The organism is Ruegeria sp. YTSC004 (assembly GCF_059609805.1).
The window spans coordinates 222,348-270,208 of sequence record NZ_JBXWMJ010000007.1 but is presented as its reverse complement, the minus strand read 5'-3'; the positions used below and the strand labels follow the sequence as shown (position 1 = coordinate 270,208).

General features: G+C 58.7%; 48 protein-coding genes (1 of these 48 only partly in view). 14 read left to right on the top strand and 34 right to left on the bottom strand.

Going from position 1 to position 47,861, the window contains the following annotated elements:
• Positions 1-223: 223 nt before the first annotated feature.
• From AC2FFP_RS14665 to ybgC, 10 genes are all read right to left on the bottom strand, one after another.
• On the bottom strand, positions 224-799 hold the full coding sequence (locus AC2FFP_RS14665; protein WP_496844495.1) for an MOSC domain-containing protein: 576 nt from the start codon (positions 797-799) through the stop codon (positions 224-226).
• Between the two features lie 108 nt (positions 800-907).
• Positions 908-2,824 (bottom strand): ATP-dependent zinc metalloprotease FtsH, encoded by a 1,917-nt coding sequence (ftsH, locus tag AC2FFP_RS14660; protein WP_496844494.1) that lies wholly within the window; start codon positions 2,822-2,824, stop codon positions 908-910.
• Between the two features lie 76 nt (positions 2,825-2,900).
• Positions 2,901-4,154, bottom strand: a complete 1,254-nt coding sequence (gene tilS, locus AC2FFP_RS14655) for a tRNA lysidine(34) synthetase TilS (RefSeq protein ID WP_496844493.1) — start codon at positions 4,152-4,154, stop codon at positions 2,901-2,903.
• Positions 4,151-4,984 carry a tol-pal system protein YbgF gene (gene ybgF / locus AC2FFP_RS14650; protein WP_496726874.1) on the bottom strand — a complete coding sequence of 278 codons (834 nt, stop codon included), beginning with the start codon at positions 4,982-4,984 and terminating at the stop codon, positions 4,151-4,153. The genes tilS and ybgF overlap by 4 nt, the downstream gene beginning before the upstream one ends.
• A gap of 4 nt (positions 4,985-4,988) precedes the next feature.
• Entirely contained in the window at positions 4,989-5,492 is a 504-nt protein-coding gene (pal, locus tag AC2FFP_RS14645; RefSeq protein ID WP_496726873.1) for a peptidoglycan-associated lipoprotein Pal, read from the bottom strand.
• 89 nt (positions 5,493-5,581) lie between these two features.
• The gene (gene tolB / locus AC2FFP_RS14640; protein ID WP_496767058.1) at positions 5,582-6,901 is read right to left on the bottom strand and encodes a Tol-Pal system beta propeller repeat protein TolB; all 1,320 of its coding nucleotides are present in this window, start codon (positions 6,899-6,901) and stop codon (positions 5,582-5,584) included.
• Complete coding sequence (gene tolA / locus AC2FFP_RS14635) at positions 6,898-7,998, bottom strand: cell envelope integrity protein TolA (RefSeq protein WP_496767059.1); 1,101 nt, start codon at positions 7,996-7,998, stop codon at positions 6,898-6,900. The genes tolB and tolA overlap by 4 nt, the downstream gene beginning before the upstream one ends.
• A gap of 9 nt (positions 7,999-8,007) precedes the next feature.
• Entirely contained in the window at positions 8,008-8,484 is a 477-nt protein-coding gene (tolR, locus tag AC2FFP_RS14630) for a protein TolR (protein ID WP_109312607.1), read from the bottom strand.
• Between the two features lies 1 nt (position 8,485).
• Positions 8,486-9,181 (bottom strand): protein TolQ, encoded by a 696-nt coding sequence (gene tolQ / locus AC2FFP_RS14625; protein ID WP_058273221.1) that lies wholly within the window; start codon positions 9,179-9,181, stop codon positions 8,486-8,488.
• 112 nt (positions 9,182-9,293) lie between these two features.
• Positions 9,294-9,701, bottom strand: a complete 408-nt coding sequence (gene ybgC / locus AC2FFP_RS14620; RefSeq protein ID WP_058273220.1) for a tol-pal system-associated acyl-CoA thioesterase — start codon at positions 9,699-9,701, stop codon at positions 9,294-9,296.
• Positions 9,702-9,891: 190 nt separating this feature from the next.
• Here ybgC and AC2FFP_RS14615 point away from each other — a divergent pair, with 190 nt between their 5' ends.
• Positions 9,892-11,598, top strand: coding sequence for a SulP family inorganic anion transporter (locus AC2FFP_RS14615; protein WP_496767060.1), 1,707 nt, complete (start codon positions 9,892-9,894; stop codon positions 11,596-11,598).
• A 16-nt stretch (positions 11,599-11,614) separates the two neighbouring features.
• Here AC2FFP_RS14615 and AC2FFP_RS14610 read toward each other — a convergent pair whose 3' ends face one another.
• The 4 genes from AC2FFP_RS14610 to ruvC form a co-directional block, all read right to left on the bottom strand.
• Entirely contained in the window at positions 11,615-12,238 is a 624-nt protein-coding gene (locus AC2FFP_RS14610; protein WP_496740206.1) for a hypothetical protein, read from the bottom strand.
• Positions 12,239-12,301: 63 nt separating this feature from the next.
• Positions 12,302-13,321: a Holliday junction branch migration DNA helicase RuvB gene (gene ruvB / locus AC2FFP_RS14605; RefSeq protein ID WP_109312604.1), complete on the bottom strand. Its 1,020-nt coding sequence runs from the start codon at positions 13,319-13,321 to the stop codon at positions 12,302-12,304.
• A 4-nt stretch (positions 13,322-13,325) separates the two neighbouring features.
• The gene (gene ruvA / locus AC2FFP_RS14600; RefSeq protein WP_496767061.1) at positions 13,326-14,003 is read right to left on the bottom strand and encodes a Holliday junction branch migration protein RuvA; all 678 of its coding nucleotides are present in this window, start codon (positions 14,001-14,003) and stop codon (positions 13,326-13,328) included.
• The gene (gene ruvC / locus AC2FFP_RS14595; protein WP_058273216.1) at positions 14,000-14,497 is read right to left on the bottom strand and encodes a crossover junction endodeoxyribonuclease RuvC; all 498 of its coding nucleotides are present in this window, start codon (positions 14,495-14,497) and stop codon (positions 14,000-14,002) included. Before ruvC ends, ruvA begins: the two co-directional genes overlap by 4 nt.
• A gap of 334 nt (positions 14,498-14,831) precedes the next feature.
• On the opposite strand from ruvC, the gene AC2FFP_RS14590 reads away from it, so the two are divergent.
• Complete coding sequence (locus tag AC2FFP_RS14590; protein ID WP_496767062.1) at positions 14,832-15,044, top strand: DUF1127 domain-containing protein; 213 nt, start codon at positions 14,832-14,834, stop codon at positions 15,042-15,044.
• Positions 15,045-15,144: 100 nt separating this feature from the next.
• On the opposite strand, the gene AC2FFP_RS14585 is transcribed toward AC2FFP_RS14590, so the two are convergent.
• The 4 genes from AC2FFP_RS14585 to AC2FFP_RS14570 form a co-directional block, all read right to left on the bottom strand.
• Complete coding sequence (locus tag AC2FFP_RS14585) at positions 15,145-15,489, bottom strand: hypothetical protein (RefSeq protein ID WP_109312601.1); 345 nt, start codon at positions 15,487-15,489, stop codon at positions 15,145-15,147.
• A 103-nt stretch (positions 15,490-15,592) separates the two neighbouring features.
• Entirely contained in the window at positions 15,593-16,465 is an 873-nt protein-coding gene (locus AC2FFP_RS14580; protein WP_496767063.1) for a 50S ribosomal protein L11 methyltransferase, read from the bottom strand.
• Between the two features lie 66 nt (positions 16,466-16,531).
• A complete protein-coding gene (locus tag AC2FFP_RS14575; protein WP_496767064.1) occupies positions 16,532-17,764 on the bottom strand; it encodes an MFS transporter in 1,233 nt (410 codons plus the stop codon).
• 79 nt (positions 17,765-17,843) lie between these two features.
• Entirely contained in the window at positions 17,844-20,039 is a 2,196-nt protein-coding gene (locus AC2FFP_RS14570; RefSeq protein WP_496767065.1) for a primosomal protein N', read from the bottom strand.
• A 90-nt stretch (positions 20,040-20,129) separates the two neighbouring features.
• On the opposite strand from AC2FFP_RS14570, the gene fsa reads away from it, so the two are divergent.
• The 4 genes from fsa to AC2FFP_RS14550 all read left to right on the top strand — a co-directional run bounded on the left by fsa (position 20,130) and on the right by AC2FFP_RS14550 (position 23,383).
• Positions 20,130-20,783, top strand: coding sequence for a fructose-6-phosphate aldolase (gene fsa / locus AC2FFP_RS14565; RefSeq protein ID WP_496767066.1), 654 nt, complete (start codon positions 20,130-20,132; stop codon positions 20,781-20,783).
• A 194-nt stretch (positions 20,784-20,977) separates the two neighbouring features.
• Positions 20,978-21,685, top strand: coding sequence for a DUF484 family protein (locus AC2FFP_RS14560; protein ID WP_058273210.1), 708 nt, complete (start codon positions 20,978-20,980; stop codon positions 21,683-21,685).
• Positions 21,682-22,602: a tyrosine recombinase XerC gene (locus tag AC2FFP_RS14555; protein WP_496844490.1), complete on the top strand. Its 921-nt coding sequence runs from the start codon at positions 21,682-21,684 to the stop codon at positions 22,600-22,602. Before AC2FFP_RS14560 ends, AC2FFP_RS14555 begins: the two co-directional genes overlap by 4 nt.
• Before the next feature lie 85 nt (positions 22,603-22,687).
• Positions 22,688-23,383: a CDP-alcohol phosphatidyltransferase family protein gene (locus AC2FFP_RS14550; protein ID WP_496881189.1), complete on the top strand. Its 696-nt coding sequence runs from the start codon at positions 22,688-22,690 to the stop codon at positions 23,381-23,383.
• A gap of 3 nt (positions 23,384-23,386) precedes the next feature.
• Here AC2FFP_RS14550 and AC2FFP_RS14545 read toward each other — a convergent pair whose 3' ends face one another.
• The 8 genes from AC2FFP_RS14545 to AC2FFP_RS14510 all read right to left on the bottom strand — a co-directional run bounded on the left by AC2FFP_RS14545 (position 23,387) and on the right by AC2FFP_RS14510 (position 34,141).
• Positions 23,387-23,854, bottom strand: coding sequence for a hypothetical protein (locus AC2FFP_RS14545; RefSeq protein WP_058273207.1), 468 nt, complete (start codon positions 23,852-23,854; stop codon positions 23,387-23,389).
• A gap of 76 nt (positions 23,855-23,930) precedes the next feature.
• On the bottom strand, positions 23,931-24,386 hold the full coding sequence (locus tag AC2FFP_RS14540; RefSeq protein ID WP_282120675.1) for a methylated-DNA--[protein]-cysteine S-methyltransferase: 456 nt from the start codon (positions 24,384-24,386) through the stop codon (positions 23,931-23,933).
• An 82-nt stretch (positions 24,387-24,468) separates the two neighbouring features.
• Positions 24,469-27,381, bottom strand: a complete 2,913-nt coding sequence (ileS, locus tag AC2FFP_RS14535) for an isoleucine--tRNA ligase (RefSeq protein WP_496767068.1) — start codon at positions 27,379-27,381, stop codon at positions 24,469-24,471.
• Positions 27,382-27,544: 163 nt separating this feature from the next.
• Entirely contained in the window at positions 27,545-30,244 is a 2,700-nt protein-coding gene (locus AC2FFP_RS14530) for a DUF2339 domain-containing protein (RefSeq protein ID WP_496844489.1), read from the bottom strand.
• Between the two features lie 282 nt (positions 30,245-30,526).
• Positions 30,527-31,237 (bottom strand): VIT1/CCC1 transporter family protein, encoded by a 711-nt coding sequence (locus AC2FFP_RS14525; RefSeq protein WP_496767070.1) that lies wholly within the window; start codon positions 31,235-31,237, stop codon positions 30,527-30,529.
• 54 nt (positions 31,238-31,291) lie between these two features.
• Complete coding sequence (locus AC2FFP_RS14520) at positions 31,292-32,281, bottom strand: YcjF family protein (RefSeq protein WP_496726854.1); 990 nt, start codon at positions 32,279-32,281, stop codon at positions 31,292-31,294.
• Positions 32,274-32,729 carry a GNAT family N-acetyltransferase gene (locus AC2FFP_RS14515; RefSeq protein WP_496767071.1) on the bottom strand — a complete coding sequence of 152 codons (456 nt, stop codon included), beginning with the start codon at positions 32,727-32,729 and terminating at the stop codon, positions 32,274-32,276. The genes AC2FFP_RS14520 and AC2FFP_RS14515 overlap by 8 nt, the downstream gene beginning before the upstream one ends.
• Entirely contained in the window at positions 32,726-34,141 is a 1,416-nt protein-coding gene (locus tag AC2FFP_RS14510) for a YcjX family GTP-binding protein (RefSeq protein ID WP_496844497.1), read from the bottom strand. The genes AC2FFP_RS14515 and AC2FFP_RS14510 overlap by 4 nt, the downstream gene beginning before the upstream one ends.
• Positions 34,142-34,248: 107 nt before the next feature.
• On the opposite strand from AC2FFP_RS14510, the gene truA reads away from it, so the two are divergent.
• Positions 34,249-35,016, top strand: a complete 768-nt coding sequence (gene truA, locus AC2FFP_RS14505; protein WP_496767072.1) for a tRNA pseudouridine(38-40) synthase TruA — start codon at positions 34,249-34,251, stop codon at positions 35,014-35,016.
• Here truA and AC2FFP_RS14500 read toward each other — a convergent pair.
• From AC2FFP_RS14500 to AC2FFP_RS14485, 4 genes are all read right to left on the bottom strand, one after another.
• Complete coding sequence (locus AC2FFP_RS14500; protein WP_496779522.1) at positions 35,013-35,966, bottom strand: nickel/cobalt transporter; 954 nt, start codon at positions 35,964-35,966, stop codon at positions 35,013-35,015. The two genes, truA and AC2FFP_RS14500, sit on opposite strands and share 4 nt — an antisense overlap.
• Positions 35,951-36,598: a DUF1007 family protein gene (locus AC2FFP_RS14495; protein ID WP_496726849.1), complete on the bottom strand. Its 648-nt coding sequence runs from the start codon at positions 36,596-36,598 to the stop codon at positions 35,951-35,953. The genes AC2FFP_RS14500 and AC2FFP_RS14495 overlap by 16 nt, the downstream gene beginning before the upstream one ends.
• 74 nt (positions 36,599-36,672) lie before the next feature.
• Positions 36,673-37,479, bottom strand: coding sequence for a thioesterase family protein (locus tag AC2FFP_RS14490; protein ID WP_496779526.1), 807 nt, complete (start codon positions 37,477-37,479; stop codon positions 36,673-36,675).
• An 8-nt stretch (positions 37,480-37,487) separates the two neighbouring features.
• The gene (locus AC2FFP_RS14485; protein ID WP_496726847.1) at positions 37,488-38,723 is read right to left on the bottom strand and encodes an acyl-CoA dehydrogenase family protein; all 1,236 of its coding nucleotides are present in this window, start codon (positions 38,721-38,723) and stop codon (positions 37,488-37,490) included.
• A gap of 127 nt (positions 38,724-38,850) precedes the next feature.
• On the opposite strand from AC2FFP_RS14485, the gene AC2FFP_RS14480 reads away from it, so the two are divergent.
• Positions 38,851-39,786, top strand: a complete 936-nt coding sequence (locus AC2FFP_RS14480) for a 2-hydroxyacid dehydrogenase (protein WP_496767077.1) — start codon at positions 38,851-38,853, stop codon at positions 39,784-39,786.
• Positions 39,787-39,793: 7 nt separating this feature from the next.
• On the opposite strand, the gene AC2FFP_RS14475 is transcribed toward AC2FFP_RS14480, so the two are convergent.
• On the bottom strand, positions 39,794-40,150 hold the full coding sequence (locus AC2FFP_RS14475; protein ID WP_496767078.1) for a hypothetical protein: 357 nt from the start codon (positions 40,148-40,150) through the stop codon (positions 39,794-39,796).
• Between the two features lie 175 nt (positions 40,151-40,325).
• On the opposite strand from AC2FFP_RS14475, the gene AC2FFP_RS14470 reads away from it, so the two are divergent.
• The 3 genes from AC2FFP_RS14470 to AC2FFP_RS14460 all read left to right on the top strand — a co-directional run bounded on the left by AC2FFP_RS14470 (position 40,326) and on the right by AC2FFP_RS14460 (position 42,612).
• Complete coding sequence (locus AC2FFP_RS14470) at positions 40,326-41,159, top strand: bifunctional allantoicase/(S)-ureidoglycine aminohydrolase (RefSeq protein WP_496767079.1); 834 nt, start codon at positions 40,326-40,328, stop codon at positions 41,157-41,159.
• Positions 41,160-41,247: 88 nt separating this feature from the next.
• On the top strand, positions 41,248-41,571 hold the full coding sequence (locus AC2FFP_RS14465; protein ID WP_496767080.1) for a hypothetical protein: 324 nt from the start codon (positions 41,248-41,250) through the stop codon (positions 41,569-41,571).
• A 54-nt stretch (positions 41,572-41,625) separates the two neighbouring features.
• Entirely contained in the window at positions 41,626-42,612 is a 987-nt protein-coding gene (locus AC2FFP_RS14460; protein ID WP_496881188.1) for a type I glyceraldehyde-3-phosphate dehydrogenase, read from the top strand.
• A gap of 94 nt (positions 42,613-42,706) precedes the next feature.
• On the opposite strand, the gene AC2FFP_RS14455 is transcribed toward AC2FFP_RS14460, so the two are convergent.
• The gene (locus AC2FFP_RS14455) at positions 42,707-43,195 is read right to left on the bottom strand and encodes an ureidoglycolate lyase (protein ID WP_496881187.1); all 489 of its coding nucleotides are present in this window, start codon (positions 43,193-43,195) and stop codon (positions 42,707-42,709) included.
• Positions 43,192-44,610, bottom strand: coding sequence for an allantoinase PuuE (gene puuE / locus AC2FFP_RS14450; RefSeq protein ID WP_496779531.1), 1,419 nt, complete (start codon positions 44,608-44,610; stop codon positions 43,192-43,194). The genes AC2FFP_RS14455 and puuE overlap by 4 nt, the downstream gene beginning before the upstream one ends.
• A gap of 161 nt (positions 44,611-44,771) precedes the next feature.
• On the opposite strand from puuE, the gene uraH reads away from it, so the two are divergent.
• On the top strand, positions 44,772-45,128 hold the full coding sequence (gene uraH, locus AC2FFP_RS14445) for a hydroxyisourate hydrolase (RefSeq protein ID WP_282170770.1): 357 nt from the start codon (positions 44,772-44,774) through the stop codon (positions 45,126-45,128).
• A 33-nt stretch (positions 45,129-45,161) separates the two neighbouring features.
• Here uraH and AC2FFP_RS14440 read toward each other — a convergent pair whose 3' ends face one another.
• The gene (locus tag AC2FFP_RS14440; protein WP_496844483.1) at positions 45,162-46,085 is read right to left on the bottom strand and encodes a LysR family transcriptional regulator; all 924 of its coding nucleotides are present in this window, start codon (positions 46,083-46,085) and stop codon (positions 45,162-45,164) included.
• A 96-nt stretch (positions 46,086-46,181) separates the two neighbouring features.
• On the opposite strand from AC2FFP_RS14440, the gene AC2FFP_RS14435 reads away from it, so the two are divergent.
• Both AC2FFP_RS14435 and AC2FFP_RS14430 read left to right on the top strand, forming a co-directional pair.
• On the top strand, positions 46,182-47,405 hold the full coding sequence (locus tag AC2FFP_RS14435) for a urate hydroxylase PuuD (protein WP_113791601.1): 1,224 nt from the start codon (positions 46,182-46,184) through the stop codon (positions 47,403-47,405).
• Between the two features lie 215 nt (positions 47,406-47,620).
• Positions 47,621-47,861 carry the start of an autotransporter assembly complex protein TamA gene (locus AC2FFP_RS14430; protein WP_496881186.1) on the top strand. It continues 1,508 nt past the right edge of the window, so only the first 241 of its 1,749 coding nucleotides appear in the window; it begins with the start codon at positions 47,621-47,623; its stop codon lies beyond the right edge, outside the window.

The window sequence follows — 47,861 nt, the reverse complement described above, 5'->3', positions numbered from 1 at the left end:
CCTGAATAGGCTTCTTCTGCGCCTCGCGCGCGATTTCAATGTCCGATTTATAGCTCATTGGGCAAAACCCCCGGTTGAATTCCCTGCTAACCGGCGCAGCTGGGCCGGTGCTGGTCAATCCATACCGTTGTGTACAATCCCGATGGATAGAGATTCCGACATATTCAAGCCATGAAACGGCGTAGCGTCATTTCACCGGTTTCAAATCAAAAACGCTTGACGCTTAGGGCGCCCAAGCCCGCTGATCTGGCACGAACAGGCTCATCTGGTCCCCCAACAGCAGCTGTCCGGGTCGTTCCACCCACGCAGTCACACCCCTTCGGCCCTTTGCCGCAGGCTTGAAGGACGCCCCGTACCCGGGTTGATCGGCTTCGATCTCACGCCCGGGAATGACACAGGGGCGGTTTTCCATATCCACGGTTATCGTGACACCGTCGCGGACCTGCAAACGCGAGGATGGCGGAAGGTATGTAAAGTCCGGAATGCCGCGCAACAGGATGCTGACGCCCAGAAACGAAGGGTCCAGCCGATCCAGCCCCATCTCTTTAGCAGTGGCGTCCATTTCCTCGGCGGACAGAACAGACAATTGGCGCACGTTGCGGATTTCAGTGCCTTGCGGATACAGATTCTTGACCCTGACACATGAGGCCCGGTTGAGACCCTCGTGCCGCTCGCCTTTGTCTCCTGAGAAATCCAGTTTCAAAGCATCGACCGCTTTGGCCCGGATCGAGCCACCCGCGGGCACATGACCCAGCCAAACAACTTCACCCGTGAATTCTGTCTCTCGCAATACCGGCATTTGAAATCCCCTTCGGCTGCGGGCCGTCAAAATCGTACTAAAAGTCAAACCAGCCCATTTGAAAAGCTGAAAAGAAAAGACCCGGGACTTGGCCCGGGTCTGATTTCTTTATGCCGAAGGTTCCGGCTCCATCCCACCGTCGGGCGGGGTCTTTTTGACCTTGGTCTTGGGAATGGCCGTAACGCTGGGCGCGCTGCCCTCATCCGGCTTGTCACCCTCGTCATCACCATCGGTCGGCGATTCGCCATTCATGACACGCTTGATCTCATCCCCGGTCAGGGTTTCGTATTCCAGCAAGCCTTGCGCCAGACGTTCCCATTCCTCGTTCTTGTCGGACAGGATCTTGTGCGCGCGCTCATAACCCTGCTGGATCAGGCGTTTCACCTCTTCCTCGATCAGCTCTTTGGTATGCGCTGAAACCGAGAAGCCAGCAGTGTTGCCCGAATAGCCATCATGCGCCTCGGCATAATCAATGTTACCGACTTTGTCAGACATACCCCAGCGCATCACCATGGCACGCGCCAACTGGCTGGCCTGCATGATGTCACCGGCGGGACCGTTCGAGACGTGATCTTCGCCGTATTTGATCACCTCGGCGGCTTTGCCTGCCATGGTCATGGCCAGCTTTTGCTCGCATTCGTCGCGGTGATAGTTCAGACGGTCCATTTCCGGCAACGACACCACCATACCCAACGCGCCACCGCGCGGAATGATGGTCGCCTTGTAAACCGGATCGCACAGCGGCAGCGACAGTCCGACGACCGCGTGACCAGATTCGTGATAGGCGGTCTTTTCCTTTTGGTCTTGCGTCAGCACCATCGAACGGCGCTCGGCACCCATCATCACCTTGTCCTTGGCGTTCTCGAAGTCTTCCATTGTGACAAAGCGACGGCCAACGCGCGCCGCCATCAATGCGGCCTCGTTCACGAGGTTCGCCAGATCAGCGCCCGAGAAGCCCGGAGTACCACGCGCGATGATGCGCAGGTCGACATCGGGACCCAGAGGTGTCTTGCGCGCGTGCACACCCAGGATCTTCTCGCGGCCTTTGATGTCGGGGTTGCCGACGGTCACGTTGCGGTCAAAACGGCCGGGGCGCAGCAGCGCAGGGTCCAGAACGTCCTTACGGTTGGTGGCCGCCAGAATGATCACACCCTCATTGGATTCGAACCCGTCCATCTCAACCAGCAACTGGTTGAGCGTCTGTTCGCGTTCGTCGTTCCCGCCGCCATACCCGGCACCACGATGACGCCCCACGGCGTCGATTTCATCGATGAACACAATACAGGGCGCATTCTTTTTGGCCTGTTCGAACATGTCACGCACACGGGATGCACCGACACCCACGAACATCTCAACAAAGTCAGAACCTGAGATTGTGAAGAACGGAACACCCGCCTCACCCGCAATCGCACGGGCCAGCAGCGTTTTACCGGTGCCCGGAGGGCCAACCAGCAGCGCGCCTTTCGGGATCTTGCCGCCAAGACGGCTGAACTTCTGCGGGTTGCGCAGGAATTCCACGATCTCTTCCAGCTCTTCCTTGGCCTCGTCAATGCCTGCGACATCGTCAAATGTCACGCGGCCATGCTTTTCGGTCAGCATCTTGGCCTTAGACTTGCCAAAGCCCATCGCGCCACCTTTGCCACCGCCCTGCATCCGGTTCATGAAATAGACCCAGACACCAATCAGCAGCAGGAACGGCAGCAGCGTGATCAGGAACGACTGGAAACCGGATTGCTGCTGTTTCTCGGCGCGAACGGGAATGTTCTCGTCGATCAGCAGTTTGGTGACCTCGGCATCGCCGGGTTTGATGGTGACATAGCTGGCACCGCTTTGCGTGGTATAGCGAATCTGTTCGCCATCCAGAGTCACATTCTTGACTTCGTCGGCTTGAACGGCCGTTACGAAATCAGAATAAGTTCTTTCATTGCTCTGAAGTGTCCCGCCTGGTCCGCTGAACAAATTGAACAGTGCAAGGATCAGCAAAAACAGAACGACCCAGAAGGCGATGTTACGAGCGTTGCCCAAGGAAAGTCTCCCAAAAGATTTCGGCAGATGGGGGTCTGCCGGGTTGCTCTATAAAATAGAGATGATTCAAGGAGGTTCAATGCGATAAAAAAGAAGAATGAAACTCGGGCGTTCCGGGGGCCAATTCAGCCGTCCATCCATTCAACAATCTGGCGGTTGGAGCTGACACCAGTTCATCCCCCAGCCAAACAGCGGGTGAAGCCAACAAGACCTGACGTGGTTTACCCAAGTCCCGCCAATCTGGAACCCTAGGCAGGCCTTGCTCGCCTAACGGTCGGATTTGTACACCAGCGGTCGAAGGCCCTGACAGAATCCAGCGTTTGTCCCACGGCTCGCCGGGGCGCGCGATTTCGCCCTGAACGGCGTTTAGCTCTCTGCAAATCCACGTTTTATTGACCTTTGGGACAAACAAACAGCCATTGACCGACGTAGCGATACCCTCTTTAACAGCCTTCACAGCCTGATCCACCGACGTTTGGCGTGGTGGATACCCCGCTCCGGCAATCCATGCGATGCAGCCGATCACAAGCCGGCGCTGGATTTCCTGAGGCAAAGACTGAAAGGCGGTGCGATCCAAGCATACATCACCGGTTTCCACCACGGCGATTTTTCGGGCGGATTCCTGCGTAAAACGCTCCAACGCCTCACGCGCCTGCGCAAGGTTTTCTGCGACTCGGGTCAAAGAACTGGCCGTGATCCCCAAATCCTTGAGGTCAGACAAGGCCTGCCGTGCCTTGATCCGGTCAAACCGGAGGTCCTGATTCGAGGGATCTTCGATCCAGCCAACTCCCTCACCAGACAGATAGCCACGCAATGCTTGCCTTGTTATACCAAGCATCGGCCGCAACATCGTCACGCCATCCAAAACCCGGTCAACCGGCATGCCCGACAGACCCGTAACACCAGCTGCGCGGCCTAGCCGCATCAGGAAGGTTTCGGCCTGATCATCCGCGGTGTGGCCTAACGCAATCGCGCTGATCGCATTGCGTGTGGCCCATTCGGTCAACAGCCGATAACGCGCCTGTCTGGCCTGATCCTGAAGGTTCCCCTGACCGGCCCACCCTGTCCATTTCAACGTTTGATGCGTGATACCCAAACGCGCGGCAAGCTCGCTTACTTTCTGCGCTTCGGCTTGGGATTCGGGGCGCAAACCGTGGTCAACGGTCGCCGCGAACAATTTAACCTGCTCGTTTTGGGCAATATCATTCAACAGCAAAAGCAGGGCGATTGAATCGCCCCCGCCAGAGACAGCCACACCCATGCGCGGTGGAAGGGTTCGCGGCAAACGCGCCCGAATCCCGGCGCGCAGTTCTTCAGCGTTTTCTGTCAAGAACAGCCCAGGCTTGCCATTTCCTGTGTGGCATTCGTGGCCGAGGTCGACGACGGGAACCGCACGCCCACCTCGCCCAGAGTGATGCAAGCCTGATCGGTCTGCCCTAGACGCCCCAGCGCCGAGCCCAACTCAAACAGCGCCTCGGGTGCGAATGCACCTTCGGAATCGCCGGTAAAGCTGGCCAGAAAGGCCCGCGCGGCCTCACGCGTGTCACCGATCCCAACAAGCGCCCGCCCTCGTTTCAAGTTGGCTTCGGGGGCCAGCGGACTGCCGGGATACGAGGTTTCGAATGTGGCGAATTGCTCCGCTGCGGTCTGATAGTTGCCATCCGCCAGCGCCTGTGATGCGGCATCAAAGTCCGCGCGCTCACCCACGGCAAGTTCACCTTGATCCGTCGGGGCCGGTGCCGTCGGGGTAGTAGGTGTTGTCGGTGCCGCAGCGGTGATTTCGGTTTCGCCACCCAGGGTCGAGGTCTCGCCAAGCGTGCTGAGATCGCCACCTTCCAACTCAACCAAGCGGAATTCCAGATCGCCGATCCGGTTGGTTCCGTCAGTAACAATGTTCTGCACACGTTGGTTCAACTGCTCGGTCTGACGGGTCAGGCGCTGCAATTCAGCCTCAATGGCGTCAACACGTTCCAGAACGGAACTGCCAGCAAGATTGGGTGCCGGAGATCCGGTGGTTGAAAACTCGCGCTTGAGGCGCTGAACCTCGACGTGCAGCACAGTAAGCTCCTGACGGATATCCGCCAGGGTTTGCTGATCCTGTGCACTTGCCACGCCCGCAGTCGCCACGACCGCAGCCAGAACCCATCCTGCAATTCGCATCATCTTACCCCAAAGTTGAACCGGTCAGGACCGTCACCGAACGACGGTTTTTGGAATAGCATTCCTCGGTGCTGCAAATCTCGATCGGGCGTTCCTTTCCGAAACTGACGGTGGTCAACCGGTTGCCCGCGACCCCACGTGAAATGAGGTATTCACGCGCCGCATTGGCGCGACGCGCGCCCAGAGCGAGGTTATACTCGCGAGTACCCTGTTCGTCCGCGTGACCCTCGATCGTGGCGACGAAATCCGTATTGGCCAGCAGCCAGTCTGCCTGTCCCTGCAATATCGTCTGCGCCTGCCCGGTCAGGGTCGACTGATCGACCTCAAACAACACGCGGTCGCCAACAGTTTGCTGGAAATAGGCCGGTGACTGGGGGTCGCTGGGCGAACCCGGCAGGATCGAGCCACTACCGCCCGCGCCACCGCCCAGTGCCGAAGGATCGTTGTTGGTACAGGCGGCCATTACACTTAGCACGCCCAATGCTATGACTTTGCTCAATACATTCATTTCAGGTGCCTCGTCGTTTTATTGCTTTATTGCTGTCTCTGTTATCACAGTGCAGGAAATTTGTGAACTTTTCCAACCCCCTGCCCCGATCACTTCTGCAGTGGGCCCCAGGATGGATCGCTGCCACCATCCGGTGTACGTACCGGGCGCAGGTTCCGACCCGAGATATCCACCGAATACAGTGTCGCCCGACCGCTTGCGCCCTGCGATTCACGGGTGAACATGATGACGCGGCCATTCGGCGACCATGTTGGCCCCTCATCCAGGAAGGACGACGTCAGCAGGCGTTCCTCGCTGCCGTCTGTCCGCATGACGCCGATATGGAACCGACCCTTGTTCTGTTTGGTAAAGGCGATCAGGTCACCACGCGGCGACCAGACCGGTGTACCATACCGCCCCTGTTTAAAGCTGATGCGGGTCGCCTCTCCGCCATTTGCGGGCATGATGTACAGTTGAGGTGTGCCAGAGCGGTCGCTTTCGAACACGATCTGCGACCCGTCCGGCGAATAGCTGGGCGCGGTCTCAATGGCAGGTGTGTTCGTCAAGCGCACGCTCTGGCCCGAGGCCAGATCCATTTTCCAAAGGTCCGTGTTGCCGCCCTGAATCAGCGAATAGACGATGGAGCGGCCATCCGGCGAAAAGCGCGGCGAAAAGCTCATGGTGCCGTCTTGTGTCTTCAATTCAGTCCGTTTGACCCGATCAACGTCCAAAACATAAATGCGCGGCTGACCGGTTTCATAGCTGGTGTACAACAGCCGATCTCCCGAAGGCGAAAAGCGTGGGGCCAGAACAATCGCGGCGCTGTCGGTCAGGTACTGAACGTTCGCGCCATCGTAATCCATGATTGCCAGACGCTTCAGACGCTGGTTCTTGGGACCGCTTTCGGACACAAACGCGACGCGGCTGTCAAAGTAACCGCTTTCGCCGGTCACTCGGGTATAAACCTGATCGGCCACTTTGTGTGCCATGCGCCGCCAGCCATCTGTAGTGCCGGAAAACTGCAGACCATTGCCCAATTCCTGGCCCGAAAATACGTCCCAAACGCGAAATCGCACGGTCAGGCGTTTGCCCGAGACATTGACCGCCCCTGTCACCAAGGCCTCAGCATTGATGGCCTTCCAATCGGCAAATTGCACAGGGGCTTCGAAACTGCTGACCCGGCTGATGAATGCGTCAGAAGAAATCTCTCGGAACAGTCCGGTTCCCGTCAGGTCCGCCGCCACGACGCGCGATATGTCGTTTGCGTATTGTGTGGCCGCTGGCCCGTCGGGCACGAAATTCGGCACCGCAAAAGGCAAGGGTTCGATAATCCCCTGATCCAGCTCAAGACGCAGCGGTCCGCTTTGTGCATACACAGGCGCCGCCAAAATTGTCAGGCCAAGCAACAGGCTGGTCAGAAATCTCATCATTTGATCCGCATCCTCTCGGGATTGAATGTAATCTCAATATCCCGCCATTGTTCGTATTTGTCAGCAGGCAGGGTGTATCCTTTGGCCCCGCAGCGCAAAATCGCTCGCCGGGCGGCCTCATAAGCTTGTCTTGCAGACGCATCGGTACCGCCGGAACTATCCAACATGCTCAGGCTACCGCCGAGCACCTTGCCATCCGGTGTCAGCGAGAACCCGACCACAACGACCGTTTGCAGTGCGTCCGTGGACAGGGAACCAACGTTCCAGCACTTCGACACAGCCAGTCGCATAGCATCCTTCTCACCCGCAGTCAGGGGTGGACCAGACGGTTCGCTGCTCTGCCCCAGCGCCTCGGCCAGTGCGTCGTTGATCGCGGTTTCATCACTTGGCGCGGGCTCTGGTTCGGTCGGTTCTTCGGTCTCGGCCACTTCGGGCTGCGCCGGCGGCGTCGGCCGGTTCGGTCGCACCAGCGGGCGCGGAGAGCTGCGCGGCGCATATTCCTTGGCTTCTTCCGCCTCGGTCACGATTTCATCCGTGGCCTCTTCGGGTGCCGTTTGATCCTGCTGTTCTTGCTGAGTTTCAGCTCCCTCGTCCAGCGATACAGCCGGGGATTCAATATCATCTGGCGCGGCTTCAGGCGGCGGCGGTGCAACAGGTTCAGGCGCTACTTTATCCGCAGGCCGCGGCTGTGCCTCGGGCCCTGGCGGGGCGGGCAAAACGACGGCCTCGGGTTCTGGGGGGGCCAATTCGGGGGGCTGTTCGATCACGACCGGTTCGGGTGGGGGGGCCAGCGGTTCCGGTTCCAGCTCTGGCTCTGGTTCATTTGGCTCAGACACTTCAGGTGTCGGAGGTTCCTGCTCCACCGGTTCAGGGGTGGGGATTTCCTGTTCGGGCGCATCGGGCTGTTGCAGGGCAGTTGGCGTAGGCAGCTCAGGCGCCTCACTTTGAGCCGTCATTGCTGCGAACTGTTCAGCCGAGATCACCGAGATATCCTGCACGGGCATAGGCAATGGTTCGGACCGAAAGGTGCCGCCAAACAGAGCCCACGAAATCAAACTGACATGGGCAATTGCCGAGATCTTGGTGCCGGTATCCACCGCGCGGCCTCACTCTCCACCATCGTCCAGCGCGGGGCCGCCGGTGTCGGTCACCAGCCCCACATTGGAAAACCCACCTGCATTCAGCGCACCCATAACCTGCATCACCTGCGCGTATGGAATTGCACCATCCGCCCGCAGGAACACCCGGTCGCTGCTGCGTTCTGCCGCAATGGCGCGCAGCTTGCCGATCAACTCTTCGCGCGCCACATCCGTGGTTTGAATCTGAACGCGCCCTTCTGCAGTCATCGTGACTGTCAGCGGCTCTTCGTTATCGCCCGGCAAGGCGCTTGCCGCGGTTTTGGGCAGGTCCACCGGCACGCCGACAGTCAACAGCGGTGCCGCCACCATAAAGATAATCAGCAACACCAGCATAACGTCTACAAATGGAGTCACGTTGATCTCGGCCATCGGCTGCGCTCGACCGCGTCGACGGCCGCGTCTGCGCCCGTTCCCGCCTCCGTTCTGCTGAACCGCCGCACCCATTTTAGCTGTCCAACTGACGCGACAGGATGGTGGCGAACTCGTCGGCAAAAGCCTCGTAGCCACCCACGATCCGGTCACTATCAGAACTGAGCTTGTTGTAGAAAATCACCGCCGGGATGGCAGCCAACAGACCCAGGCCCGTGGCCAAAAGCGCCTCGGCAATGCCGGGTGCCACAACGGCCAGGTTGGTGTTTTGCTGCTCGGCAATTTCGATAAACGCGTTCATGATGCCCCAAACGGTCCCGAACAGGCCAATAAACGGCGCGGTCGAGCCCACCGTCGCCAAAATCGGCAATCCTTTTTGCAGTGTCTCGGACTCTTTGGCGATCGCGACATCCATCGAACGGTCAATCCGCGCAGTGGCCCCCGCAATCAGCCCGCCATCCGTTCGGTGCGACCTGCGCCATTCGATCATTCCAGCGGCGAAAATCTTCTCGGAACTGCCGTCGGGCTGCGATCCGATATGTTCGAACAACTCATCCAGCGGGTTGCCGGACCAAAAGGCCTCGTCAAACACCTGCGCTTCGCGACGGGCGGCGCGGTAGTTGATCAATTTCTGAATGATAATCGCCCAAGACCAGATGGATGCAGCGATCAGCATCAACATCACCAGTTTGACGACAAAGGTCGCGCGGGCATACAGCCCCCACATGGAGAAATCGATCTCCTGCGCCAGCGCCAGCGTTTCAGCTTCCATGAACCTGCTCTTTGTTTTTTTGCCTGACGGCCGTTCGTTTGGCCTTGTTTTGCCAAACGCTATCGCAGTTGGTTATGAAAAGCCAACATAACCACCCCTGACCGACAAATTGTTACATTAATGCGCGAATCTCTGCCGGAAGGCGGACCGGCTTGCCCTGCGCGTTCATGCAAACAGCAGTCACCGAGGCGCGGAAGATCTCGGTCTCCCCCCTCTTGACCAACTGACCCATGGTCAGCCGCACACCAGAGATTGACGACAACCAAGTTTCAACGATCAACTCATCATCGAACTTCGCGGGCGCGACGTAATCGGCCTCGATCCGGCGCACGACCCAGACGATCCCACCATCGCGCATCGCGTTCTGATCGTTGCCCAGACGGCGCACATAGTCAGATCGCGCGCGTTCGATAAATTTGAGGTAGTTCGCGTGGTATACGACCCCGCCCATATCGGTGTCTTCATAGTAGACCCGGATCGGAAAGATATGCTTGTGGGGCGCATCAGCTTCATTGGCCATGATATCAGGTCCGGTCTCTCAAATATGTAACGCGCGGGGCAAATCCTGCTCTGAAACAGATGCATGGTTGCCGCGGTTCCTGCAATCCCTTGCGGGGACAAAGTTCCCACCTTCCCAAGTCCGCTATCGAAATTCGAAGATTTGCCCTCTAGGCTTTCATACATACCAAGTGAATCCGACAGGAGTTTCAATGACTAAAGGACCAAAAGAAGAGAGGATGTTCTTTCTTCCAGTCCTTCAGGGCATCTTGCCGTTCAAACGCGCGACCTTGCCTGCGGAAATTTTGGCAGGCCTGACCTTTGCCTGCCTCGCGATCCCCGAGGTCATGGGCTACACCAAAATCGCAGGCACGCCGGTTGTGACGGGATTGTACACTATCCTTATCCCAATGGCGCTGTTCGCGCTGTTCGGTTCGTCCCGTCATCTTGTGGTGGGGGCGGATTCTGCCACGGCGGCGATTACGGCTTCGGCTCTGGCTGGCATGGCAGTGTCGGGTTCGTCCGAGTATCTGGCGTTGGCGTCCCTGTTGGCGCTGATGGCTGCTGTTCTTCTGATTGCCGCACGCCTCATCGGCTTGGGGTTTCTGGCTGATTTCCTATCCCGAACAGTTCTTGTCGGGTTCTTGACAGGCGTGGGCATTCAGGTCGCAACCGGTGAAATCCCCGGACTGTTAGGGATCGAAAGCGACGGTCACGGGACCATCGCCAAGCTTCAGGCAACCATTCAGAACATCGACCAGACAAGCTGGCCCACATTGGCGGTAGCGGCGGCAGTTCTGCTGATCGTCGTCGGATGCCGGCAGCTGTCACCGAAACTACCCGGCCCGTTATTCGCCATACTTGGGGTAATCCTATGCAGTTGGGCGTTCCAATTCGCCGCATCCGGCATCGCGGTACTGGGCTCGGTCCCCAGCGGCTTGCCTGCGCTCTCTGTCCCGAACGTGGATTGGAGCTGGACCCTGTTCAAACAATTGCTGCCAACCGCGCTGTCCATCTTCGTTGTGATCTTGGCCCAAAGCGCCGCAACTTCGCGGGCCTATGCGGCGCGTTACGAAGAGAAGTTCAGCGAGAACACTGACCTTGTCGGGCTGGGCCTGGCCAATCTTGGGGCAGCCTTCACGGGCACATTCGTTGTAAATGGCAGCCCGACAAAAACCGAGATGGTGGCCAGCGCCGGTGGCCGCAGTCAGGTGGCACAACTGACGACCGCCTTGATCGTCTTGGTGGTCATACTGTTCCTGACCGGCCCACTGGCCTACCTGCCGAATGCGGCACTGTCTGCAGTCGTGTTCCTGATCGGCCTGAAAATGATCGACCTGAAAGGCCTGATTGCAATTTACAGGCAAGCCCGATCAGAATTCTGGATTGCAGTCGCCACGGCTGCGGTTGTCGTCATCGTTGGGGTCGAACAAGGCATCATCTTTGCGATGGTGCTGTCATTGATCGACCATACCCGCCGCGGCTACCGCCCCAAAAATTCAGTGATCGTCAAAACCAAAGACGGTGGTTGGCATTCAAAACCCATTTCCGTGCCAAACCAATTCGAACCCGGGCTCGTCATCTATCGCTTCTCGCACAGCCTTTACTACGCGAATGCACAGCGGCTTTCGGATGAGATCGCGACAATCACCCATGAATCAGATAACAAAGTACGTTGGTTCTGCATCGAAGCCTCGGCCATCGATGACATCGACTTCACCGCGGGCTACACGCTGCGCAATGTCCTCAAGCTCCTGCAGGCAAAGAACATCCGGCTGGTATTCCTCCTGATCGAACCGCATGTCCGGTCAGAGTTGGACAGGTACGGCGTGACCGATTTGGTGGGCGACGACGCATTTTTTGACACGGGAAGCGACTTGTTAAGCGCTTTTCAACACCGCAACACATCCAAATCGTAGATGATCTCAGCTTAAATCACTGCGACTGCTGCATCCGTGCAAACAATCGCAGGCCGTGCGCCGGGTCCTGCGCTGCCCTCGGCAAAACCGGATCATAGGCTGCCCGGATCAGCCCGGCGATATCGGGGCGCAGGACTGTCACCCCCTCGGCGACCGCCAGCGGCGATTGCGTTCTAAACGCAGTGTCCGACCACAGCAAAATGGTCTGCACCACCTGGCTGAGCGCCAGTGTCTCGGCCGGAATCTTGGACAGCTCTTTGTCCATGCGCAGGAAAACAAACGCGGCTCGAATCGCACCGTCCTCTTCAAAGCGGAACACCCGATACTGATTTGCATCCGCCGCGATCAGCCGGTCCACCAGCGGGGCAAGATCGGGAACCAACCGATCCAGATCTGGAACTTCTAGCAGCTCCTTCCAGTCGCGGAAAAAGAACACCATGCAGTTCGCACCAAGTTCCGGATCCGTTTCGGCCATCTTATGATCGGCCAGGCTAACCACGGCCTCAAACGCGCCCTTGACGGTGTTCAGGGTTTCATCCTCGACCCCAAAGACGATAGGCACGATGGGCCGACCCCAACGCGCAAACAGGAACTCTCCGCTTTCACGGGTGAACAACGACTGAATGTCTTCGGGGGTCACGCCCAATCCTTCATCTTTTCGAAAGTACTCTTGCCGAAGGCATAAAATCTAAAGGCCTCAGCTTCAACCAAACAGATCGCTCTGGCCCTTTGGTGCCGCCATTCCCAGATGCGTCCAAGCCTTCTGCGCCAACATCCGACCGCGTGGCGTGCGCTGGATCAGCCCTTGCTGCAACAAATAGGGCTCGATCACGTCCTCCAGCGAATCGCGACTTTCCGACAACGCAGCCGACAGGGTCTCAATCCCGACCGGACCACCGGCATAGTTCTCAGCAATCAGCTTAAGGTATCGCCGGTCGGCACCATCCAAGCCCAGATTATCCACTCCCAACCGCGTCAGCGCGCCATCCGCCAGATCCAGGGTGATACGTCCATCGCCTTCGACGATGGCGAAATCCACCACCCGTCGCAGCAATCGCCCTGCGATCCGCGGGGTCCCGCGCGATCGGCGCGCAATTTCTCTGGCGCCCGCATCATCAGCAGGCGCGCCCAGTTTGCGGGCATTGCGCGTAACGATCTCGTGCAACTCGTCCACTGTGTAGAACTGCAACCGCGTCGGAATGCCAAATCGGTCGCGCAATGGGGTGGTCAGCAAGCCCATCCGCGTCGTTGCTCCGACCAAAGTAAACGGCTGCAACTCAATCCGCACAGTCCGCGCTGCCGGGCCTTCGCCGATCACCAGATCCAGCTCGAAATCCTCCATCGCCGGATACAGAACCTCTTCGACGGCCGGGTTCAGACGGTGGATTTCGTCGATGAACAGCACATCGCGGGATTCCAGATTGGTCAGGATCGCGGCCAGATCACCCGCCTTGGCCAGAACCGGCCCCGAGGTCATGCGGAAATTCACCCCCAACTCGCGCGCCATGATTTGTGCCAGCGTCGTTTTACCCAGGCCCGGAGGGCCATGAAACAGCGTGTGATCCATCGCCTCGCTCCGCATACGCGCGGATTGGATAAAGATGCGCAAATTTGCCCTCGCCTCGGCCTGACCGATGAATTCGTCTAACCCCTGCGGACGCAGGGCGCGGTCGTTATCCTCGGGCAAGGGATCGGGGCGCAATGTGGGATCGGCGTCTACCATTCAGTTACCCTTTCGGAGCCAGCAACTTGAGCGCCGCCCGGATCAATTCAGCCTCGCCTGCATCCGGTAGGCTGGCGGCCGCTTCGGCCACGGCCGAGGCCGCCTCGGATGGTCCGTACCCTAAATTGCCAAGGGCTGACAGTGCCCCCGCCGAAGCTGCGGCAGACCCCGAGGCAGGCTTGGCCGCCTGTTTGGGCGCTGGTGCCGGTTCAGACAGCTCAACAACTTCCAATCCGGGACCGTCCATCGCTTCGGTCACGGTCCCGCCCATCGCCATAACACCCGGCGCTTTGTCTTTTAGATCCAGCACGATCCGCTGCGCCGTCTTTGGGCCCACGCCTTTCGCCGCCTTGACGGCACCCCAATCCCCAAGCGCAATGGCACGGCTGACCCCATCCGGACCCAGCGCGGACAGTATAGCGAGCGAGACCTTGGCCCCAACGCCCTGAACCGAACACAGCAGGCGATGCCATTCCTTTTCGACCAGAGACAAAAACCCGAAAAGCTGCATCAGGTCCTCGCGCACCACCATATCGGTATAGATCGAGACAGCCTCGCCAACGCCCGGCAGCGCGGCCATGGTCCGGTCCGAGCAGTAAACCAGGTATCCAACCCCACGCACGTCGATCAACACGTGATCCGCTGCGCGATAGTCCAGTCGTCCGGTCAGTTTCCCGATCATGCCCGCACCTCTTTCACGCGCGCCTGCGGCGCTGCGCCGTAATATGAATGACAGATGGCAATCGCCAGCGCATCCGCGGCATCCGCCCCTTTGGGCTTACAGCCCGGCAGTTGCAATTTGACCATATGAAGAACCTGCTCTTTCTCGGCATGCCCAACGCCCACAACCGTTTTCTTAACCCGGTTGGGCGCGTATTCCCCCACGGGCAGCCCTGCTTGCGCCAGCGTCAACAACGCCACACCACGCGCCTGGCCCAGCTTCAGCGTACCAGCCCCATCCTTATTGACGAAGGTCTGTTCGATGGCCGCCTGATCGGGCTGATGTTCTGCAATGACTTCGACGATTTGATTGTAGAGAGACAGCAAACGCTCGCCCAAATCGTCCCCGTCAGACTTGCACAGTCCGTTGGCGACGTGGCTCAGGCGGCTGCCATGCGATTCGATGACGCCCCATCCCAGGGTCCTAAGCCCCGGATCAATGCCCAAAATCCGCATATTTCGCCTCGGCCTGCTCGAGTTTTTGTGATCTTTTTTACGGATTAGCACGAAGCGTGAACATTTTCCAAGCGAATTGACAGAGAGCGCAAAAACGACAGACCTGTTTCACAGGCGACAAAACGGCCAGTTTGCGACAGTCAAAAGTCTGAAATCGACACGTTTCATGAAGCAAAAATGGCCAATAAATTAAGGGGTTCTAATGAATCTTGAGCTCTGCAAAAAACGCATAGGACAGTTGCAATTTCCGCACTTGCACAGCCGATTTGGCGGCACTAGATGCCGCTCAGATCGAACGATCAAAACGTAAACTTAAACCAGAAGGAAACAGGATATGGCTGCACTGGACACCACCCGCACCACCATCGGCTCATTCGGCCTCGTCGGCCGTATCGGCGCATATTTCGCATCGGTCGTGAACGCCGCTGTCGAATGGAATGACGCCCGCGTTACTCGTAACACGCTGAGCGGTCTGACAGATCGCGAGCTGGAAGATATCGGACTGTGCCGTGGCGATATTGACGTCGTGGCCGATGGTCGTCGTTAAGATTTAACACACCCACTCATATGTCCCTTCCCTCCCTCGGGGGCAAAGCAGAACGCCGCGCATGCAGAATGCGCGGCGTTTCCGATTCTTTGGCCGGACGTCAGGGCAGCAGCCGTGCCAGCTGTTCCGAAAGCATCAGCGATACCGGATCGATTTGCATCACCCAGGCACCGGCTTGTTCAACCGAGGTGCCCTCGTTCAATGCGTCAACCCTGTATTGATAGCCCGAAGGCCCAAGGCTGGTGAGCAAGAAGGTCTTGAATGCAAACAACCCAAGCAGACACATCAGTAGAACCTTAAGGGGTAAAGCTGACTTCACCCTCTGCGGTTTCATCACAACCAACCCGTCCTTGCGCATCGTCGCGCGATAGCCACGGCTTAGTTTTGCGTGTTTCTTGCTCAGGCGATTTACGCGCTGATCAAATTCTAGTTGTTTTCCCGTCATGGCAGCCTCCAAAACCGCCCCCCGATTCCACGTTAAGACGGTAGAAACAGAATGCGACAAAATCGAGGCAAAACTCCAGAAAGCTCCAGTAAATGGCCCAAATTTAGCCCTGTTTGCTTAATATTAGCGTCGTCCACTCACCAATTTGGTCATTTTTCTCTAAATTGAAACCGTTTTGTACATAAACAGAAACCACATCATCGGCTTGTTCGTTAAGGATTCCAGATAAAATTGCGTATCCACCGACGCGCAGATTCGCTGCGATTTCGGGGGCCAGAGCAACCAGTGGCCCCTTGAGGATATTTGCGAAAATCAGATCGTAAGGTGCGATCGCGCCCAGATCGGGATGGTCAAAGCCCGCCGCTTCCACGCAACGGACCTTGCCTGCCATTCCATTGGCCTTCAGGTTGGCCTCGGCGACATCAACAGCCACTTCGTCGATATCGCTGGCGATGATCTCACCTTCCCAGACCCGCGCTGCCGCCATGGCCAGCACGGCAGTGCCACAGCCGATATCGGCCACTTTGGTCGCCGTGAACCCTTGGCTCAGAAGATGGTCCAGCGCCTTTAGGCATCCCAAAGTGGTGCCGTGATGGCCAGTGCCAAAGGCCATTGCGGCCTCGATCAGTAGCGGGATGCGTCCCTCAGGCAGTTTGTCAGCGTCGTGGCTGCCATAAACAAAGAACCGTCCAGCATCGACCGGTGCCAGTTCCCGGCGCACATGGGCCACCCAATCGGTATCGGGCAATTCTGATACAACAAACGGCTTGGCCTCAAACGCGGCGGCCAAGACGGCCAAAGCGGTTTCGTCCGGAGTTTCGGTGAAATACCCACCAACTTCCCAAAGTCCCGAACCATCCTCGACCTCGAATACACCAACGCCGGTTGGTTCCGGATCCAGACGCTCCATCGCTTCGCCCAGCCCTTCGGCAGCTTTTTTACCGGTCAGTGTAGTCAGCGCAGTGAATGTGGGCATGAGGGCCTCCTGTATCAATTGACACAGCGCCTATGGCGATGGCCCGCCAAGGTCAAGCATTGGCGCTTATTCGGCAGGTGCCGGCGCGTATTTCGACAAGATCGTTTCATTGCCCGGTTCCGGGTGGCGCGGGATCAGTAAGGACAATCCCAACGAGATCATCGCCATCGCAGCGGCCAGTGTAAAGACTGCACCAGGTGAGATGACCCACAGCAGGCCCAGAAGCGCAGGAAGGAACACAGCGGCGATATGATTGATCGTGAACGCCACAGCCGCCGTCGGTGCGATATCTGCAGGATCGGCGATTTTCTGAAAGTAGGTCTTCAGAGCAAGCGCCAAAGCGAACAGAACATGGTCGATCACATATAGGGTTGCAGCCAGTACCACGCCCCAACCAAACCAGTAGATACCACCATAGGCCGCAAAAACGATCGCCAAGCCGGTGTATTCGAAGACCAGCGTGCGGCGTTCGCCAAACATCGATACGGCCTTGCCCAACATCGGGGCCGCCGCCATGTTGATCACCAGATTGATCAGATAGAGGCTGGTCAATTCGTGAACTTCAAACCCGAACTTCTCGACCATCATGAAGCCCGCGAAGACAACAAAGATCTGCCGCCGCGCGCCGGCCATGAACTGTAGCGCGTAATACAGCCAGTACCGACGACGCAGGATCAGTTTTTTGGTCTGCGGAGTTGGGGCATCGAATTGCGGAAATGCGAACAGGCAGAACAGCGCCAGCAGGGCAGTCACACCACCAGCGGCCATGAATACAATGTTGTAGGACAGATCAAACCGGTCCCAGGTCAAAACGATCAAGCCATAGACCACTGCAGTCGCGGCAGACCCCATGGCCACCAGCCACCCCAGAACCTGCGGCGCGCGATCTATGGGCAGCCATTGCAGCTGCAGCGATTGGTTCACCGTTTCGTAGTAGTGAAAGCCGATCGAGCTGAAGAGCGTAACAAACAACAACCCGCCGAGGCTGGGAAACCATGCAGTCACCGCAGTCGCCACACCCAACATCATTAGCGAGATCATCGCCAGCACCTGCTCACGCACGAAAATGATCACCGCAATCACGCCAACAGCAAGAAAACCAGGGATCTCCCGCACAGTGTGCAGTAACCCAATGTCGGCCCCGTCAAAATTCGCCACCTCAATGACGAAATTGTTCAACAGCGCGCTCCACGCGTTGAAGGCAATCGGCATCGTCAGCGCCATGACGAACAAGAGCGTCACAGGGCGGCGCCAGAACGGAAGGCTCTGCGCCTCGGACAGGGGCATCGGTTTCAACATGGGACTCCTCTACGCCCATTTTCAGATTTTGGCGAGGCCGAAGCAGTGCGCGCACAATCGATCTGCGCTGATGCAGAGGTCAGTAGAAACTCTGCGGATCGATATCCACGGTCAAACGCAGGTCACCCTTCAGGCGCAAGGGTGCGATCCAGCGTGCTATCGCGTCCTGAATCGGTGCGCCCTTGGGTGCCTTGACCAGCAATCGCACGCGGTGTCTGCCGCGAATCCTCGCAATAGGCGCCGGTGCCGGGCCAAATACCTGTGCCCCGATATCACGCAGTGGCGCATCGTTTCGGGCCATTGCATTTCCAATATCAAAAACTGGTCCAACCTCAGGTCCGGACAGGACGATCCCGGCCATACGGCCGTATGGCGGCACACCTGCTGCCTGCCGTCCGGCGGCCTCGGCCTTCCAAAATCCTTCTTCGTCACCTGAAAGAATAGCGCGGATTACAGGATGCTCGGGCTGGAATGTCTGCAACAGGGCCTGCCCTGGCTTGTCCGCCCGGCCTGCCCGACCTGCGACTTGCCGCATCAACTGGAATGTCCGCTCAGCGGCGCGCAGGTCCGCCCCGTGCAGACTAAGGTCGGCATCGATTACCCCGACCAAAGTCAGATTGGGAAAGTTGTGCCCCTTCGCGACCAGCTGCGTACCGATGACGATATCGGCATCGCCCTCGGCAATCTCTTCGATCTTGGCTTTCAGGGCGCGGGCCGAGCCAAACAAATCGGAACTCAGCATCGCGATCTTGGCATCGGGAAACGTCGCCTCAGCCTCCTCGGCCAGCCGCTCGATCCCCGGGCCGACCGGGGCCAACTTGCCCTCGACGCCGCATGAGGGACATTCCTCGGGCATCGGCTTGGTCTCACCGCATTGGTGACACATCAGCCGTTTCAGAAACCGGTGCTCGACCATTCGGGCGTCACAGTGATCACAGGCAATCTGTTCCCCGCAAGCGCGGCACAGGGTCACCGGCGCATACCCACGGCGGTTGATGAACAGCAGCGATTGCTCGCCCTTCTCGATCCGCTGCATCACCGCCTGCCGCAAAAACGGAGAAATCCATGTCCCCGGTTGCATCTGTTCGGCCCGCATGTCGATGGGCTTCATCTCCGGCAACACCGCCGCCCCAAACCGCGAGGTCAGATCAACCCGTTCGTACTTTCCCGCCTCGGCGTTGGCCCAGCTTTCCAGCGAAGGTGTTGCGCTGGCCAGAATCACCCGCCCGCCACAAATGGCGGACCGCAGAACAGCCATGTCCCGCGCGCTGTAATGCACGCCGTCCTCTTGTTTGTACGAGGTGTCGTGTTCCTCATCGACCACCACCAGGCCAAGGTTACGGAATGGCAGGAACAACGCTGAGCGCGCGCCAATTACCATTTGCGCATCCCCCTGCCCGACCATCCGCCAGACCCGGCGGCGTTCGGTCATGGTCGCGCCGGAATGCCACTCGGCTGGGCGTGCACCGAACCGCGCCTCAACCCGCGTCAGGAATTCCGCTGTCAGAGCGATCTCGGGCAGCAGAACCAAGGCTTGTCGGCCCATCCGCAGCGCCTCTGCGACCGCCTCCAGATACACCTCGGTCTTGCCCGAACCCGTCACGCCCTTAAGCAGCGTGGTTCCATATTCCCCAGACCGCTGGCCCTTCTGCAACTTCTCAACCGCCGCCGCCTGATCGTCGGTCAACGCTTTGCCCGGCAAATCCGGATCCAGATGCGGATAGGGCAAATCGCGCGGGCTATCTTCTTCCCGTACAGCGCCCTGCTTGACCAACCCTTTGACGACCGAAGACGTCACTCCGGCCTGTTCGGCGAGTTCTTTCAGGGTGAACGCCAGCCCGCCATAGTTGCGGAGTACCTCCAGCACACGGGTGCGTGCGTCGGTCATCCGGTCCGGCTCGCCATTACCCAACCGATAAACCTTACGCATCGACGGCGGATCACCCAAACCCGGCGCTCGGGTTGCCAGCCGCAACATCGCGGACATCGGTGTCAGGGTGTAATCGGCAACCTTCCCCAGAAACAGCCGCATTTCTTCGCGCATCGGCGCGACCTCAAGCACCCGGATCACGGATCGCGCCTTGTTCAGGTCGAACCCGCCCTGTCCCGGCCCCCAGACGACACCCAGTACTTTGCGCGGCCCCAGCGGAACCTCTACGAACGCCCCCAGAAAACAGCCCCCCTCGGGCGCCTTGTAATCCAGCGTCCGGTCCAGCGGTTGTGCGGTCAGAACCGCAACCAGCTCTCCGTGGTCGAAATACTCCTGAGTGCTCAACGCATATCCTTGGGCTCGGGGGTTCCAGCATGGGTCTCTTTGAGGTAAAGCCATCCGCGACCAAGGCCAACCCATCAAAGGACTGCCCGCATGAAATTCTTCGTAGACACAGCCGAGATCGACGCCATTGCCGAACTGAACGATCTGGGCATGGTGGACGGCGTGACCACCAACCCCTCGCTGATCCTGAAATCAGGTCGTGACATTCTGGAAGTGACCAAGGAAATCTGTGATCTGGTCGACGGCCCGGTTTCAGCCGAAGTTGTGGCCACCGAAGCAGACGACATGATCGCCGAGGGCCGCAAGCTGGCCAAGATCGCGCCGAATATCGCCGTGAAAGTTCCGCTGACATGGGCCGGTCTGAAAACCTGCAAGACGCTCAGCGACGAAGGCCAGATGGTCAACGTCACACTCTGCTTCTCGACCAACCAGGCGCTTTTGGCCGCAAAGGCGGGCGCAACCTTCATCTCGCCCTTCATCGGTCGCCTGGATGACATCAACCTTGATGGCATGGATCTGATCGCGGATATCCGTCAGGTCTATGACAATTTCGGTTTTGAAACCGAAATTCTGGCCGCTTCAATCCGCACCGTGAACCACGTGACCGACAGCGCCCGCATCGGTGCTGACGTGATCACCGCACCGCCTGCCGTGATCAAGAAACTGGCCGATCACCCGTTGACGGACAAAGGTCTGGAAACCTTCCTGGCCGACTGGGCCAAGACAGGTCAGAAAATCCTCTGACTCTTTGCGCGACCGCGCGGCACCGTCAGGTGCCGCGCCCGGCACAACTGCCAAGCCTTGATCTTTGATCAAGGTTTCGCAGGCGGGAGCCGTAGGTCACAGTGGGAATGAAATGCACCGCCAATGCATTTTTTCCAAGGAAACCGCCATAACTCATGTTATAAGCCCCTCAACAAAAAAAGACCGAGCGGGACATGAGCAGCAACACCAAACTCCAGGACAACTTGCGCGCCGCGATTCTGGCTAAACCAGACGCCGTGCTGGACGACAAGGACCTGATGCAGGCACTTGTGACAGCCAACGAACAGGCGCGCGGGGACAACGTCATCGACCTGCGCGGCATCGCCATGCAACGGCTCGAGGAACGGCTGGACAGGCTGGAAGACACCCACCGGTCCGTTATCGCCGCAGCATATGAAAACCTTGCAGGCACAAATCAGGTGCATCGTGCCGTTATCCGCATGCTGGAACCGGCCGAATTCGAAGATTTCCTGCGCACGCTCGGCTCGGATGTGGTCGAAATCTTGCGCGTTGATCGTATCAAGCTGATTCTGGAATCCACAGCCACACAGGAAGACCCCGCCATCGACACTCTGGGCGGTGTTTTGTCCGTAGTCGAACCCGGTTTCGTGGACAATTACCTGACCTTCGACCGCGGCGGCCCCGCTCGCGACGTGGTTCTGCGCGAGATCCTCCACCCGACGCACAGGATTTTTGGACCCAACGCAGATCACCTGCGGTCCGAGGCTTGCCTGCGGTTGGATCTGGGCGAGGGTCGGTTGCCCGGCATGATCGTGATGAGCGCAAGGGACCGCAACCACTTCTCGCCGCAGCTGGGCACTGATCTTCTGTCGTTCTTCGCTGGCGTATTCGAACGCTCGATGCGCCACTGGTTGTCGTGAGCCTGATCTCACCTGCCTGCCGCGACGCGTTACAGTACTGGCTGGACAGCCTGAGCGCGCTGGCAGGGCGATCGGAAAACACCCAAGCCGCCTATCGTGGTGATGTCACCGACTTCCTGTCTTTCATGACACTACACCACAGTGAACGGCAGGGATTGGCAGCGCTGGCCCGCATCACCGTGTCCGACATGCGCGCCTGGATGGCCGATCAGCGCAGCGCAGGTGTTGGCGCGCGATCCTTAGCGCGCAAGCTATCGGCGGTCAAAAGCTTCTACCGATGGCTGGCTGAACGCGAAGGGTTCGAACCCACCGCCGTTCTGTCCACACGCGCGCCAAAGTTTACTCAAAAACTCCCCCGCCCGCTGGCCGAAGATGCGGCCCGCGCGATGATCGACACGGTCGAACTTCAGTCGTCAAACGACTGGATCTCGGCGCGCGATGTTGCTGTCGTCACATTGCTCTATGGCTGCGGTTTACGCATCTCTGAGGCGCTGTCTTTGACAGGAAGCGACGCACCTGTGCCGGGTAGCTTGCGTATTGTGGGAAAGGGCGGAAAAGAACGCATCGTTCCGGTGATTCCGGCCGCCCGCACCGCCGTTGACCGTTACCTGCAGCTTTGCCCGCATCCACAATCCCAGGAAAAGGCTTTGTTCCGTGGGGCGCGGGGCGGTGCGCTCAATCCCCGTGCAATTCAGGGCGTGATGGCCAAGGCGCGCATGCAGCTTGGTCTGCCCGCAACCGCCACGCCGCACGCTTTAAGGCACAGTTTTGCCACCCACCTGCTGTCCGCAGGGGGCGATCTGCGCGCCATTCAGGAATTGTTGGGCCATGCCTCGCTTTCCACCACGCAGGCCTATACGGCCGTAGATACGGCCCGATTGATGGAAGTCTACAACCGCGCGCACCCCAAGGCCTGATCGCAGGTCCCACGATAACGCCTGGGCTGTACCCTTACCCGGCTTTTAGTTTGCATCTGCAGCGCGCATCGTCCAAGAGACACAAATGACAATAAAACTCAAAGCCCTTTCCGTACATCTGTTCACCGCGACCGGTGCCGTCTTTGCAATGTTGGCCATGCTGGCCGCGGTCGAAGAAAAGTGGAGCCTTATGTATCTGTGGCTTGTGATCTCGTTCATCGTGGACGGAATCGACGGCCCGCTTGCGCGCCACTACCATGTCAAAAAGAACGCACCGGAATTTGACGGTGTTCTTCTGGACCTGATCATCGACTATCTGACCTACGTGTTCATTCCGGCCTTTGCGCTGTTCAAATCGGGGCTGATGGACGGTTGGACAGGCTGGTTTGCGATCATCGTGATCACCTTTGCCAGCGCCATGTATTTCGCGGACACGCGGATGAAAACCAAGGACAATTCGTTCTCTGGGTTTCCGGGTTGCTGGAACATGTTTGTCATCGTGATCTTCGCGCTTGAGCCCAATTTCTGGGTGATCCTGCTGCTGGTTTCACTGTTGTCGCTGGCGATGTTCCTACCGTTGAAGTTCATTCACCCGGTGCGGACGGAACGCTGGCGCAACGTGTCACTGCCCATCGCGTTCGCCTGGACGTTCTTCGCCGGTTGGGCTGCCTGGGTCGATTTCCATCCCGAAAGCTGGGCGCATTGGGGGTTGGTGATTACAAGCCTCTACCTGGTTTCAGCTGGTATTGGGCAGCAAATTATCCCGCTGCGCAACAACTGAACGCTACAGGATTTCCTCAACCTCGAACTCGGTGCCGTTATGGGTGAACACATCACCCTCTTGCAGACCGGTCATGGTCAGGTAGATCGGGCTCTGGGTTGAAATACCCATATAGGTTTTGCCGTCCACCTCGAACCGTGTAGTCGAAACACAGACCACGAAACGGCGGTTGTTGAACTTGACAACAGCGCCTGGCTGAACCCGGTCCGTCAGGCTGAAATCCGTGTTCTCGATCACATCAATCTTGGCGTGGTGCGCATGAACGGGTGCATCGAACGCCGCCGCCAGATCCGCATTCTCGCGCGAGGCGGCAATGTCATCCTTGTCATGCCCTTCGCGGTCGTCCAGCTGCGAGTCTTTTAGAAATGCGTCGTAATGCGCCTGCGCAGTTGCCAGTTCCTGTTCTTCCAGCGACATCAGGCGGTCTATGATGGCCTTTTTGCGAGCGGCCGGGTCTGTATGGGCGGTCATGCAATACGGTCCTTCAAATTCAGTAACTGATATAGGTTGGGCCGCGAACTCTGGGATTGCAACTGATTTTCGCGCCTCAGATCAGAAGGCCCGCCGCTCGTTCATGACGCAGCAAGGCCACTTTGGTTTCGACACCACCATCGCCCGAGAACCCGCCCAGACCGTTGGCAGACAGCACCCGATGGCAAGGTATAATCACCGGTATGGGGTTCGCACCGCAGGCCTGCCCCACCGGTTGGGGTGGCTGCCCAAGCTCTTTCGCGATGTCCCCGTACGTTCGGGTCTCGCCCAGCGGAATGGCATACATCAGGTCGCAGACATTGCGCTGAAAGTCTGACCCGGCAACACGATACGGCAGATCGAACCGCTCGAGACGCCCCTCGTTATATGCGGTTAACTGTGCGGCGGCTTCCTGCAACAGGGGTGTGTCCGGCCCGTCGTCCTGCCCATCCCACACAAGGCGTGTGATGGCGCCATCTGTTTCTTCAATGCCAAGGCGGCCAAACTGCGTATCAACGGAAATCATCGGCATGGACACAGCGTTTCAGATCGCCGGGGCCAGCGCAAGCGGGGAAAGAAAAACCCCCGGCGGGTGACGCCGGGGGTTCGAATGTTTAGCCCAGCGCTTCGTCGCAGCGCCCACACACACCCGCGTGGGAATGCCGACCAACATCCGGCAGGATCTTCCAGCAACGCTGACATTTCTCGCCATCTGCTTTTTCGAACACGACGCCAACGCCTTCGATTTCCGGCACACGGAACGCCTCGGCAGGGGCCGGGTCGCCCGAAACGGTCAGGCCAGACGTGATGCACATGTCGTCCACGTCGAAAGTGGCCAGCAGATCGCGGGTGTCATTGTCTTCGACATGCACGATTGGTGCGGCCTCAAGGCTGGATCCGATGACCTTGTCCTGACGCTGGATTTCTAACGCTGCAGTCACCGCGCGGCGAACACGGCGAATCTTGACCATAGCAGCCTCAAGTTCTGAATTGCGCCAGTCGGCAGGGGTTTCGGGGAAATCCACCAGATGGACCGAGCTGTCATCGCCGGGGAACCGCTCCAACCAGACCTCTTCCATGGTGAAGACCAGAACCGGGGCCAGCCATGTGGTCAGTCGGTGGAACAGGATATCCAGCACGGTGCGCGCAGAACGGCGACGCAGGTTGTCGCCGTCGCAGTACAGCGCATCCTTGCGGACGTCGAAATAGAAGGAAGACAGATCGACCGTGGCAAAGGTGAACACGGCGCTGAACACGCCCTGGAAGTCGAAGGATGCATAACCTTTGCGCACCTGTTCATCCAGATCGGCCAGACGGCTGAGAACCCAGCGTTCCAGACGCGGCATATCCTCAGGCGCGACACGATCCGCTTCGGTGAAGTCCGCCAGCGAACCCAGCATGAACCGCATGGTATTACGCAGGCGACGATAGCTGTCGGCGGTACCTTTCAGAATCTCCGGCCCGATCCGCTGATCCGCGGTGTAGTCGGTCTGAGCCACCCAAAGGCGCAGGATATCGGCACCATATTGCTTGATAACCTCTTCCGGCACGATAGTGTTGCCCAGAGATTTGGACATCTTGTTGCCCTTGGCATCCAGCGTGAAGCCATGGGTTACCACGTTGCGATACGGCGCACGCCCCTTGGTGCCGCAAGCCTGCAGCATGGACGAATGGAACCATCCGCGGTGCTGGTCGGTGCCTTCCATGTAGACGTCCGCGATGCCGTCTTCAGTGCCATCCTCACGGTCGCGTAGTACGAAGGCATGGGTCGAACCAGAGTCGAACCACACGTCCAGAACGTCAAACACCTGATCGTAGTCATCCGGGTTGGCGATGCCGTCGAGGATCTGTTCTTTGAAGCCGTCAGTGTACCAGATATCCGCGCCGTCTTTCTCGAACGCCGCCTTGATGCGGGCGTTGAGTTCCTCGTTGCGCAGCAGGTAATCCGCGTCGGTGGGCAGAGCGCCCTTCTTGGTAAAGCATGTCAGCGGCACACCCCAGGCGCGTTGGCGGGACAAGACCCAGTCCGGGCGCGCTTCGATCATCGAGTACAGGCGGTTACGGCCTGTCTGCGGCGTCCATTTCACCAGCTCGTCGATAGACCGCAGCGCGCGTTCGCGGATGGTGTCACCCATCTCACCCATGCCGTCGTCCAGTTTGCGATCAACAGACGCAAACCACTGCGGCGTGTTACGGTAGATGATCGGAGCCTTCGAGCGCCACGAATGCGGATAGCTGTGCTTGATCTTGCCACGCGCCAGCAGCCCGCCAACCTCGACCAGCTTGTCGATGACGGCTTTGTTCGCATCACCTTCACCGCCCTTGCGGGACAGGATGAACTTACCGCCAAAGAACGGCAGGTCAGCGCGGAACGAGCCATCGTCCATCACGTTGTAGGTGATGACTTGCTCGAGCATGCCTAGATCACGGTACAGTTCGAATTCCTCCATACCATGCGACGGCGCACAGTGGACAAAACCGGTTCCTTCGGTGTCAGTTACAAACTCAGCGGCGCGGAAGTCGCGGATGTCGTCCCATTCGCCATTGCCACCTTCGGCCCCGGCCAGCGGGTGGGTCAACTGGACACCGGCCAATTCATCGGTGGTTACGTCACGCACGCGAGTCCACTGGTCGTCGTTCAGGCGTGCACGGCCCAGCACGTCGGCGGCCAGATTGTCGGCCAGCAGGAACTTGTCTCCGGCACTAGCCCAGCATTCTTCTGGTGCTCCGGTGACTTCGTAGAGGCCGTAAGAGATGTCCTTACCGTAGACGACAGCCTTGTTCGACGGCATCGTCCATGGCGTCGTTGTCCAGATTACAACAAACGCGTCATCCAGATCGCCAGCATTTACGACTTTGAATTTCACCCAGATAGTGAAGCTTTCCTTGTCATGATACTCGACCTCGGCTTCGGCCAGCGCGGTTTTCTCAATGGGCGACCACATCACGGGCTTCGAGCCCTGATAGAGCGTGCCGTTCATCAGGAACTTCATGAACTCGTCGGCGATCACAGCCTCGGCGTGATAGTCCATTGTGATGTAGGGATCGGGCCAGTTGCCGGTGATACCAAGGCGCTTGAATTCTTCGCGCTGGACGTCGATCCAGCCTTCGGCAAACTTGCGGCATTCCTGACGGAAGTCGACGATGTTCACCTCGTCCTTGTTCTTGCCCTTCTTGCGGTACTGTTCCTCGATCTTCCATTCGATTGGCAGGCCGTGACAGTCCCAGCCGGGCACATAGCGCGCATCATGACCCATCATCTGATGGGACCGCACGATCATGTCCTTGATGGTTTTGTTCAGCGCGTGGCCGATATGCAGGTGGCCGTTGGCGTACGGAGGGCCATCATGCAGGGTAAAGGCCGTGCGGTTCTCTTTTTCACGCAGGCGGTCATAGACACCGATTTTCCCCCACCGTTCCAACCACGCGGGCTCGCGCTTGGGCAGGCCAGCGCGCATGGGGAAGTCGGTTTTGGGCAGGTTCAGCGTGTCTTTGTAATCAGGTGTTTGGGTCGTGTCGGCGCACATTTGGGGCGTCCTCAGGATGATCTTGTCGTGTTTGGATCGAAGCGGTCAGTGCGAATTCTCAAGCACCTTTGCCCGGCGTCTCGCGAAATCAGAGCGCCGGGGATATAATTCGAATAATGATGGCCATCCGGTCATACATGCCGGGCTTATAGGACGCCCGCGCCTAATGGTCCAGAGGTTCCGCCCCATGCGGCGAATGGCGCAGCGTGGCCCACCGGTTCAACCACGCCAAACCGGCCAGCGCAAGGCCCAGCGCCAGCAGTGAGAACACCCGGATCAGCCCCCCCAAACCAGCGATATCGACCAGGAACACCTTGGCCACGGCAAGCCCAATGACGACCAACCCCGCCTTGCGCATCATGTCCGATCGACGGGCGAGTGACTGATAAAACAGCCCCGCACCGATCAGCAGTAGGGCCATGGTGTAGGTGTATAGCTCGGGCTGGGTGACACCGTTGCCTTCGTACATACCGCTGGCCCCCTGCCAAACATGGCGAATGGTCAGGCCCAGCCAGACGGCACCCAAGGCTGTTGCCAGACCGAAGCACCCTTGTTTCCATCGCGGGTGCAGTGCAGGCAGCCAAGCAGCCGACAGAGCCAAAACAATGGCGGGCAACAGGTAAGCCACGGCGAGGGTATTCAGTATTGGCACCCCAAGAACCGGATCAGCTTGCGCATTCAGCAATGGGTTCGCCTCGGTCAGCGCCTGCGCCAGGCGAACAACACCATGTGCCGCAAAGAACAACGCCAGCCCGTAGCGCGCGTAATTCAGTTTTCCGCCCAGTTCGAACCGCCGCACCTGCGCGCAGGCCAGCAGCAGCCAGATCAAGGACAAAAGCCCCAGCCCCCAGTGGCTGTCATGGGCACCGCCGTTGCCAAACCCTTCGAGCCAGCGCAGCAACAGCAAGGACAGCAAGATGCCCGCCGTCGCCCAGGCGGCGCTTTCCAGAAGCAGCGCGATGACCGGACGGTTCAATGGGCGCAGGATGGCCCAGGCCGCCAGAAATCCAACAGCAGCTGTGGCATAGACAAGCGCCATTTCTGCGACCGGTGCCGAGTTTGCCCAATCCAGACCGGGATTCAGTACAAGCCGGAGCGTGACAGTGAAGACGCCAGCCCAGATGAACCAACCCATAGGTGGAAGATCAAAGCGCCGATCCAGCACCGCCGCGGCCACGATCACGGCCACAAAAGCAATTGTCAGGGCAGCCGAACTTAGGACAATCACGCAGGCAAAGGTCAGGCAAGACAAAGCCGACAAGGTCACCAAAGCCGCCCGCAGCCGGTTTTCGCCGTCGACGCGCGCGAAACGCCCGGCCAGAACAACCATCATCACCGCCAATGCAACCGCATGCAGCGCCCACGGATAGGCTCCGATAACTTCATCGGGATGCCATCCAAGCTCCAGCGCGATTGCCAACAACGGTGCAAATACTGCGGCACCGCCCGCCCATACAGCCCGGTACTCGGTTGCGCGAAACGATCGCCAAGCTGAAAGGCCTGAGATCAATGCACCCAGTGCCACCAACAGGGTAACCGCCCACGGGAAATCCGCCTCGGCGGTTTCGGCATAGGTTTCAGCGAAGCGGCGCGCGACAGAGCCGTTGTCCCACCCTTGGATCAGTACGAACCAAGTTAGACCAGCGGCTGGCAGTATGGTCAGGTCTTGCAGGGCCCGCGCCTGGCTTGCCCAGGTCAGCAAACCCAGCGTCAGGCCTGCCAACAGCATGATTCCCAGCCAAAATTCGGCCGCTGAGTCTGGCCAGTGTATCGCCAGGATTACTGCGCTGACGCTCACCGCGCCAAAGGCAAGGCGTGTCGGAAACTCTGGCCACTGGAGGCCCTTTTGGATCGTAACGATTTCGCTGATCATGCGCCCCTCGTGTTCCGGCCAGATCCGCCGCACGGGGATCGCGATCGCGATGATCGCCAATGCAGTTACGCCGACAAGATACCCCGACTCGGTCGCGGGTGCCGAAAGCACCAGCAGCAGGCACGCGGAATAAGCCCCGACTAGCGTCAGAACGGATATCCACGCCCAGCGCCGCACGGTGTCGATACCCAACCCAAGGACGGCGATCACAAAGAAATAGCCGTACAACCAGCCGGGATCGGTCGAGGTCCCGCCCACCACGAAGGGTGACGCAAACGCACCAATCAAACCGACGGCCGCCAGCAAGGGGCCGTGGAACCAGCCCAAAACAAGCCCCACAAGCGCAACAGCAATCATGGCAATCAAGGCCGCTTCGGGACCAAGCAGATCGTACAACTGCCTTGCAGCCAGCAAGCCACCGAACAGCGTCACCAGCCCGGCCCCAGAAAAGACCGATGGCAGGTAAGCTGTGGCTGAAGACTCGTCATCGCCATACTTCCGGCGGATCACCTCACCCGCGCCGATCAGCGTCGCGCCGAACATCAGGGCCGCAATGACGCGCATCGTTGGCGACAACAACCCGCTTTCGACCCCGTATTGGACCAGAAAAACGCCAGCCAGCGCCAAAGACAGGGCGGATACCGCATAGAACCAGTTCTCGCGCAGCCAAGCGCTCAGTGCGGCGATTCGATCGTCCTTCGCCGTTTCGGGGAGGGGTATCTTTTGTGGCTCAGGTGCTGAGGTGCCTTCTTTCGTTTCGACCTCGGGTGGTTCTGTTTTGATTGCCGGCCACGGAGAGCTCTTTTTATCCCTCGCTTGCGTCGATTCAGGTACTGTTTCTGGCGCTGGCAGGTCGCCACCAAGTGTGCGAATCTGCTGTTCAAGTTGCTCCACCCGGCGGCGCAGTCGAACCTGGGATACCAACAGAACAAGGATGGCCACCGGGACGGCCAGAACGATCAATCCAACGAGTACGAGCAGCGATTCCAACAGAGGCCTCCGGGCAAATGTGCCGTCAACCTAGCCGGGTGTCGATCTGCGCAACAGTCCGAAAAACCGTGTTTTTTGCGGGCTACGCAGTTCAGAACGCCTTATCCCCAGCCAAGGTACAGTCCGGCAACCATCAACCAGATGATGACCAACACAGCGGCAATCGAACCAGATGAGAAACAGGCGTCGACAAGTTTTACCGTCGCCGGATCAGATCAGGGTCCATCATCGACTTTGAAATATTGACAATCTACACCGCGTGCCCAGCGGTACTTCTTATAACTAGGGATGGAACAACGAGCCAACAAAATACGCCATCAGTGCGGCCGCGCCGCCGATCGCAAAAGTCTCTAGACCTGACCGCCACCATGGAGCCAGTGACCACCTGCTTTTCAGAGCTCCGATGATAAAGAAGACCGCCATGGTCATGGTAATCGAGAGCTGAAAAGCCCGATCGAACGACAGCAGAAACGGCAGCAGCGGGACCATGCCGGCCACAAGAAACGCCAAAAACGTTGCCATCGCGGCTTTGAACGGGTTCGGATCGACGCTGCCCAATCCGTATTCACCCTCGATCATCAGATTGATCCAATTGTCGCGGTTGGCTGTGATGGCGTCCGTGGCCTCATCCAGCACGCGCCCCGACAGGCCCTTTTGCGACAAGATCGCATGCACTTCATCCCGCTCGCCTTCCGGGTATAGTCTGATGTGACGTTCTTCGATGGACCGGATGCGGCGGATATTGTCCAGCTCGGCCTTGGTGCCCGAGTAATTACCCGCCGCCATGGAAAACCCGTCCGCCAATACATTGGCCAGTCCCAGCGCAACGATAATAAAGGGTGACAGGCCCGCCCCGGCTACACCCGCCACAATGGCAAAGGTGGTTACGGACCCATCGATCCCACCATAGACCACATCCCGCAAAACACCGCGCCCCGGTGGCGCGTTGATGCGTTCTGCAATCTCTTGCTGGCTGTGTCCGTGATCGGTCATGGCTGGCTCTGACACTGTTATGCACGACAGCCAACCACTGTACCTTGCGTCAGGTCAAGTTTTGGAAAACAAGCCAGCCAGAGCACGTTTGATGATGCCGCGGGTCGATGGCTTGTGCCGATCCGAGAAGGGCAGCGGACGGCAGACCTCCATCGCGGCGACCCCGACTCGCGCACTCAACGCGCCGTTGACCAGCCCCTCGCCGAACCGGCGCGACAGTTTGCTAAGGATTGATCCCCCAAGCACAGGTTCCAGCAGGTCGTCTCCCACGGCCACCGCCCCGGTGGCCACAAGGTGCACGAACACGGCCCGCGTCAGTCGCCAACTGCCCAAAAACCCTGCGCGCCCGCCATAGATTTCCGCGATACGCCGGATCATCCGCAAAGAAGCGGCCAGCGCGGTCGCAACATCCGCAAGCGCCAAAGGCACCAACGCCGTCACCGTTGCAACCTGACGCGCGGCAGCCTCGACTTCGCGACTGGCAGCGACATCCAGCGGGGCCAGCAGCTCGTCCTCGGCCAGGGTCAGCAGACCAGACGCGTCAAATTGTTCGTCGATCCGTTCGGACAGCCGATCGCGCCCCCAACGGGTTTCGTCTCGGCCTTTGTAAAACGAGATCAATCGGTTCGTGACTGCGCGCGCCTGCGCAAGATCATCCTCAGCCAACGCAGTATCGGCCGCGTGACGCATCCCGTCCACGCGGGACAACCGTCCGATTGCGGCCAGCTCGCGCACAGCGATGATCAATGCGACCAACACCAGCGCTGCAAACAAACCCGTAATCACCCATCCTATGATCGGCGCGCGGAGAATCAGGGAATTCACAAAGTCCCAAGCCGCCACTGAAACAACAGCCCCAAGCGCGGCAAGCGCCAAACCCCAGAACCACCGCGACAGGGTCGAAGGTTTGTGCGCCGCCAAACGCGCCGCACCTTGCATCGCCTGACCCTGAGGTTGTGCGATATCCGGGACCGGAGGTGCTTGCGACACATCAGCCGCGGGTTCATCACCCTCCAGATCAATCAGAACCGGCCCCTTAGCCATTGGATGCTCCTTCACTGTTCCAGACATACTTTATGTCCGGAAGGTTCTCGTCATTGTCAGCGCCGCTGCTGCGTGCAACCTCGGTAAAGCCGTTGCGCTCATAGAACTGGCGCGCTGGATGGTTGGCCTGAAACGCAAACAATGACAATTCGGACCGGCACGATTTGGCATGTTCAAGCAATTGCTGACCGATCCCCTGCCTCCGCACCCCAGGTGCCAGGTACAGTGAGTGGATTTCGGCACCGTTGAGCGCCAAAAACCCGATCACACCGTCACCGGTTTCGGCCACGGTCACCCAATCCAATTCAATCATACGGCCACAAAACGCGATGGTTTCCGCCTGCGAGTGCAGTTCCGGCATCCAATCGTTTTCACGGGCGAAGCCATGCAAAATCTCTCCGGCGGCACCGGCATCCGTGCTGCGGGCGGGGCGAAGAATGAAATTCACAGCCGGTCTCCGATCAGGAACTGGGCTGCGCGGTCCAGCCGTATGTGTGGCGGGCCATCCCCGGGCCGCAGTGTCAGGTGTGCCGGCGCGAATGCCATGAACTCATAATCCCCGCCCAGCCAGCCTTCTGACCCGTTGCGCGCCGGGCCAAGCAAATGCGTCGGGTCTTCCGGCAGATCACCGGGATAGAAAGCGGCCTGCTTGCCGCTGCCCAGCAAGGTTCCACGCACGCAGGGCAGCTCGGCTCCGTTATGGGTGCGGATTTCCTCGGTCGTTGCCCTTAACGAGGCCAGCGACAGCGCCGCCGTCTCGGCCCCGGCGAAGCTCGCGCGATCGCGCGCCTCGCGGGTCAGGGCCTCCATGATATTGGTCAGGCGGTGGTGTTGAAGATGGTGCAAATGGTCCGCCTTGGTGGCCGCAAACAGGATACGCTCGACCCGTTTGCCGAGCAACAACTGGCTAAGCCACGCATTTCGTCCGGGCCGAAACGCCGACAGGATATCGGCCATCGCGCGACGCATATCCTCGACTGCCTGTGGCCCGTTATGGATCGCGCCCAGCGCGTCCACCAAAACCACCTGACGGTCGATCCGGGAAAAATGATCGCGGAAAAACGGTTTCACGACCTGAGATTTATAGGCCTCGTATCGCCGGGCCATCTCGCGGTGCAGACTGCGTCGCGGGCCGTGACCCTCGACCGGCAAGGGTGCAAATGTCAGCACCGGCGAGCCTGCCAGATCGCCCGGCAGCAAGAACCGCCCCGGCGTACAGTCGTAGAACCCGGCATCGCGGGCTGCGTTCAGATAAGAGGCGAATTCTTTGGCCAGTGATTGGGCCTTTGGTTCGTCGTGGCTGACAGAAGGGTCAACCGCCTTTGCCTGCGCCAGAAAGGTCGTCGCCTCATTGCGATTGGCGATGCGCTCCAGTGTTTCCTGCGACCAGACCTCATAGGTTTTGTCCAGCAACGCAAGATCCAGCAGCCATTCGCCGGGGTAATCCACGATATCCAGATGGATAGTGCGTGGTCCCTGCAACCCTGACAAAAGCCCGGCGGGACGGGCTTTGAACGATAAACGCAGTTCTGACACTGCGCGCGTACTTTCGGGCCAGTGCGGCTGAGGCCCGGTCAGCGCCGCCAGGTGATTTTCGTAGTCGAACCGGGGCACGGTGTCGTCTGGTTGCGGCTGCAGGTAAGCCGCGTTGATCCGCCCTTCTTGCTGCGCCACGAGGCCCGGCATCCGCCCCCGGTCCAGCAAGTTCGCGACCAGAGACGTGATGAATACTGTCTTTCCTGAACGCGCCAGCCCGGTGACACCCAGTCGGATCACCGGCTCAAACAATGCCTCAGACACGCGGTCACCCACGGATTCGACGCCGCGCGTCAGACTGTCTGCCAGAGATGAGATGACCAAACCGTCGCCCCGCTTTTTTCGTTTTTCCCAAGATAGGTAGCGGCTGTCGGACATACCAGCGCTTTCCCACTCTTGCCCGTAGCGGCACGGCGCGTTACCAGCAGGCCATGCCTAGATACGCGCTGAAAGTCGAATACCAGGGGGAGCCGTTTGCCGGATGGCAGCGGCAAAAGGAATTGCCGTCTGTTCAAGGGGCAATCGAACAGGCCTTGTCATGTATTCAACCCGGCGATCACACAATTGCCGCGGCCGGGCGTACAGACGCGGGTGTGCACGCACTGGGACAGGTTGCGCATAGTGATCTGATCAAGGACTGGGATCCGTTCCGCCTGTCTGAGGCGCTGAACTATCACCTTAAACCGCAGCCTGTTGCCATCGTTAAAGCAGCACGGGTAGACGATGACTGGCATGCGCGGTTTTCAGCGCTCGAACGGCAATACCTGTTCCGCATCCTGATGCGCCGCGCACCTGCTACGCATGACGCTGGGCAGGTCTGGCGGATCAACCATCAACTGGACGTAGACGCGATGCAGGCGGGCGCGGACATGCTGATCGGGCGGCATGATTTTACCACGTTCCGGTCTTCGATTTGTCAGGCTGCAAGCCCGGTCAAAACCTTGGATGAGCTGCGGGTCGAACAGGTTGAAGGCTTTTCCGGACCAGAGGTTCATTTTCACGTTCGCGCCCGGTCTTTCCTGCACAATCAAGTGCGCAGCTTTGTTGGAACGCTTGAACGTGTTGGTGCCGGAACATGGTCGCCCGAAGATGTACGGGATGCGTTGGAGGCCACCGACCGCGCCGCTTGCGGGCCGGTATGTCCGCCGCAAGGGCTGTATCTGGCGCGGGTCAGGTACCCGGAGTCCGTGTTCGGTTAAATCGCGCGCAACAGCAGACCGCTTGCAATCACGGCGATCAGCAGCCCTGCCACCAGTTCAATCGTCGGAGCCAGAACCGAGGCAAATCGCGTCGCCGAAGCCGAGGCCAGAAGCCCTCCGCGCAGTCCGAACGACGTCCAACCGACCAGAGTTGTGACGGTCGCCGTGCCCAGCGCCATTGCGAAAGCGCCAGCAATGCCGACCATCGCGATACCCATCTGCCACGTCAGGATTAGAACAAAGAGAGCTCCGGTACAGGGGCGCGCGGCAATTCCTGCGATCAACACCACCGCTTCGCGCAGGCTACCGACTTGGGCCACTTCGTCGGCAGTAGGACCATGGCGATGCCCACAATCAGAACAGACACCATGGTCATGGTCGTGATGTTCGTGACCATCCTCGTGCGAGTGGTCGTGCGAGTGGTCGTGGCCATGATGATGCACGTTTTGGCTGCGATGGCGTCGCGCAAAACTGCGAATGGACCGAAAAATCAACCACAAACCGATCGCTGCAATGGCACCATAGCTGATCGGGGCCATAACCTTTTCAGTCGTGTCGACAAGGCTTGCCCGAGACATCTGGAACACCAGTACTCCGGCATAGACCAGAACCACTGCCGTCACCGCCTGCCCCAAGCTGGACAACAAGCTGATCGCGGACAGGCGCAGAAAGGCCACGTTGCGACCCAACCCATAACCGCCGATCAGTACTTTGCCGTGGCCAGGACCGACGGCGTGAAAAAAGCCGTAAGCAAAACAGACTGTCAGCAGTGTTGCCACGGCCTCGGGTTGTTCCGCACGCGCGGCGCGCAAAGCGCGGGCGATCTGGTTCTGAAACTCCCGCTGCTCACCAGCGGCCCAAGCGGCCAAATGGTCAAAACCACCGCTGCCCCAAAACCACAGCAACAGACCAACGGCGATGGCTACAGGAACAATCAGGTACTTGGACATGAAAGACGGACCTCGGTCGCAAAGCTTTCCCCAACCAGGGGGATATCGTTTTCTTCAAGGTCATAGTCGGCGTCCAAGGTCTGTAGGAACGCCTGCATCTGCGCCAGTTGCCCGTCAATATCCGCGTCAATCCGGCTGATCTGACAAGAGGTGGGTCCAGATACCGATACCGGGCGGGTCACTTCATAAGCCGTGTAGTAAGATTCATCATATGCTTTTGCGACGACTGCGGTTGCCGGCACTCCACCGCCTTCCACCGCGCGCAAGTGGGTTGTCACGATACGGCCATCCTCGGTGGTCGCTTTGGCCTCCATCGGCCCTGACAAATCGACCGGCGCACCATCGGCGAACACCACGAGATCGCCATTATATCCTTCGACCCACTGGGCATCAAAGCCGGACAGAAACTTTTCTTCGCTCTCGGTCAGAATGCCATCGGAATCCTGATCCAGCTTCATATCTTCAAGCTGAAACAAAGAGAAAAGCTCATCATACGCCCAAGTTACCCTGACATGGGTCAACTGGCCGCTATCATCCACAATAAATTCCAGCCCGGTGTCGATAAAGACATGCGGGTGGGCCAATACCGGAACCGGCAGGCAACAGGAGAAAAGGGTTATGAGCCATCGCATAGGCAAAAGATAGGGGCTTGGCCCGTGCCCGGCAACGTGTTTCGACAGACCCGTGCAGGAACCGGCCAAACCGGTCACTTCGGCGGGAACAAAACCAACGTCTGCAGGGCTGTTCCGACCGGGCCTTCGGTGTCGAACAGAACCGATTGTGACATTCCTATTCCCGACGATTGCCAATGGGATAAGGACTGTGAGGCCAACCAGTCCGACGTGGGTTCGCGTTGAATCTGCACCGTCAGGTCCGTGTTCATGAACCCCATCTCAGATGTTGGTGCATTCCACGAGATCCCGTTCCCGCAATCCGCCAGAGGGCATAGCGCCTGAATCAGCGATTGCGCCTCGCCCTCCAACAGCTTCGGGGTGCGCATCCAGACCGTCTTTGGACCGGCGTTCTGGTTACCATCCTTGGGGTAGAGAATATCCGAATGGTTTGCGAATCCCGGCAGGTCGTGGAGGGTTTCGCCAATCGGGAACGGGCCAGTCACTGCGTCGTCAAGATTGGGCGGCGGCATCGTGATGTTTGGAACCGGCCCCAAATCACGCCGTACTATGTGCATTGTCGTAGCCGTGGCACACAGCGTGTCATCCAGATCGTGCACCGTGACACGCGTCGTCGCTAACGTTTTGGTATGGCGCGTCGTTTCTGCCGCCACACGCAAACCTGCCAACGGTAGCGGGCGCAGCAGATCCACCGTCAGCCGTGTCAACATCTTTTCCGGCCCAACCTCTGTTTCAGCTGCACGAACGATCAGCCCCGCGACCGGGCCCGCATGACAATGATCCGCAGACCACGGCCCGCGTGCGGGATCATTGCCGACAAAAGCTCCGTCAGTCCGAACGTGGAAATAGGATTGTTCCTTCAGATCCGGTTTCAGCACCATCTAGAACCTCAGACTTTTTCCTGCGTGTGCTTTTTCAACTCGGCCCGCGCCACCTGACGGCGGTGTACCGCATCCGGCCCATCGGCCAGCCGCAAAGTACGCACATGGGTCCAGGCCGTCGCCAGGGGCGTGTCCTGACTGACCCCCTGCCCGCCGAACATCTGAACGGCCTCATCGATGACTTTGAGTGCGACACGCGGGGCAACGACCTTGATCTGGCTAATCCAGGGTGCCGCCGCACGGGCATCGCCCTGATCCATGTACCAGGCAGCCTTCAAGCACAGCAAGCGCGCCATTTCAATCTCCATCCGGCATTCGGCAATAATATCGAAATTGGCCCCCAGCTGCGCCAGTTTCTTGCCGAAGGCTTCGCGCTGCAGCGACCGTTTGCACATCTGTTCCAGCGCCGTTTCAGCCTGACCAATTGCGCGCATACAATGGTGTATACGGCCGGGCCCAAGGCGACCTTGCGCGATCTCGAACCCGCGGCCTTCGCCCAGCAGGATATTCTCGGCGGGAACCCGAACGTTGGTAAAGCGAATGTGCATGTGGCCGTGCGGGGCATCATCGTGGCCGTAAACCTGCATCGGTCGCAGAACCTCGATCCCTGGCGCATCGGCAGGCACAACAATCATCGACTGCCGCTTGTGTTTGGGTTGCTCGTCACCTGCCGTCTTGACCATGACGATATAGACCTTGCACCGTGGATCACCCGCCCCCGATGACCACCATTTTTCACCATTCAGTACATAGTCGTCCCCGTCCCGCACACAGGACATCGATACATTCGTAGCATCCGATGACGCCACGTCCGGCTCTGTCATCAAATACGCGGACCGGATATCGCCGTTCAGCAGGGGTTTCAGCCACTGCTCTTTCATCTCGTCCGTGCCATAGCGCTCGAACACTTCCATATTACCGGTATCGGGGGCCGAACAGTTGAACACCTCGGCCCCAAGAGGCGTTTTGCCCATCTCTTCGGCGAAGTAAGCATACTCGACCGTGGTCAAGCCAAAGCCCTTGTCGCTGTCTGTCAACCAAAAGTTCCAAAGTCCGGCAGCCTTGGCTTTGGCTTTCAACCCTTCGAGGATTTCAGCCTGACGTTCGGTGTATTGCCAGCGGTCGCCCTTATCGATTTCGGCCTGGTATTCTTCTTCCAGCGGCATGATCTCATCCCGGATCATATCTGCCACACGTTGTAGCAGTGCGCGATTTTCTTCGCGCAGACCGAATGACATGTTCATGAGCTTTCCTCCTCAGGCCCAAAGAGCGGGCTTTACCTTTGAACAGAGAATGACTTAGCTGCCGATAGAATGTCTAGCTGTGTGACGGAACGTCAACTCAATCAAAATGAAATTGCGAGGGTGATTCATGGCGCTACTGATCGAAACCGGTCTGACCGACTGGATAAGCGATGATGACATCGCCAAAACGATCCGAAACATAAACCCCGGCGCGGATGTGCGAACCCGGGAAACGATTGGAGATGCAAGCGAAATCACCATGGTCGCTGTTGTCGGCCTGAACAACGACCACCCCAAACGGCTGCCGAACCTGCAACTGGTCCAGAAACTGGGCGCGGGCGTAGAAACGATTGTTGGCAACCCGAGCTTGCCCGATCACGTCCGTATCGCACGGCTCAAGCCCGATGCGCCCGCGCAAGGTATTGCCGAGTGGTTCGTCGCTTATGTCCTTCACCATCAACGGAACATGGCATTTCACGAAGCTGCCCAGCGCAAGGCAGAATGGGTGCCCAAAGCCCCGATATTCACGCCGGACACCGTAGTGGGCGTTCTGGGCCTGGGCCATATCGGCACCCGCAGCGCCAGGATGCTGCGCGCCATCGGATTTCAGGTCATGGGATGGAGCCGATCCCCGAAAGAAATCGAAGGCGTGACCTGCCTGCATGGCGAGGATGCGCTGCCGACGTTGCTTGGCCAATGCGACCACGTTTGCGCCATTCTGCCGTCCACGCCGCAAACTGTCGGCTTGTTCGATGCGCAGATGTTGGCCGCCATGAAGCCCGGCAGTCAGCTGTTGAATGCAGGGCGTGGTGATCTGATTGACGAAATTGCGCTGATCGAAGCCTTGGACCGTGGAACGCCCGGCCACGCCGTTCTGGACGTAACCAGTACAGAACCCTTGCCCTCAGACAGTCCGCTCTGGGCACACCTTGGCGTCACAATCACTCCGCATGTTTCTGGCTGGCACTTAGGCGAAGCATTGGCGGACGTTGCAGAGAATTTCCAACGGTTGTCCGCAGGGAAGCCCTTACTGCACGAAGTCGACCGCACACGCGGCTACTGAGTCGAAATCAGGGCGTCAGAACCCAGTTTCCGCCGGCGTCCCGGCAGTTGCGGGTTCTGACTTCGCGTGATTGTTCGGCCCCGGCAGGCACAATGAAATGCTGAAGATGCACGCAATTGTCCCGAACCTCGCGCACCCGGACAGTACCTTTTGATCCGGTGTCGTCGTTCGACCAGTTACGTTCGGTTCCGACCTGAGGCGTTCCATCTGCCAACATCGCATTGGTCGTGGCGTTGACGACACTGTAGTCTTCGGGGCTCAACCCCATTTCAGCGATGATTCTCGAAAGTGGCTTGGCCTGTGCCAGTGAAACCGCGCCGATCACAACGGCTGCTGCAAAAAAGTGTGAAATCCAGGCTTTCATGATCTTCTCGCCTTGCTAAAATAAGTTTGGTCACAAGACTATACCGCCGAGGAACGGGGGCCAAGCCCCGCTGGCCGACCTTCAAATAATACCGAACAAACCTATCGCGACTCGGGTGCTAGGACCGCCGCGCCAATCGCCTCATAGTGCCTCAAACACGAACCAGAGGCATGAAATGGCACAGCCCACCTATTACGCGCCCACAGGCGGACACCCCGGACAAGACCAGCTGTTGACCGACCGCGCCATGTTTACCGACGCTTATGCGGTTATCCCCAAAGGCACCATGCGCGACATCGTCACCAGCAATCTACCGTTCTGGGAAGGCACCCGGCTTTGGGTTCTGTCCCGCCCCCTCAGCGGATTTGCCGAGACGTTTTCGCAATACATCATGGAAGTTCAGCCCGGCGGCGGCAGCGACCACCCTGAAACTGACCCTCAGGCGCAGGGCGTTCTCTTTGTTGTCGAAGGTGAGGTGACCCTGACATTAGGAGGTGCTGTCCATGTCCTCGAAACCGGCGGATACGCCTATATCCCGCCCGGATCGGATTGGACGCTGCAAAACGGCGCCGAAAAAACCGCCCGATTCCACTGGGTTCGCAAAGCCTATGAAGCCGTTCCCGGCCTGCCTGCGCCAGATCCGATCATCACCAATGAACGTGATGTATCGCCCGTCGAAATGCCCGGAACTGAGGGGCGCTGGTCCACGACCCGCTTCACCGATCCGCAGGATCTGCGTCATGACATGCACGTCAACATCGTCAATTTCGAACCCGGCGGCGTGATTCCCTTTGCCGAAACCCATGTCATGGAACACGGGTTGTACGTGCTGGAAGGCAAGGCGGTCTATCGGCTGAACCAGGATTGGGTCGAGGTAGAGGCCGGCGATTACATGTGGTTGCGCGCCTTTTGCCCGCAGGCCTGCTATGCAGGCGGACCTGGGCGCTTTCGCTATCTGCTTTACAAGGATGTGAACCGGCACATGCCGCTGATGTTGTCCAAACGCTAGGCTTTTAAACGCTTTTTTCGGTCAGGGGTTCACAGAAGCGCGTGAATCTGGTGAAATGATAGCGGATTTTAGCACTGGAGATTGTTCAATGGTACTGCGTGTAACGATGCTGGCACTGGCTGTTGCGATTGGTTTGACGGCATTTGATGCAACGCCTGTCGCCGCAAAGGAAGAAACCAAGCAGGTTTTTGTCATGAGCCGCACCTGGGCGGTGACACAGGTCTCGGACGCTCCGGTCGTGTACCGCGCGACGCGCGACAACAACAACCTGAACCCCTTTGGCCCACCGCCGCGCCTGCGCACCATTCAGGCCATAGCCGCCTTTCAGCAAGCGACCGGGTGCAGACCGATCGTGGCCAGCATGTACCAGAACATCTCGGGCCAGTTCTTTTCGCAGGTTAGTTGCAACTGACCATAGGTCACAACGGGCATTGAGCTATTGGCAGCGCGCTGCCATAGCTTGCGCATGAAACTTGCAATCAACGGATTCGGCCGTATTGGCCGCACAATCCTGCGGCAGCTGCTGGCTTTGCCGCAGGACACGGATATTGAGCTGGTTCTGATCAACGACATCGCCCCGCTTGAGACTTGCGCATACCTGTTCAAATATGACAGCACCTTTGGCCCCTACCCCGGCACAGTAGAACAGGGCGACGCGGCGATCGTCGTCGATGGGCGCACAATCCCCATGACGCACAGCCCCAATCTGGCACATGTCGATCTGGCCGGTGTCGACGTTCTGATGGATTGCACCGGCGTTGCCCGTACCTCGGATGTGGCAAGTCAGGGCCTGACCGCCGGGGCTCGCAAGGTGCTGATCTCTGGCCCCTCGCCCGCGACCCAAATCACAATCGTTCTGGGGGCCAACGAAGATCAGTTGGGCAACGCTCGCATCGTGTCCAACGCGTCTTGCACAACCAACGGGCTTGCGCCCTTGGTCAAAGTGTTGGATCAGATTGGCGGGATCGCGTCAGCCCATATGACAACGATTCACTGCTATACGAACAGCCAACCAATGGTGGACGCACCACGCGGCGATCTGGCCCGTTCGCGCGCCGGCGCGCTGTCTATGGTGCCCACCACATCCAGCGCCACCCACCTGATCGACGACGTCATGCCGCATCTGGCCGGGCGCATCTCGGGCGCTGCTGTTCGGGTCCCGACGGCCAGTGTATCCGCCATTGATCTGGTGGTGACGCTGGATCGCGGAATGTCACCCGACTTGTTCGAAGCCGAACTGCGCGCAGCCGTCCAGACATCGCCCGTGCTGGGTTGGACAGATCACCCTCTGGTCTCGTCAGACCTGCGTACACGCCCAGAGTCACTGGTTATCGCAGGACCCGAGACACGTATGGTCGGTGAACATCAGGTCCGTGTTTTCGGCTGGTATGACAACGAATGGGGATTTTCGGCACGCATGTTGGATGTTGCCCGCCTTATGACAGATGGCTGAATTTGCGCGGGCGCAGCGGGCGGGCTTGCCCGCGCGCTGCTTGGCCCAACGGGTCACAAGCATCTTTGATGCGCATTGACCGGGCGGGAGTTCCCTATCCGCCTATTATCTCAAACGGCGCGTCAAACCAGAACTCCTCCAGATTAGCCCCCCCACCAATCCGATCAATCACAGCGAATAAGCCGGGTCCGTACAATGGGGTCAGCACCCCATGCCAAGTGCCGCGAAAATAGTTCACACCCTGTCCGGGCTTGGTCACAAATGCCTGCGGATGTCCGGGCCGCCCGTCCTCATCCGGGGCCACGACAACCAGAAAAGGCTGATGTGTCATTGGGATGAAAGCCTGACTACCCTCGGGGTGACGCTCTACCATATCCAGTTGATAGGGCAAGGATCGCGGATTGGCGTTGAACAGGCTGATACCGGCGCGCCCGTCTGTGAAATCCAGTCGCGCCAGATCATGGTAGCGACCACATTGCCCCTGATTGATGATCTTGTCCGGATCACCGGTCACTTCGATGACATCACCGAATGGGGCAAATGCCTTGGCCGTCAAAGGCGCAGTCCCGACTTGCGCGCTCATGAGGGTAAAATGTCCTGCAACCGGAATTCGGCGATCCGCTCGACCTGACGGCAAGCCTCTGCGAATTCGGTGTCTTTATCCTGATCGATCCGCCGTTGAAACGCCTGGAGGATGGACGCTTTGTCGTGATCACGCACGGCGATGATAAACGGAAAACCGAATTTCTCGGTGTATTTCTGGTTCAAGCCCGTGAACATCGCACGCTCATCATCTGTCAGAGCATCCAACCCGGCCGAAGCCTGCTCGGACGTGCTTTCCTGCGTCAGCCGCTTTGCCTGCGCCAGCTTTCCGGCCAGATCCGGGTGCGCGGTCAGGACACCCATCCTTTCGTCCGCAGAGGCGGATCGGAACATGCGGGTCAATGCACTGTGCAGCCCTCCGGCCGTGTCATGCGCCGGCCCCAATTCCAACTCATACGCCCGTTCGGCAATCCAGGCGGAATGCTCGAAGATGCCACCATACGCCGCCACGAACGCATCGCGATTCATCTGGGCAGGTTTCGGATGCGGCACCGCCGGATGGTGTTCGGCCCAGTGCTCGGCGATCTGCAACCGTGTTGCAAACCAGACATCGGAAAAGCCGCGCGCGTATTCCAGAAACCGTTTCAACGCCATCACCCGGCCCGGTCGTCCGATCAGGCGGCAGTGCAAGCCAATCGACAGCATCTTGGGCGCTCCGCCCTCGCCCTCGGCGTAAAGTGCGTCAAAGCTGTCCTTGAGGTAAGAATAGAACTGGTCACCCGCGTTGAAGCCTTGCGGCGTGGCAAAGCGCATGTCGTTGCAATCCAGTGTATAGGGCACGATCAACTGATCCCGCCCACCGGTCTGCATCCAGTACGGCAAGTCGTCCGCATATGTGTCGGCCACATAGGCAAAACCACCCTCTTCTGCCACCAGACGAGCGGTGTTTTCCGAACAGCGCCCCGTGTACCAACCGCGCGGACGTTCCCCGACAACTTCGGTATGTAGGCGGATCGCCTCGGCAATCTGTGCGCGCTCTTCGTCTTCGGGCATGTCTTTGTGTTCGACCCATTTCAGGCCGTGGCTGGCAATCTCCCAGCCCGCAGCCTTCATCGCGGCCACCTGATCCGGCGAGCGGGCCAGAGCAGTCGCGACACCGTAGACCGTGATCGGCAGATCCTGCATCAACCGGTGCAACCTCCAGAATCCGGCGCGCGCGCCGTACTCATAGATCGACTCCATGTTCCAATGGCGCTGGCCTGGCCATTGCGCGGCCCCCACGATTTCGGACAGAAACGCCTCGGACGCTGCATCGCCGTGCAGAACACAGTTCTCGCCGCCCTCTTCGTAGTTCAGCACGATCTGAACGGCCAGCTTTGCACCGCCTGGCCATTGGGCGTCTGGCGGGTTGGCACCGTAGCCAATCATGTCACGAGGATAGCGAGGGGGCTGCATGGCATCTTCCATTCTTGATCTTTTGAATAGCCTTACCCCAGAAACACACCGATGATTATCAAATCAATCCGAACGCTGTTTCCGGTTCTTTCGGCATTTCCACTGTTTCAAACTTTGCGTCAGACTGTGACAAAGCAAAAGACAAATCAAAGGAGAGACCTGTGGCTGGCTATCTGACGACCCATGTTCTGGACACTGCACGCGGCTGCCCGGCTGAAGGATTGAAAATCGCACTCTACCGGGTGTCGGGGAACTCCCATCGCAAAATCGCCGAGATGGAGACCAATTCGGACGGTCGCACTGACAGCCCGATCTTGCCACAAGGCACGTTCAAAACTGGCACTTACGAGCTGGTTTTTTTCGCAGGAGACTATCTGCGCGCATCGGGTCAGGCTGCTGATGACCCGCTGTTTCTGGATCAGGTGCCGCTCCGGTTTGGCATGTCTGATGCCGAGGCACATTATCATGTACCTCTGCTGCTGTCCCCTTACGGCTATTCGACCTACCGGGGCAGTTGAACCGCGGGATGGGGTTGCCGCTAAACGGCAGCTTTATGTGTCAGCAGTTTCCGACCCACGCACGACCTTGCCGATCCGCGCAATCATGAAATCCATGAACAAACGCGCCTTGGGGTCCTGATGGCGGCGATGTGTGTATAGGCAGGCCATTTGAACAGGCACCGGCGGCGTTTCGACCGCAACGGGGACCAGACGCCCCGAACTGAGGTGTTCGGCCACTTCAAAAACCGGTTTCATCGCGATCCCCTGCCCCGACAGCGCCCAGTCAGTCAGCACGTCACCGTCGTCACATTCGAACCGGCCAGAAACTGCGAACCGCTTGGGACCGTCAGGTGTCTCCAACTGCCACTGAAACTCGGTCGCGCCGGGAAACCTCAGGTTCAGGCATTCATGGCGCTGGGAAACCAGGTCCGCGCCCGTTGCAGGCATGCCCCTGCGTTCAACATAGGCAGGAGCGGCACAAAGCACGCGCTGGCAGTCGGCGATCTTTCGAATACGCAGAGTACTATCTTCAGGCTGGCCGATGAAAAAGGCAAGATCCAAACCTTCGGTCGTCAGATCAACGGATCTGTCCGTCAACCGCAAGCGCACATCGATCTCGGGGTATTCTGCAAGAAAATCGGGCACATGCGGTGCCAAAACCCTGCGCCCCACCCCTAGCGGAGCGGCAACGAACAACGATCCACGCGGCGCTTCGGTCAGATGGACGACCTGCGCTTCGGCATCGTCCACCGCATCCAAAACAGCCACGGCACCGGGATAGAATGCCCGCCCCTGCTCTGTCGGGCTGAGATTGCGCGTTGTTCTTTGAAACAGACGCACGCCCAGATGATCTTCAAGCTGAGATATCCGCGCCGACGTCACCGCAGGCGAGATTCGCAGGTCTCGCCCGGCAGCGGACATGCTGCCAAGGTCGTAAACCCTGACAAAGGTGCGGATGTTGTCTAGATAGGACATCTTTTCGTTTTTTTTGATACAGTTTGACAATATCAGGGAATACCGAAGAAAGTGCCCTTTGCCTAGTGTGACGGCAACCAATCGGAGAGCTTTCTCATGTACGACTTCGCCGTTTTCTGGGACTGGATGGCATTTGCCGTGCGCTGGCTGCACGTTATTACCGCCATTGCCTGGATCGGATCCTCATTTTATTTCATCGCACTGGACCTTGGTCTGAACCGCGACATCCCCGGCCCGGCAGATGGCGAGGAATGGCAGGTTCATGGCGGCGGTTTCTACCACATCCAGAAATACCTGGTCGCGCCCGAACGGATGCCGGAACACCTGGTTTGGTTCAAATGGGAAAGCTACGCGACCTGGCTCAGCGGGGCCGGGTTGCTGATGATCGTGTACTGGGTGGGCGGAGAGCTTTATCTGATCGACGCACAAAAAGCCGATCTGGCGCTGTGGCAAGGCATTCTGATCTCGGCCGCCTCGCTGACAGTTGGTTGGCTGATCTATGATTTCCTGTGCAAATCGGGTTTGGGCGAACGTCCGACCCTGCTGATGGTGCTGCTGTTCGTCCTACTGGTGGTGATGGGCTGGGGGTACAATCAGGTTTTCACCGGTCGCGCCATGATGCTGCATCTGGGTGCCTTCACGGCCACGATCATGACAGCCAACGTGTTTTTCATCATCATGCCGAACCAACGCATCGTGGTAGACGATCTGAAGAACGGCCGTACACCTGACCCAAAGTACGGCAAAATCGCCAAGCTGCGCTCGACGCATAACAACTACCTGACGTTGCCGGTCGTGTTCCTGATGTTGTCGAACCACTACCCACTGGCATTTGCGACAGAATACAACTGGATCATCGCGGCTCTGGTCTTCCTGATGGGCGTGACCATCCGACACTACTTCAACACGCGCCACGCTCGGGCAGGCGATCCAACCTGGACATGGCTGGTCACTGCGTTGCTGTTCATCGCAATAATGTGGTTGTCTACTGCCCCTATGTACAAACCTCTGGAAGAGGCCGAAGCACAGCCACTGACACCGTTTGAACAGAAATATGCTGCCGCCGATGGCTTTGAAGAGGCCCATGACGTCGTTCTTGGACGCTGTTCGATGTGCCACGCACGCGAACCGGTGTGGGAGGGCATTTTGTGGGCGCCAAAGGGCGTATTGCTGGAAACTGAAGGCGACATTGCCCGCAACGCCCAGCAAATCTATCTGCAGGCGGGGGTCAGCCATGCGATGCCCCCCGCAAACGTCACCTACATGGAGCCCGAGGACCGAGAAGCAATCATCCGCTGGTTCCGCAACGCCGGTTCCTGATCCCGAGACCGATCAATCACACAGGCCGCAAAATTCAGGCGACGTAGGATTTAGTCTTTTCCTGCAAGGACTCTGATGCTCTAACATGAAAACAATCAGCCGTTGCTTTGCACAAAACGGCAAATGTGATTTCGAGTTGGGGCAGTTGGAGCTATCAGATGCCGGGGAGCAGGCCGCGCGCCTTTTTGAAGAGATGCCTTCTCGGCGCGATTGCAATGACCCTGCCGACCGCATTGGCCGCGTTGGAAACCACCCTGACGGCCCCGGGTGCCTCGAAAGAACTTGTAGAGCGGATGGAGGAAACCTCCTCGGTTACGACAGCCGAATCCCGCGGGCTGGACACGCCGCTTGAGATCTTGTCGGCCGCGCTTTCGGATTATCGCACTCTCGTCCAGATTCTTTATGACGAAGGGTATTTCAGCCCAGTCGTAAGCATCAAACTGGACGGAAAAGAAG

Bases quoted from the DNA above. Each gene is read 5' to 3' on its own strand.
- AC2FFP_RS14495 (WP_496726849.1), bottom strand. From the start codon at position 36,598: ATGCGATGGCTCATAACCCTTTTCTCCTGTTGCCTGCCGGTTCCGGTA.
- AC2FFP_RS14435 (WP_113791601.1), top strand. From the start codon at position 46,182: ATGTACGACTTCGCCGTTTTCTGGGACTGGATGGCATTTGCCGTGCGC.
- tolB (WP_496767058.1), bottom strand. From the start codon at position 6,901: ATGATGAGATTTCTGACCAGCCTGTTGCTTGGCCTGACAATTTTGGCG.
- ybgF (WP_496726874.1), bottom strand. From the start codon at position 4,984: ATGCGAATTGCAGGATGGGTTCTGGCTGCGGTCGTGGCGACTGCGGGC.
- AC2FFP_RS14490 (WP_496779526.1), bottom strand. From the start codon at position 37,479: ATGGTGCTGAAACCGGATCTGAAGGAACAATCCTATTTCCACGTTCGG.
- truA (WP_496767072.1), top strand. From the start codon at position 34,249: ATGCCTAGATACGCGCTGAAAGTCGAATACCAGGGGGAGCCGTTTGCC.
- AC2FFP_RS14440 (WP_496844483.1), bottom strand. From the start codon at position 46,085: ATGTCCTATCTAGACAACATCCGCACCTTTGTCAGGGTTTACGACCTT.
- AC2FFP_RS14485 (WP_496726847.1), bottom strand. From the start codon at position 38,723: ATGAACATGTCATTCGGTCTGCGCGAAGAAAATCGCGCACTGCTACAA.
- tolQ (WP_058273221.1), bottom strand. From the start codon at position 9,181: ATGGAAGCTGAAACGCTGGCGCTGGCGCAGGAGATCGATTTCTCCATG.
- ruvB (WP_109312604.1), bottom strand. From the start codon at position 13,321: ATGGTAGACGCCGATCCCACATTGCGCCCCGATCCCTTGCCCGAGGAT.
- AC2FFP_RS14525 (WP_496767070.1), bottom strand. From the start codon at position 31,237: ATGACCGATCACGGACACAGCCAGCAAGAGATTGCAGAACGCATCAAC.
- AC2FFP_RS14460 (WP_496881188.1), top strand. From the start codon at position 41,626: ATGAAACTTGCAATCAACGGATTCGGCCGTATTGGCCGCACAATCCTG.
- ruvA (WP_496767061.1), bottom strand. From the start codon at position 14,003: ATGATCGGGAAACTGACCGGACGACTGGACTATCGCGCAGCGGATCAC.
- AC2FFP_RS14465 (WP_496767080.1), top strand. From the start codon at position 41,248: ATGGTACTGCGTGTAACGATGCTGGCACTGGCTGTTGCGATTGGTTTG.
- AC2FFP_RS14585 (WP_109312601.1), bottom strand. From the start codon at position 15,489: ATGACGGGAAAACAACTAGAATTTGATCAGCGCGTAAATCGCCTGAGC.
- AC2FFP_RS14590 (WP_496767062.1), top strand. From the start codon at position 14,832: ATGGCTGCACTGGACACCACCCGCACCACCATCGGCTCATTCGGCCTC.
- AC2FFP_RS14615 (WP_496767060.1), top strand. From the start codon at position 9,892: ATGACTAAAGGACCAAAAGAAGAGAGGATGTTCTTTCTTCCAGTCCTT.
- AC2FFP_RS14480 (WP_496767077.1), top strand. From the start codon at position 38,851: ATGGCGCTACTGATCGAAACCGGTCTGACCGACTGGATAAGCGATGAT.
- AC2FFP_RS14545 (WP_058273207.1), bottom strand. From the start codon at position 23,854: ATGACCGCCCATACAGACCCGGCCGCTCGCAAAAAGGCCATCATAGAC.
- AC2FFP_RS14575 (WP_496767064.1), bottom strand. From the start codon at position 17,764: ATGTTGAAACCGATGCCCCTGTCCGAGGCGCAGAGCCTTCCGTTCTGG.
- ybgC (WP_058273220.1), bottom strand. From the start codon at position 9,701: ATGGCCAATGAAGCTGATGCGCCCCACAAGCATATCTTTCCGATCCGG.
- AC2FFP_RS14550 (WP_496881189.1), top strand. From the start codon at position 22,688: ATGACAATAAAACTCAAAGCCCTTTCCGTACATCTGTTCACCGCGACC.
- puuE (WP_496779531.1), bottom strand. From the start codon at position 44,610: ATGCAGCCCCCTCGCTATCCTCGTGACATGATTGGCTACGGTGCCAAC.
- AC2FFP_RS14455 (WP_496881187.1), bottom strand. From the start codon at position 43,195: ATGAGCGCGCAAGTCGGGACTGCGCCTTTGACGGCCAAGGCATTTGCC.
- ileS (WP_496767068.1), bottom strand. From the start codon at position 27,381: ATGTGCGCCGACACGACCCAAACACCTGATTACAAAGACACGCTGAAC.
- pal (WP_496726873.1), bottom strand. From the start codon at position 5,492: ATGAATGTATTGAGCAAAGTCATAGCATTGGGCGTGCTAAGTGTAATG.
- AC2FFP_RS14540 (WP_282120675.1), bottom strand. From the start codon at position 24,386: ATGCCGATGATTTCCGTTGATACGCAGTTTGGCCGCCTTGGCATTGAA.
- ruvC (WP_058273216.1), bottom strand. From the start codon at position 14,497: ATGCGGATTTTGGGCATTGATCCGGGGCTTAGGACCCTGGGATGGGGC.
- AC2FFP_RS14560 (WP_058273210.1), top strand. From the start codon at position 20,978: ATGAGCAGCAACACCAAACTCCAGGACAACTTGCGCGCCGCGATTCTG.
- AC2FFP_RS14580 (WP_496767063.1), bottom strand. From the start codon at position 16,465: ATGCCCACATTCACTGCGCTGACTACACTGACCGGTAAAAAAGCTGCC.
- AC2FFP_RS14475 (WP_496767078.1), bottom strand. From the start codon at position 40,150: ATGAAAGCCTGGATTTCACACTTTTTTGCAGCAGCCGTTGTGATCGGC.
- AC2FFP_RS14520 (WP_496726854.1), bottom strand. From the start codon at position 32,281: ATGGCTAAGGGGCCGGTTCTGATTGATCTGGAGGGTGATGAACCCGCG.
- AC2FFP_RS14500 (WP_496779522.1), bottom strand. From the start codon at position 35,966: ATGTCCAAGTACCTGATTGTTCCTGTAGCCATCGCCGTTGGTCTGTTG.
- AC2FFP_RS14470 (WP_496767079.1), top strand. From the start codon at position 40,326: ATGGCACAGCCCACCTATTACGCGCCCACAGGCGGACACCCCGGACAA.
- fsa (WP_496767066.1), top strand. From the start codon at position 20,130: ATGAAATTCTTCGTAGACACAGCCGAGATCGACGCCATTGCCGAACTG.
- tolR (WP_109312607.1), bottom strand. From the start codon at position 8,484: ATGGGTGCGGCGGTTCAGCAGAACGGAGGCGGGAACGGGCGCAGACGC.
- AC2FFP_RS14665 (WP_496844495.1), bottom strand. From the start codon at position 799: ATGCCGGTATTGCGAGAGACAGAATTCACGGGTGAAGTTGTTTGGCTG.